Raw genomic sequence first — 55,749 nt, 5'->3', positions numbered from 1 at the left:
CGCCGCCACGCAGCGCCGCCATCCGGGCCATGCGGTAATCGCCCAGTTCACGGGAATTGATGGCCCCATCCTTGTCCGTATCAACGGCCTGGAAGAACCGGGCAATGTCGGGTTTCAGCTCATCAGGCGACAGAAACCCATCGCGGTTGGCATCCAACCCGCGTGCCCAATCCACAACGATATCGGCATAGGCGCCCTCGTCCGGGGCCATGCGGCCCAGCATTTCGCCCGACAGCGACAAAGGCAGTCGCCCCATGGGCCGCCGCCCCTCGGACCCGCCGCCGGGCGGTCCATCGGCGTGGGAGGTACAAGCGGTCAGCAGCAACAGGGCGGAAAGGACGATGGGGCGCATGGGCGGAACCTTGGCTGATGTCCCGCTTACACGCCCGCCGGTCCTCGTACCTGTCGGATCAGGGCGTGGCCGCCGCCTCGCCCATGGCTTCCGGCAGGGTGCAATCGCGCAGCTTCAGGCCCTTCAGCCTGTCCACTGGTATCATAACGCTGGTGAAATCCACCCATTCAAGGGCGGCATCGCGCAATCGCACGGGCAGCGCACCGCCGCCCCGCAATTGCAGATCCTCCATATTGGCGGCCTCCAGCACGGTGTTGCGCAGGGTCGCCCCCTCAAATCCGGCCCCGCGCAGGTCGGTACCCGACAGGTCGGCATAGGCGAGGTTGGCGCCGTTGAAGTCGCTGGCGGCCAGCTTGGCGTGGCTCAGCTGTGCACCCGACAGGTCGGCCCCCCGGAAGGACATGGCCGACAGTTCCCGCCCGCGCAGGTCCACGCCCTTCATCTTGCGGCCCGTGAAATCGGCCCGCACCCCGACCTTGCCGCCGCTTTCCACCCATTCTTCATGCTGGGCGACGATGCGGTCGATCTCCGCCAGGTTCTGCAAATGCTCGGTAAAGGCCGGCAGGCCGTGGAACAGGCGGCGGGTCGTGTCATCGACGGTAAATGTGGCGTCCTTGATATCGGCATGCAGGAAGTTCGCCCCCTGCATCTTCGCCCCCAACAGGACCACGCCCTGCAGGTCGCTTTCGCTGAAATCGGCGTTGGCCAGGTTGGCATTGCGCATATTGACGCCGCGCAGGCGCACCTTGCGCACCACCGCATCCTCCAGCGATGCCTCTTCCAGATTGCAGAAGGACAGGTCGGTCACGAATTCCCGGCTGACCACATCCTCGCCCTTGCGGTGCAGGGTAAGGTTGCCCATGCGCATGTCGCTGCCATCCAGCTTGGCCTGGGCCAGATCGGACTTGTAGAAGCGCGCACCACGCAGGTTGGCACGGGTAAAGTCGCAATGTTTGAGATTGGACCCGATGAACAGGCTGTTGGCCAGATCGCTTTCCCTGAACTTGCAGCCTTCAAGATTGGTCTGGGACATGTTGCAGGCCAGCAGCGTGGCCTGGGACATGTTGAAACCCTTCAGCTGCAACCCTTCCATATTGGCCAGACGCATTTCCAGCCGACGCCCGCCCTTGTTCTTGAGAAACAGGGAGTGCATGGCCAGATGCGTTGTCAGGTCCGTACGCGGGGACCCGGTATCGGGAGTTTGAGCCGCCATAAACATTCAACCGTGTGCATTCGAATTGTCACGCGGTGATACGACGACTGTCATGACGCGCGACGAAAAGGATAGTGGCGCGTTCAATAGCAAAAGAAAATGATTAATAAGTTAATATTAACAACCAAAAATCAATGTTCGTCCGGCATCGGGCATTCGCGTAAAACAGCACCCGCTAATTGTTCGGATGTGATCACGCATTGCGAGAAATTCGTCCACTCGATAGATGCCCCGGCGAACCGGATGGACAGCTTGCCGCCGCCCCGCAACTCCAGGTCCCCAAAATCAGCGCCATCGACAATCGTGTGCAGCAGGCGGGCATTTTCCATGCCGGCACCGCGCAGATCGGCGTTGGAAAGCTCGGCATAGGCCAGCGTGGCGCCGTTGAAATCGGCAGCGGCCAGACGGGCATGGGCCAGCTTGGCCCCCGTCAGGTCGGCGCCACGGAAGGACACAGCGGACAATTCGCGACCGCGCAGATCCACACCGCGGAGCGCGAGCCCTGCGAAATCGGCACGCGACCCGTTGCGACCGGCGGAATTCACCCATTCCTCATGCGCGGCGACGATCCGGTCGGTTTCGCGCAAATTGGCCAGATGCTCCTCAAACGCCGGGTTACCCGCGAACAGGCGGCGCGTCTCGTCATTGACCGTGAAGACGGCGTTCTTGATGTTGGCGCCCGTGAACTTGGCCCGCTGCATCTGTGCGCCCAGCAGTACCACGCCCTGCATGTCAGCGCCGGACAAGTCGGCCCCCGACAGGTCGGCATTGCGCATGTTGACCCCGCGCAGCCGCACATTGTGCAGCACGGCATCCTGCAAGGTCGCCTCCTCCATGTTGCAGAAGGACAGGTCGGTGGTGAATTCCCGCTGCTTGGCCACCCCACCGCTGTTCAGCGTGATGGAACCGACGCGCATGTCCGACCCGGTCATCTTGGCCTGTTGCAGGTCGGATTTATAGAAGCGGGTGCCGCGCAGGTCGGCGCGCGTGAAATCGCAATGTTTCAGGTTGGCGCCGATGAACAGGCTGTTCGACAGGTTTGCCGCCTGAAAGCTGCATCCCTCCAGGTCCGTATAGGAAAGGTTGCAGGCCAGCAGCAGGCATTGCGACAGATCGAAATTGTTCAGCTTGATGCCCGACAGATTCTGCAGGCGCATTTCCAGCCGCTTTCCCGCGTGACCACGGGCGAACAGCGTGTGCTGGGCCAGCATGACCTGCATGTCATGCGACGGCAATGTGTGGGCGCTCTGCGGTTTATTCATCGCGGGGACTGCTTGATCCAACTTCTGGTTCAACTATGACATACACGCGTGTCAGGGTAATCCACCAACATCCGCATAAGGTCCTGCCCAAAAGACATAGACCGCGGGTAGCTGCGTTGCGGCAGGCTCAGCCCCAGACTCCAGCCGCCTCTGGACGGACCAGCGCGCCATCATAAATCAGGCCCGGTTCCCGGTCGCTGGCCAGCAGCAGCGGCCCGTCCAGGTCAACATAATCGGCCCCCTGCGCCAGCAGCAGGGCCGGCGCCATGGAGAGCGAGGTGGCGACCATGCAGCCGACCATGACATCCAGGCCCAGCGCCTGCGCCCGCGCCTTGACCGCCAGCCCTTCCGTTAGGCCACCAGTCTTGTCCAGCTTGATATTCACCACCTGATAACGGCTGGCCAACTCTTCCAGCCCGTCCAGCCCGTGGGCGCTTTCGTCGGCGCCTAAGCGGATCGGGCTTTTGAACCCGTCCAGGGCCTGATCAGCCCCGGCCGGCAGCGGCTGTTCGATCATCTCCACCCCCAGCCGGGCAAAGGCGTCGGGCAGGGTGGCAAGGTCATCCGGCTTCCAGCCCTCGTTCGCGTCCACGATCAAGCGGCTGGTCGGTGCGGCGGCGCGGACGGCGGCCACGCGGTCAAGATCAATCCCGTCACCGGCCAGTTTCAGTTTCAGCAGCGGACGGGCCACGCTGCCGGCGGCAGCGGCCATGGCGTCCGGCGTGTCGATGGACAGGGTGAAGGCAGTGACCACCGGTTCCAGCGGGGCCAGACCCGCCAGTTCCCAGGCGGGCCGCCCCGTACGTCGCGCCTCCAGGTCCCAGAGCGCGCAATCGAGCGCATTGCGGGCGGCACCGGCCGGCATGGCATGGGCCAGCGCCCGGCGGCTCAACCCCCGCGCAAAGGCATCGGCCATGGCCTTCATCGCGGCCTCCACCCCCTCCACGCTTTCACCATAGCGGGCATAGGGCACGCATTCGCCGCGCCCGACATGGCCGTCGCCATCCGTCAGTTCGGCCACCAGCACCAATGCCTCCGTCTTGGCGCCGCGCGAAATGCGGAAGGTGCCGCGGATGGGGAACCGTTCCTGCCGGACTGTCAGGCGGACGGGCGGGGCGGGCGGAAAAGGCATTGCAAGCTCCGGCAACGTTCTGCTGATTTTTCTACAGCAATCACAGGGGCTTGTCGAAGCGTTGCCCCTGTGGCACGTCGACATAGCATTGCGGTCGCGCGGGAACACCCCATGTGTTAGACCGTTGCCCACCGACGGCAATTTTGCGGAACCCGGGTTTGCGATGAATTTCAAGGACGCCTGGCGCGAATCACTGGCGATCTATCTGCTGCTCCTGTCCGATCCGGGCCGCGTGCTGCGGTTTGCGGGCGCGCCTGCGCTGGTGCTGGCGGTACTGGGCGTGGCGCAGATGACGGCATCGGGCGAAGGCGGCGGTGCCGCCCTTCTTCAATTCCTGTCGGTTCTGGGCATGATCTGGGGTCTGGGCATCTGGACGGTGCGCTGGGCCCGGTTCATCCTGACCGGTGAAGATCATAGCCAGTTCTGGGATATGCCGTTCGATGGCCGGTACTGGCGCGTTGGCGGCATATTGCTGGCCCTGGTGCTGGTCGCCGGTCTGGTATCGGTGCTGCCGGCGGCGGTGTTCATGACCTTGCTGGCCAGTGTTACCGGCCATCGCCTGTCGCCCAATCCGGCGCAGGGGCCGGCGGATACCGCCGCCCTGGCCTTTGCCATGCCCGACTGGTTTTTCCTGACCACCTATGCCGTCATCATCCTGATGACCCTGTGGCCCGTGGCGCGGCTGGGTCCTGCCATCGGGTCGGTGGTGCAGGATGGCAAATTCGTGATGGGGGCCAGTTGGAAGGCAACCCGACCGCTGGGCGGGCTGCCGCCGCTTTTCGCGCTGGTCATGGTGAACCTGCCCTTGCAGGTACCGGGGGCGATCCTGCTGCTCATGGGGCTGTCATCCGACAGCACCTTGGCCGTGCTGGCCGGCAATATCGTGCTGTCGATTACCAATCCGCTGGTCGCATCCTTGACGGCAGTGCTGTGGGCGCGCATCTATGGCGTGGCCGTGGCGCCGCAGCAGGTGCCGCTCAGCGACCGGGATGAGGAATGACCAGGGTCTGGCAGATGCCCGGCCCCTCGATCCGCTGAACCGCCCCATCGGGCCAGCGCACCTCCACCCGTTCCACGGCCTCCAGCCGGCCCAAGCCGAAATGGGCCACCGGCTCCATCTGGCACAGATAGCCGGAGCCGGCGCAGATGGCGCGCATCTGCATGCGGTCACCGGCCCACAGGCGCACCACCGCGCCGCGCGCCGGCGCACCCGCTGCCGTCAGGGGCCGGATACGCAGCCAGTGATTGCCGCGCGGCTCCCCGATGAACAGCGACAAGGGCTGCGGCGCCTGCTCCCCATGCGCGACCAGCAGTTCCAACTGCCCGTCCCCATCCAGGTCGGCCACGGCGGCCCCGGTGCCGAAACCGGCGGGCAGGGCCGCATCGCCGATATCGATGGCTGTCCAGCGATCATCGCGCCAGCCGAACAGGCGGTTGGGTTCGCCCAGATTGTTGATGAAAATCTCCTCATACCCGTCATTGTCGAAATCGGCGGCGATGACGGTGCGGGCGCGGGTCGGCTTGGCCAGGTCCGGCGGGGCCAGATCGGCGAAACTGCCGCCGGCCTGCTGCTGATAAAGCCGGTGCGGCGCCTCCCAATTGGCCAGCATGATGTCGAACAGTTCATCGCCCTGCACCAGGGCCACGCCACGCGCCGGCAATGCCGCGTCGGACAGGCCCAGCGCGTCCGCCATCTCGATAAAGGTGCCGTCACCCTGATTGCGGAAGAACAGGTTGGGCCCGATCTCATTGCCCGCGAAAATATCGGGGCGGTCGCCCAGGATGGGCGCCGCCAGCAGGGAACGCCCGCCTGTCAGCGCATCCAGCCCCACCTCATCCGCGACATCGACGATGCGGCCCCGCGCGCCCATTTCATAAAGCCGCATCGGCCCGCCATAATTGGCGACGATGAAGCCATAACGCCCCGTGCCCTCCCGGTCGATGACAGCGACGGATCGGCCCGCGAAGCGGTTGGCAGCGGCGAAATTCTCCTGCAAGGCGAACAGGTCAACCCAGCGGTCCCCAAAACAGGCCAGCAGCCGGTCGGACACCTGCTTGGGTCCTGAAAACCCGTCGCTGTTCAGGATGTAGATTTCCTCCCGCCCGTCACCGTCAATATCACCACAGGCCAGACCGATGGCGCGCCGCCCCGCATCGGCCAGCAGCGGCGGGGCGATATCCACCAGCCCCTGCCCACCCCATTTCAGCACACGGTTGGGGCCGCCATAGCCGGCGACAATGATCTCATCCTGCCCATCGCCATCAATATCGGCCACGGCCACGCCATAGGACAGGGCGGGCAGATTGCCGGCGATCAGGTTGGAGCATTCGATGAACATCCGGACCCCACGCTGTGGCTGTCGTCCCGGCACCGGAACGACCTATTCAATAACGCGGACGGGGCGTTGCGGGCAAGGCGGGGGACTGTGACGTTTGGCAGGGAAATGGGGACAGGGGGAGGACGAAAGAGACGCAGCACGCCGACACTACATATAGATATCCTTGGCGTTGCCGGCCCTACCCGTATGGGTGATCCTAAGGATGTGATTTATGTCCTGACGGCCAGTATCGGCGGTGCCGACGCGATCCTGACGGGGGACCTTCGGGACTTCATCGAATCTCTTTATGGCGACGCACGGGTGCTGTCTGTCCGACAGTTCCTGGACTTACACCCCTGAATCCAGGGAAAAATCGCGGCTAGTCCGGCACGGTGGCCCCGTCAAGCCGCGTGCAGCGCATACCCCAACCCCGTTCGCAAGCCCCCTTGGAATAGCTGACGTCAAGCCTATTCATGATGGATAGGGCGGAAATTTCTGCCTTGTGGTGGGCACGGGATTTGGTACGATCCGGACCTCAACAAACAAGATGTTGTGTCCTGTGGTCGGTTATCCACAGCCGGGGCTCTGGGGAAAACGGGGATAAGTCATGCGCGATGGTGAAGTGAACGAGTGGGCCCCGCAGGGCGCCGACCTATTTGGCCAGATCCAGATGCGCAAGCATGCGCCGGTGACTGTGGATCATTCCAGAAACGAGTTGCTGACCACATTCGGCAAGGCGACGCTGGACGATCGCTACCTGATGCCGGGCGAGACCTATCAGGATCTGTTCGCCCGCGTCGCCAGCTACTATTCCGACGATCATGCGCATGCCCAGCGCCTGTATGACTATATCTCCCGCCTGTGGTTCATGCCGGCCACGCCCGTCCTGTCCAATGGCGGCACCGCCCGTGGCCTGCCCATCTCCTGCTTCCTGAACGAAGCCAGCGACAGCCTGGAAGGCATTGTCGGCCTGTGGAACGAAAATGTCTGGCTGGCGGCCAAGGGTGGCGGCATCGGCAGCTATTGGGGCAACCTGCGCTCCATCGGCGAGCAGGTGAAGGATAGCGGCAAGACCAGCGGCGTCATCCCCTTCATCCGCGTCATGGACTCACTCACGCTCGCCATTTCCCAGGGTTCGCTGCGCCGTGGCTCGGCTGCCTGCTACCTGCCCGTCTCCCACCCCGAGATCGAAGAATTCATCGAGATGCGCCGCCCCACGGGTGGTGATCCGAACCGCAAGGCGCTGAACCTGCACCATGGCATCGCCATCCCCGACGCCTTCATGCGCGCCGTGGAAGCCGATGAGGAATGGGCGCTGACCAGCCCCAAGGATGGCAAGATCCTGCGCCGCGTGAAGGCGCGCGACCTGTGGATCCGCATCCTGACCGCCCGCATGGAAACGGGCGAGCCCTACATGCTGTTCATCGACCATGTGAACCGGGCCATCCCGGAACATCACAAGCTGGCCGGCCTGACGGTGAAGATGTCGAACCTGTGCAGCGAGATCACGCTGCCGACCGGCATGGACCCGTGGGGCAAGCAGCGCACGGCTGTGTGCTGTCTGTCGTCGCTGAACCTGGAAAACTTCCTGGAATGGCAGGACCATCCGACCTTCATCGAGGACGTGATGCGCTTCCTGGATAATGTCATGACCGACTTTATCCAGAAGGCGCCGGACGACATGGTCAAGGCCAAGTATTCCGCCATGCGCGAGCGCTCGGTCGGTCTGGGCGTCATGGGCTTCCACAGCTTCCTGCAAAGCCAGATGATCCCGATCGAAGGCGTGATGGCCAAGGTCTGGAACAAGCGCATGTTCGCCCTGATCAAGCGTCAGGCCGATGCCGCGTCGGTCAAGCTGGCGCATGAGCGTGGCCCCTGCCCCGACGCCGAGGAATATGGCGTGATGGAGCGTTTCTCCAACAAGATCGCCATCGCGCCGACGGCTAGCATCTCCATCATCACCGGTGGCGCGTCGCCCGGCATCGAGCCGGTGGCCGCCAACGCCTATACGCACAAGACCCTGTCAGGCAGCCATTCGGTGCGCAACCCGTACCTGGAGAAGCTGCTGGCCGAAAAGGGCCGCAATGACGAGGACACCTGGTCGGAGATCACGCTGAACAGCGGGTCGGTCCAGCATCTGGACTTCCTGACCCAGGATGAGAAGGACGTGTTCAAGACGGCGTTCGAACTGGATCAGCGCTGGCTGATCGAACATGCCGCCGACCGCACCCCGTTCGTGTGCCAGAGCCAGTCGCTCAACGTCTTCCTGCCCGCCGACGTGCATAAGCGCGACCTGCACCAGATCCACATGATGGCCTGGAAGAAGGGCGTGAAGAGCCTGTACTACCTGCGCTCCATGTCCGTGCAGCGTGCCGAGAGCAACGCCACCAAGGAGATCGGCCGGGCCAAGGCCGCTCCGATGGCGGAGACCAACAAGTACGAGGAATGCTTGGCCTGTCAGTAAGGTCCAGATATTTCAAGATAAGGAAGGCGGGCAGCGATGCCCGCCTTTTTATTTGGGGGGCCTCCATGGCGGTCCCCGCCCCACCGGGACCGCCATCGCATGCATTCATCTGGTCACGGGCGGTCGGCACCGACGACCAGCATCAGGTACAGCACCTCTCCATCCCGCTAAGGCTTCCATGTAAGCCGGGTCATCACTTCATCGAAGGTGGCCACCCAGATCTCCTGGCGATGGGCCGCCAGGTAATCCAACAGTTGCTGGTGCGCCTGGGCCGTGGTGATGGAATAGTCCCCGCCCACGCCGTGGAATCCGATGACGCCCAGCCCGCCGCGGCCCCGCACTTCCTCCACGAAGGCAATCAGTTCCGCACCGGTCACCGTCTCGGCAAAGAAGGTGGCGGGGACGTTGAAGGGATCGACCTCTCCCGGTGTCGCCGCCGGCGGGGCGATGCCGCGGGCAAAGCGCACCAGCCCGGCGGTGCGCAACGCCTCGACATAATCCTGTCCCCTGCCGACCAGCTTCTGGCCGCAAGTCATGGCGAAGGTGCGGGCCGTGTGGCCGTCGATGGCGTGCAGCAGGGTGTTCTGCACGCGGATTTCGGTCAGCATGTCACCGACCTGATAGGATTCAGAATTCTGACGGTCCTGCATCGGGAAGGTGCCGCGCGCACAGGGATGCAGGACCGTATGATTGCCCAACTCATGCCCGCGGGCCGCAGCCGCCCGCCAGCGGGGAACCAGCTTTTGGTCGAAGATGGCGGAAAGGAAGAAGGTGCCCTTCAGGCCGGCCTTGTCCAGTTGCGGGATGGCCACGTCCAGATGCGACGGCAAAGCATCGTCATAGGTCAGGACGATGGCGGCCTGATGGCCATCGGGCCAGTTCCAGGCCGGTGCGGCCAGCACCGGCATCACGCCCAGCAAAGCCGCGATCAGTGCCATGATCCGTTTCATGCCCGCCCCCTTCATCCAGGGGCGGAATTATCCACCAATCCGGCAGCTTTACAACCGCCCCAACCGTTCCAGTAGCAGGTCAAAGAACCCGTCCGCCTCGGCCTTAAGCATGAAGAACACATTCTTCGGGCGCTGGGTGATGCACCAGCGGTCGACCACCGTCTGGCCGATGGTCAGGGGAGAGGCGGTTTCCACCTCCACATTCACCTGTTTACCCTGGAACAGGTCGGGCTTGATCAGCCAGGCGATGACGCAGGGGTCGTGCAGGGGGCCACCATCGGTGCCGTATTTGGCCTCGTCATACTGGCGATAGAAATCCAGCATTTCATAGGTGACGCGCCCCACGGGTCCGGGGATGGCGCGGACGCGGTCCATCTGTCGCTGGGCCGTCAGCACCTGATGCGTCACATCCATGGAGAACATGACGATATCGACGCCGGATTTCAGCACGATTTGCGCTGCGTGCGGATCGACGAAGATGTTGAATTCGGCCACCGGGCTGCTGTTGCCGCCTTCGAACTGCGCCCCGCCCATCAGGACGATGCGCTTGATCCGCGCCGCAATGTCGGGTGCGCGGGTCAGGGCGGTGGCGATGTTGGTCAGCGGACCCAGGGGGCAGAGCGTGACGGTGCCCGGCGGTTCGGCGCGAAGCGTGTCGATGATGAAATCGACCGCATGCTGTGCCTGCAATGGCATGGTGGGCGGGGGCAGGTCGGGACCGTCCAGGCCGGTATCGCCATGCACCTCCGGGGCCGTATGCAGATCCAGGAACAGAGGGCGGTCGCAGCCGGCGAAAACCTTGATATCGGGCCGGCCCGACAGTTCACAGATCTTGCGGGCATTAATCTCGGTGTGGGCCAGTGGCGCGTTGCCGGCCACCGCCGTAACGCCCAGCACCTCGATCTCCTCCGGTGAGGCAAAGGCCAGCATCATGGCGACGGCGTCGTCCTGTCCGGGATCGGTATCGATGATGATGCGTTCGCGTGCCATGGCGGCCTCCGTTGGTCCAATCGCCGTCTGATATCCCGAAAAATCTTGAGCGGGAAGGCCCAGGCCTGTTTTATGCGCGGCGACCATGACACGACGCATCGCCATCTTTGATTTCGACGGCACCCTGGTGGGGGGGGACAGCCTTTTGCCCTATCTGGGCCGGGTGGCGGGGCGCATGCGTTCCGGCCTGGTCTTCGCCCGCGCCATCCGGGCGGGGTTGATGAGTGCGGGGGCCAATCCCGACGATGATCTGCGCACCCGCATCAAGGCCGGGATGCTGCGCCGGGCGCTGGCCGGAGTGCCGGTGAGTGTGGCCCAGGATGCGGCGGAACGGATGCGCGGCTGGCCCCGCTGGTATGAACCCACGCTGACCGCCCTGAAACGCCATGCCGATGCCGGCGATATGGTGGTGGTGGCCACGGGCGGCCTGTCGCTTTACATCCCCATCCTGCTGGAAGGGCTGCCGGTTGACCGCATCCTGGCCACCGATATGGAGGTTCGGGACGGGGTTCTGACGGGGCAGATGCAGGGCGGCAACTGTGTGCGCGGCGAGAAGGCACGGCGGGTGGCGGCCCTGCTGCATGAGGCGGGACCGTTTGATGAGAGCCATGGCTATGGCAATCGTCCCTCCGACCTGCCCTTTCTGGCATTGATGAGCCATCCGACCGTGATTCCCACTGTGCCCAGAAAGTAATGTTGCGATAGAACGATCACAGGACTTTGCCTTGCCGGCTTTGTCACAGGGCCTATATGTTGGTTCGATACGAAACTTGGAATGATTCCAGAAAGCCCGATTCCGTGACCGCGCCTAACGCCGCCCTTTGCCGCCGTACTGTCCTGGCCCTGGCCGGTGCCGGGATGCTGTCGGCTGGCCTGCCGGCGCGGGCGGCGGAAAAGCCGATCTTGCAGGCGACGACGGGACAGGTGGCGGAATTGCTGCGTGCCGTGGCCGGTGATACGGCCAGCATCAGCAGCCTGATGGGCGAAGGGATCGACCCCCATTCCTATAAGCTGACGCGGTCGGACACGGTCGCATTGATGAAAGCCGACGCCGTCTTCCATTCCGGCCTGTTCCTGGAAGGCAAGATGGCCGAGATGCTGGACAAGCTGTCGGCCAGCAGACCGGTGCATGCGGCGGCCTCCGTCCTGCCCAAGGATCGGCTGATCCATCCCGATGGGGCAGACGGCCATCCCGACCCCCATGTCTGGATGGACCCAACCCTGTGGCGGCTGGCCCTGCTGGGCGTGCGGGACAGGCTATCCACGCTCTATCCCGCCAATGAAGCGCTGTATGCCGCCAATGCGGCAAAGGCGGCGGCGGAGTATGAGGCGCTGACCGCCTATGCCGGCAAGGTCTTGGCATCGGTGCCGGAACAGCGGCGCGTGCTGGTCACCGCCCATGACGCCTTCTCCTACCTGGGCCGGGCCTATGGATTGTCGGTGGTGGGCATTCAGGGGATCAGTACGGAGTCCGAAGCCGGGTTGCAGCGGATCGAAAGCATGGTGTCCCTGCTGGTCGACCGTAAAATTCCGGCTGTTTTCATTGAGACCTCGGTGTCCGATCGCAATATCCAGGCGTTGATTCAAGGAGCGGGGGCCAAGGGGCACAAGGTGTCCATCGGCGGCTCGCTTTATTCCGACGCCATGGGGGCGCCCGGCACCTATGAAGGGACCTATGTCGGCATGATCGACCACAATGTCACCACCATCGCCCAGGCCCTGGGCGGCTCCGTGCCGGCGCGCGGGTTCCAGGGCCGGCTGGCGGCACGGTAAGGGGATGGTCCGATGCTGCAACGGCTGTTGAGCGATAATTTCATCCCCAGCGCCGATGCCGGTGTCGGCGCCCTGGCCGTGTCGGGCCTGTCGGTGGCTTACCATCAGCGCCTTGTGCTGCGCGATGTCACCTGGACGGCCCCGGCCCAGGGTCTGGTCGCCGTGGTCGGCCCGAACGGGGCCGGCAAATCCACCTTCCTGAAGGCGGTTCTGGGCCTGGTCCCGGCCCTGACCGGCACCATCGAGGTCTATGGCCGCCCGCTGAAGCGGCAGCGCGCCCTGATCGGCTATGTGCCGCAGCGGGAGAGCGTGGATTGGGACTTCCCCGTCAGCGCGCTGGACGTGGTCACCATGGGCCGTTACGGCCTGATCGGCTGGGGCCGGCGCATCACGGGCCGGCACAAGGCCGCCGCCATGCAGGCGCTGGACCGGGTCGGCATGGCGGATTTTGCCCATCGCCAGATCGGGCAATTGTCGGGCGGACAGCAGCAGCGCGTGTTCCTGGCCCGCGCGCTCGCGCAGGAGGCGCGGCTTTATTTCATGGATGAACCGCTGGCCGGCGTGGATGCCGCCACGGAACAGACCATCCTGGCGGTCCTGCGCGAACTGGATGCGGAGGGGCGCACCGTCATCTGCGTGCATCATGATTTGCAGACGGTGGCCGAAACCTTTGACCATGTGCTGATGCTGAATGGCGGTGTGGTCGCTGCCGGGCCGGTGCGTGAGGCGCTGACCGAAGAGAACCTTCGCCGGGCCTATGGCCAGCGGGCCAGCGGGCTGCTGCTGGGTCCGCGTTGATGGAGATGGTGGGGCATAACACGCTGGTCGTGCTGCTGGGTGCCACGGCACTAGGCATGGCGGCGGGCATGGTGGGCTGTTTCATGGTGCTGCGCCGCCGCGCCCTGGTCAGCGATGCGTTGAGCCATGCGACCTTGCCCGGCATCGTGGCCGCCTTCCTGACCGGCATGGCGCTGGGGGTGGAGGGGCGGTCCCTGCCCCTGCTGCTGACTGGTGCGGCCATCAGCGGGGCCATCGCCGTTGCCACTATCCAGGCCATCAAGCGCTGGACCCGACTGACCGAGGATGCGGCCATCGGCGCCGTTCTGTCGGTGTTCTTCGGGGCCGGTGTCGTGCTGTTGTCGGTGGTGCAGGAACTGCCCGCCGCCAATGCCGCCGGGTTGAAGGGCTTCATCTTCGGGCAGACGGCGGCCATGCGGACGGGGGAGGCGTTTGGCCTGGGTGCCCTGGCCTTGCTGGCCGCGTCCATGGTCTGGCTGTTTTTCAAGGAATTCCGCCTGCTGGCCTTTGACGAAGGCTTTGCGCGGGCCGCCGGCTGGCCCACGGGGCGCATCGATCTGGCGCTGATGGCGCTGGTCACGCTGGTCACCGTGGTCGGGTTGCAGACAGTCGGCTTGGTCCTGATCATCGCCCTGCTGATCACGCCCGCCGCCACGGCCCGATTCTGGACCGATGATCTGTCCCGCATGCTGATCATCGCGGGCTGTGTGGGGGCCGTGTCGGGCGGGTTTGGGGCCGTGCTGTCGGCGCGGTTCGCGGACCTGCCGGCCGGCGCCGTCATTGTCCTGGTCGCCACCAGCCTGTTCTTCATCAGCCTGATCATCGCGCCATCGCGCGGGCTGCTGGGTCGCAGCCTGCGCCGCGCACGCTTGCGCCGCGCCTTGCTGGCGGGGGAGATGGTGGGATGAGTTTCGATACCGCCACCTTCCTGACCGTCGATCTGCCGGCCCTGCTGGCGGCTTTGTTCGCCTGCCTGTCTTGCGCCCTGGTCGGCAATTTCCTGGTCCTGCGGCGGCAAAGCCTGATGGGTGACGCGATCAGCCATGCCGTGCTGCCCGGCATCGTGGCTGGTTTCATGGTGGCCGGCACCCGCGATACCTTCCCCATGTTGGCCGGCGCCCTGACCGCCGCGCTGGTGGCGGGCGGGATGATCGAACTGGTCCGCCGTCTGGGCCGGGTGGAGGCGGGGGCGGCCATGGGCGTGGTCTTCACGGGCCTGTTCGCCCTGGGCGTCGTCCTGATCGAACAGGGGCCGGCGCGGCAGGTCGATCTGGATGCCGATTGTGTTCTGTATGGCCAGTTGGAGGCCATCTTGTGGCTGACGCCCGGCGGCTGGGCCGATCTGGCCGATCCCGCCATCTGGGCCACCCTGCCCCGGCAGGTGCTGCAATTGATGGCCGTGTTCGCGCTGTGTCTGGCCATCATCCTGGTCTTCTTCAAGGAATTCACCCTGGTCAGCTTTGATCCCGGTCTGGCCGATACGCTGGGCCTGAAAAGCGGGCTGGTGCAGCAGGGGATTGTCGTGCTGGCAGCATTAGCCGCCATCGCGGCATTTGAGGCGGTGGGGTCCATCCTGGTCATCGCCATGCTGATCTGTCCCGCCGCCACGGCCCGGCTTTACACCGATCGGATGGGGCCGCAGGTGGGCTTGTCCCTGCTGATCGGGGGGATCACGGGGATTGGCGGCTATGGTCTGGGTGCGTTCGGGCCGTCGCTTCTGGGTTATGACATGGCCGTGAATGCGGCGGGGTCTATCGCCGTGCTGGCAGGGGTGATCCTGGGGCTTTCCATTCTGCTGGCCCCACGCTATGGCGTCATCGCGCGCCGGATGCGGCGCGGGCTCTGGGGAGCGACGGCGTGAATTATTCTGTTCCCTCAAGCGCCGGGCGCCGCCATCCGGCGGCTGGGCTCACGGCGCATGTGCGCCGGGTCGGCAGTCGCCGCCCTCCACTGTCATGAGAAGAGACCTCATGCCAGTGGAACTGTCCTACATCGTGCTGGGCGTGACACCGGCCACGGCAGCGGCGTGCCGCACCCTGGCGGGCCAGGGCGGCTGCTTCACGATCATGGACATGGATCAGCGGGCGGGGCACCGGCTGGTGCTGGAACTGAATACCGGCAGCCGGGGGCGCGCCATCTTCATCCCCGGCAACCCGGAAGAATCCTGTGACCGGGCCGATGCCATTGCCGAAAACGCCCGCTGCTGGCCCGATCAGACGGCGCTTATCCTTTCGCCCGCATCGCTTTGACCCCGTCCAGGATCTGTCGCAGCATGCGTTCGCGCGACGAGATATCCGCGAACCGGGCCTTGGCCTTTTCCTGAAGCTGACCACGCAGGTCGGGATCGTCGGTGTATCGCGTGGCGGCGGGTGCGAAATCGGCGTAGCTGGACAGGTGGAAAGCCGGTCCCACCACCACACCCACATCCCCGCTATTCAGGCTATAGGCCGGAATACCGCGCGACAGGGCATAGGCGGCGGATGTGCCCCCACCGCCACGCGGCGGGTTGATATAGAGGTCAGCCGCCGCCATCAGGCCCATGACGTCGGTTTCATGCCCCTGTGACCGGGATCGTGCCGCCAGGGCGGGATGCGGGGCCACAAGGTCGGCGTAATTATCCATCTGCCCCACGAACAGGAAGAACAGGCGTGGTTCGGCCTGTACCGCCGCATCCAGGGCGGCGGCGAAGTCCGGCGTCACCTCCCGCGCCAGGCGCAGGCCGATGATCAAGGTCAGGATCGTGTCATCGCCCAGACCCAGCGCCGCCTTGTTCCGCACCGTCATGGCGGGCGGCGGGGCATAGGAATATTCGATGCGGATCACCCTGTCAGGGGTCAGCCCGCCCACCGCCAGGGCCGGCGTCTCTCCGGGGTTCAGCGGGCGCGGCAGGGCCAGCCATGTCGGCTCCGCAAAGGGCAGATAGCTGCCATAGGGGATGGCAACCACATCCAGCAGGCCATGGCACAGGTCGGAGACGGGGCAGAGCGTGCCGAAGGACAGGACCAGATCTGGCTTCAGCGCCAATATCTGGTCGCGGGCCTCAGATGCCATCTGCGGATCGGTAAATCCAAGCGGCAGATGGATGAACGGAATCGGCAAACCATCGATAACCAGCTTTGTCCCGGCCGCCAGCTCACGGTCGACGCTGCTGACGAAATTGCCCAGATAGGGAAAATAGGACTTCACCGGGCCGTCGGCGGTATTGACCAACACCACCCGCCGGCCCAGGCGCAGCACCAGCTTGGTCACGAAATCCAGCATGTCTGTGCTGGGCTGATGCGCACCCCGGATGAATTGTCCTGTGGTGATGATGATCAGGTCCCGCTGACGAGCATGCGCTGGAACCGGATCGCGGGCCGGCATGGCGGCACGGTACTGGTTCAGCATGGCGTGCCAGAGCCGGCGGATCGCCATGTCATGGGCGCCGGGATCCGCCAGCTTGATACGGTTGGTCCAGACGCCAAAGATCATGGCGCGCAGGATGTAATCCGCCTGGATCAGGCTGTGCCGGGGTTGGCCACTTTCAAGATCGGCGGTTAATATCTCGATCACGCGGGTGGCCGCATCGGCATCCCAAAGCGCCATGGCGCGGAGCAGGTGGTACAGCGTCTCTTCGCGCGCATTATGGCGGGGCACCCGGTCAAGGGCGGCTGCAAACGGGGTCGGGTCGGCGCCAGCGGCCACCAGCTTTCCGCAGGTGCCAGCAAGCTCTTCCATCCGCACCCAGACACCGGCGTCGAAGATCGGCTCCTCCATTCCGCCGGCAAGAATATGCGCCAGCGTGTCGGCAAGGTCCGTCAAACTGTTCTCGACACCGGTCACCACCTGCTCCCCATCCGCCTGGACGGGATCATAGACAGCGGGGCCGGAAATGAAAACGCCCGGCGCGGATATCTCCACGCCGGGCGTTCCAAAAGGCCGGGTCCTGGAACCCATCAAACCTTATTCGTCGCGCTGACCCATCAAGGACAGCAGGAACTGGAACAGGTTGATGAAGTTCAGATAAAGGCTCAAGGCACCCATGACGGCCAGCCGGCTGTTGGACTCTTCACCCCAGTGGGAAGCATAGCTTTCCTTAATCCGCTGGGTGTCCCAGGCCGTCAGGCCCGTGAAGATGACCACGCCCAGCACCGAGATGGCGAACTGCAAGGCGCTGGAAGCCAGGAAGATGTTCACCAGACCGGCGATGATGATGCCGATCAGGCCCATCACCATGAAGCTGCCCATCTTCGACAGGTCGGTCTTGGTCGTGTAGCCATACAGGCTGATGCCTGCGAACATCGCCGACGTGATGAAGAATACGCGGGCGATGCTGGCGCCCGTATAGACCAGGAAGATCGACATCATCGACAGGCCCATCAGGGCGCTGAAGGCGATCAGGCTGGTCCGCAAGGCGGACGCAGACATCCGGTCAGGCCGGAAGCCGAAGAAGATGAAGGCGAGCGGGGCCAGCATGACCACCCACTTCAAAGGCGTACCGAAGATCATGGCAACCAGGGCTTCGCTCTGCGAACCCAGGAAAGCCACGCCGCCGGTGATTGCCAACGCCAAGCACATGTAATTATAGACGCGCAGCATATGGGTACGCAGACCTGCGTCGAACGACGCCTGGTCCATGGTCCGACTGCCCGCCGCATACGGATTATAGGGTCCGTTTACCATCGATGTATCCTCGACAGGGGCTGTTGAGTACTGAAGCTCTATATTGGGTGCCTCTCCCCCCCGATCAATGGAAATCGGTCTGCGGCCAACGCATTTTCACAAGTCCGTGCCCCCCGGTCAGCGCAGATAGGTCGGCACGACCAGTTCCACAGCCTTGGGCGTGATCCCCAGATCGGTCAATCCCGGCAGGGTGCCGGAGACGACATTGTCCCGGCGCAGCAGCGTCACCTGATCGCGCGTCAGCGGCTTGCCCGGCAGCATTTCCATGAAAAAGGCCTGTAGCATGGCCACGGGGAAAGGCAGGGTCAGCAGGCCGCGATGGGGCACGCCCGCCTGACGCCGGATGTAATCCAGCAGTTCCTTGAAGCTGTAGGCACGCGGCCCCCCCAGCTCATAGGTCCTGCCCGCACAGGCCGGATCGGTCAGGGCGACCATGACCGCATCGGCGACATCGCCGACATAGACGGGCTGGAATCGGGTATGGCCACCGCCGATCAGCGGCAGGAAGGGCAGGACCTTGGCCATCTGTCCAAAGCGGTTGAAGAAGCCATCGCCCGGTCCGAACACGATGGAGGGGCGCAGGATCACGGCCCCCGGCATGGCGGCCCGTACCGCCGCCTCCCCCGCCGCCTTGCTGCGCGCATAGGCCGATGGCGAGGCCGCATCGGCCCCGATGGCCGATATCTGCACGAAGCGGCGGGCACCGGCAGCAGCGGCGGCGCGCGCAATGCGGCTTGCCGCCTGATGCTGCACACCATCGAAACTGTCCCCGCCCGAAGGGGCCAGGATACCGATCAGGTTGATGACGGCATCGGCCCCCGTCACGGCGGCGGCCACGGATGCATCATCACGCGTGTCGGTGGCGATGGGCAGCACCTGCCCGACATCGCCCGCCACCTTCATCCAGGACAGCAGGCCCGGATGACGCGATGGCACGATGACCCGCGCGCCAGCCTGCGCCAGCCGTTTCACCACCTGCCGCCCGATGAAACCGGAGCCGCCGAAAACCACCACCGTACCCAAGGATGCGGACATCGCCCCCTCCCCCACCTTTAAGCGTATGATTTGGATATGGTTCAGGGGCCCTGCATAAAAAGTCGGGCGATCATGAAAAACATCTGTTGACGGCACCGGCGGCGGTCATTATACACCCGCTCCACGACGCGCCGCCCACCGGCAACGATGGAAAGCGCGGTTCGGAAAACGCCCAGATGGCGGAATTGGTAGACGCGCAGGTTTCAGGTACCTGTACCGCAAGGTGTGGAAGTTCGAGTCTTCTTCTGGGCACCATTCCGATGTAACGCATTTAAGGCCGCCGGTTAATCCCGGCGGCCTTAAGCGTTTCTGGGCCGATCGCAGCGCGTCAGAAATAGCGTCGAAAAAAATCAACAAACCTGTTGACGCCCGTAAAGCCCCCCTTTATACAGCCGCTCCACGACGCGCCGCCCATTGGCAACAACGGAAAGCGCGGTTCGGATACGCCCAGATGGCGGAATTGGTAGACGCGCAGGTTTCAGGTACCTGTACCGCAAGGTGTGGAAGTTCGAGTCTTCTTCTGGGCACCATCCGCATTAACGCTCTTAAGGCCGCCGGCAACTCCGGCGGCCTTAAGCGTTTTTGGCCCTTCCCTTCTCCTCGGCATCGGACCCTTGCGGCATCGCCCCTTGCGATGAACGGTCCGGCAACCGATAAGGGGAAGTGCGCACATCATTTCTGCCAGCAAGGAACGCAGCTCATGGCCCAGATCTCCCTTTACGATGGTGACCTGCCCGACGGCCTGGACCTCGGCCCCGTCGTCGCCGTCGATACGGAGACCATGGGCCTGAACCCGCATCGCGACCGGCTGTGCCTGGTGCAACTGTCGTCTGGCGATGGCAATGCCCATCTGGTGCAAATCCGTAAGGGCCAGACCCTGGCCCCCAACCTGAAGCGCCTGATGGAAGACCCTTCGGTCCTGAAGCTGTTCCATTTCGCGCGCTTCGATGTCGCCGTGCTGTACAAGGCGCTGGGCATCACCTGCGCCCCCATCTATTGCACCAAGATCACCTCAAAGCTGGTCCGCACCTCCACCGACCGGCACGGGTTGAAGGATCTGTGCAAGGAGATGACGGGGATCGAGCTGTCCAAGCAGCAGCAGTCCAGCGACTGGGGTGCCTCGGACCTGAATGAGGAACAGCTGAAATACGCCGCATCCGACGTTCTGTACCTGCACCAGATCAAGGAAAAGCTTGACGCGCTTCTGGAGCGTGAGGGCCGGCGCGAACTGGCGGAGGCGTGCTTCGCCTTCCTGCCGGCACGCGGCAAGCTGGACCTGCTGGGCTGGGAAGAGCCGGACATCTTCTCGCACTAAGCCCGGCGCGCTCCACCCATTGAGCTGCGCACGCACGGCATGGCGGGCCGGCCCTGTGCGGTCCGTCACAGAATTGCCGTCCTGTTCTGTCATCTGCTGCGCCCCTGACACCCGAACATCCGCAAGGACCCTTCCCCACCCATGGCCACCGCCCCCGCCCCGTCCAACCGGCCCACCGCGCCGCGCCTGCCGGCAGGCGGCGGACGCGACCCGTTTGCGCACAGCAAGGCGGTCCGGGTGGCGCGGGTGGCCCTTCCGGCGGTGGCGGGTGTGGTGCTGCTGACCATCTTCATCTGGCCGCTGTTCGGCGGATCGTCGGACAAGTCCAACCCCGGCCCGGCGCAAGGCGACCTGGAACTGACCCAGGCCCGCTATCTGGGCACCGACAAGGGCGATCAGCCCTTTGAAATCCGCGCCGAACGCGCTGCCCAGCAGGGTGGGGGCCGGTCCAGCGTGGATTTGACGGTGCCACAGGCCGATATCACCCTGAAGCGCGGGGCCTGGTTGTCCATGACAGCGGCCAAGGGCGCCTATGATCAGGACAAGCAGGTTCTGTCCCTGCAAGGCCCGGTCAGCTTCTATCACGGGTCAGGCTATGAGTTGCGCACACAAGAGGCCATACTGGACGTGAAGAAGGGTATCGCCTGGGGCAACAGGCCCGTGGAGGGCCAGGGGCCGATGGGGACGGTGGAGGCTGGTGGCTTTCGCGTCCTGCAGGATGGCGACGTACTGGTCTTCACCGGCCATGCGCGGCTGCGGGCCTTTGGGGCGGGGTCGGGCCAGACGGCCCAAACGAATGACAAGCCGAGGGCAACGGCACCATGAAGTCTGTGATGCGGGTGAATATCGGGTGGGGCCGCCGTCTGGCACCGTTGGCGCTGGGTTTGGCGCTGGCCACCGGCACCGGTCTGGCGCAGCAGGCACCGGTATCGGACGCACCCGCCACCGCCACCCCCTCGCTGGAGATTGGCGGATCGAAGCCGATTGAGGTCGATGCCCCCGCCGGGTTCGAATATCACGACAAGTTGCAGGTCGCCATCGCGCGCGGCGGGGCCACGGCCACGCAGGGCGACATGGTCCTGACCGCCGACACGCTGGCCGCCTATTTCCGTAAGACCAAGGATGGCGGGAACGAGGTCTATCGCCTGCTGGCCGAAGGCAATGTGCAGCTGAAGAATAACGACCGCACGGCCCACGGGTCGCGCGCCATCTATGACCTGGACAAGTCGGTGGCCGTGCTGACGGGCGAGGGCCTGCGCCTGACCACCGCAACAGAGACGGTGACGGCCCGCGACAGTCTGGAATATTGGCGCGAGCAGGAACTGGCCGTGGCGCGGGGCGACGCCCTGGCCGCCCGCCCGCAGGACCGGATCCGCGCCGACCGTCTGGTGGCGCTGCTATCGCGCGGTGCCGGCGACAAGCTGGGCCTGTCGCGGGTCGATGCCGATGGCAGCGTGGTCATCACCACGAAGACGGAAACGGCGCGCGGCGACAAGGGCACCTATGACCTGGACAGCGAGCGTGCGCTGCTGACCGGCAATGTCCGCGTCACGCGCGGCCAAAATCAGCTGAACGGCCCTGCGGCAGAGGTTGACCTGAAGTCCGGTGTCAGCCGTATTCTATCCCGTACGCCGGGTACCGCCCCGCAAGCGACCGCCCCCGCCACAGGCGAGCGTGTAAAGGGTCTGTTCATTCCCAACCGGCAGGGCGAAGGCGGGCTGCCACAGCAGCCCAGTCCGCCCGCCAACCCCAAGGGGAGCGAGAAGCCATGACCCAGCCGACCCAGGACAAGTCCGCGACAGGCCCCCGCCTGATCGCCGACAATACGGGCCTTGTGGCATCACGCATCGGCAAGGCCTACAAGGGCCGGCCCGTCCTGCGCGACATCTCGCTGTCGGTGAACCGGGGCGAGGCGGTGGGGCTTCTGGGACCCAACGGGGCCGGCAAGACCACCTGCTTCTACATCATTACCGGCCTGATCCTGCCTGACCATGGCAGCATCACCCTGGACGGGATTGACGTCACCTCGCTGCCCATGTATCGCCGCGCGCGGCTGGGCATCGGCTATCTGCCGCAGGAAGCCAGCATTTTCCGGGGCCTGAGCGTGGAGAACAATATCCGCGCCGTTCTGGAGGTGGTGGAGCCCGACCGCGATATCCGCGAGCAGCGGCTGGACGAACTGCTGGCCGAGTTCTCCATCACCCATCTGCGCCGTACACCGGCCCTGGCCCTGTCGGGCGGTGAGCGGCGGCGCGCGGAAATCGCCCGCGCGCTGGCCAGCCAGCCGCATTTCATCCTGCTGGACGAACCGTTCGCGGGCGTAGACCCCATCGCCGTGAACGAAATCCGCGAACTGGTCGGCCATCTGCGCGAACGCGGCATCGGCGTGCTGATCACCGATCATAATGTGCGCGAGACGCTGGATATCGTGGACCGCGCCTACATCCTGCATGACGGCGTCGTCCTGATGGAGGGTGCCCCGTCGCAGATTGTCGCGAACAAGGATGTGCGCCGGGTCTATCTGGGCGAACGGTTCAGCTTGTAGCCATTGCGGCCAGTTAGCCATAAGGGGACGGGGCCTTAATGGCGCGGCCCCAATTCGCCGCAGAAATCAATGGAATAATTTTCGACCTCGCCGGGCCTAACTGTTGCGGGCATGCGTCTTGCATCGTACCTTGGGCCTCGCTGGGGACAGCCGACGGGGGTATGCCAGCCGAGTGGCCGTCAGGGATGATGGCAGCGGCGTTTCAAGGATCACCACCGTCGGGCCTTTGAACCGGCATTGGTGCAACCGGCAGATATAAGCCCGTCAGAACAGGTTTTCCGGCAAGAATGGCGCTCCAGCAACGGCTCGATATACGCCAGGCACAGTCGCTGGTGATGACGCCGCAGCTTCAGCAGGCGATCAAGCTTCTTCAGCTGTCGAACCTGGAGCTTGCCGACTATGTGGACCAGGAACTGGAACGCAATCCGCTGCTGGAACGCGATGATGGCGCGGGCTGGAACGACGCGCCCACCACGGGTGTCGACCGGGAGGAAGCGCCCGCCCCCGTGAATGAAAGCCGGGTGGCCGACACGGTGGAACTGGCCACGTCCGACCGGATGGCCGGGTCCAACGATGCCCCGCTCGATACCGATTTCGAAAATGTCTACACCAACAGTTCCGCCGCCGACATGGACAGTGCGGGGCTGGGGTCGGGGGAGCAGTTTGGCGACTGGTCATCCCGGTCGGGCGGATTCGATGATGATGGCGAGGGGTTTGAGGCGACCCTGACAGAGCGGCCGAAGCTGCGCGACCATCTGGAAGAACAGATTACGATGGATTTTCCAGACCGGCTGGACCGGCTGGTCGCCTACGCCCTGCTGGATCATCTGGACGAGGCCGGGTATTTTACCGGCAACCTTGAGGAAGTGGCGGTCCAACTGGGTTGCGGGTTGGAGCAGGTGGAAACGGTGCTGCTGCGCATGCAGCGCTTCGACCCCGCCGGCATTTTCGCCCGCACTCTGGCCGAATGTTTGGGCAACCAGTTGCGGGAGAAGAACCGTCTGGACCCCTGCATGCAGGCGCTGCTGGCCAATCTGCCCCTGCTGGCGGCGCGCAATCTTCAGCAATTGCTGAAGGTCTGCGGCTGCGACGCCGAAGATATGTCGGACATGGTAGCAGAGATCAAGGCGCTGAACCCCAAGCCGGCGCTGGCCTTTGATTTCGAGCCTGTTCAGACCGTCGTGCCCGACATCCTGATGCGCGCCAGTCCCGGCGGCGGCTGGATCGTGGAGTTGAATACCGAAACGCTGCCCCGCGTGCTGGTCAACCAGCGCTATCACAGCCGCGTGACCACGGGTGCCCGCAGCAAGGCCGACAAGGAATATATCGCCGAACAGTTCCAGTCGGCGAGCTGGCTGGTCAAAAGCCTGCATCAGCGGGCCAACACCATCCTGAAGGTGGCGACCGAGATCGTGCGTCAGCAGGACGCCTTCTTCCTGCACGGCCTGCAATTCATGAAGCCCCTGATTCTGCGCGATATTGCAGAAGCCATCGGCATGCATGAAAGCACCGTCAGCCGGGTTACCACCAATAAGTTCCTGTCCTCCCCGCGTGGGGTCTTCGAACTTAAATACTTCTTCACGTCCGCCATCCAAGGTGCCGACGGCCAAGCGGCCCATTCGGCAGAGGCTGTGCGTTATCGCATCAAGGCCCTGATCGATGCGGAGAAGGCAGATGACACCCTGTCCGATGATAAAATCGTGGAAATCCTGCGTGCCGATGGGATCGACATTGCACGCCGGACGGTGGCGAAGTATCGTGAAGGCATGAAGATCCCTTCTTCAGTCCAGCGCCGTCGGGAAAAGGCCCTTGGGTTGTAACCCCTGCGCTGGCCGCTGAAGGAATACCCATCCTGGGACTCCCGGTCTGGATGCCGGTTCCTGGATGACGGTTCCTTCGGGTCAGGCCATGCGCCCTGAAACGACAGGTCGAATATGCAAGTTACCGTCAAAGGCAAGCAACTGGATGTGGGCGATGCACTGCGGACCCATGTGAAGGATCAGCTGGCATCGATGGTCGGAAAATACTTCGGAAACCCTATGGAGGCGACCGTCATCCTCTCGAAGGATGCGCATCTGTACAAGGCCGATATCCAGGTGCATGTCGGTCGCGGGATTCTGTTGCAGTCGAACGCCGAAGCCACGGAACCCTATCCCGCCTTCGACGAGGCCGCCGACCGCGTGGCCAAGCGTCTGCGCCGTTACAAGCGTCGTTTGAAGGATCATCATGAACGGACCACGCTGAACCAGCTGCCCGTTCAGGCCGCCCGCAAGTACATCCTTGAAGCGGAGACGGATTCCGACGATTATGCGGCGGATGAAGCGCCGGCTCCGGAAGGGAACGGGCATCACGGCGTGGTCGTCGCGGAGATGGAAACTTCCATCGAAATGCTGACGGTCAGTGACGCCGTGATGCGCATGGACCTTGGCGAGCTGCCTGCATTGATGTTCCGCAACCGCGCCCATGGCGGGTTGAACATGATCTATCGCCGGCCCGATGGTAACATCGGCTGGGTGGACCCTGCCGGGGCGGCCGGGTCGGTGAAACAGTAAGGTGATGCGTACCCCATGGCTCTGTCCCTACGTTCCGTATCCCCTTCATTCCAGACCCCTTCGGCAGCGATGAATGATCTCTTGACGCCGGAGGCGATCCTCCCGAACCTGAAGGCCGGCTCCAAAAAGCAGGTCCTTCAGGAACTGGCGAAGAAGGCGGCCGACCTGACCGGCCAGCATGAACGGGCAATTTTCGACGTGCTGGTGGAACGTGAACGCCTGGGTACCACGGGCGTGGGGCGCGGCATCGGTATCCCGCATGGCAAGCTGCCGGGCCTGACCGGTGTCATGGCCATTTTCGCCCGGCTGGAAAAGCCGGTCGATTTCGAGGCGATCGACGAACAGCCGGTGGATTTGATCTGCCTGCTGCTGGCCCCGGAAGGGGCTGGCGCCGACCACCTGAAGGCCCTGGCACGTGTGTCACGCGCGCTGCGGGACCCGGTACTCTGTGACAAGCTGCGCGGCGCGGAATCGGGCGATGCCCTTTACGCGCTGCTGGCCCAGACCGAACAGGTGAATGCCGCGTAAGGGTTTGGGCTTGGTATAAGAGTGGTGAAACCGGCGTCCCGGCAACGGGGCGCCGGTTTTGCGTTTGGGGGAGCGGACAGGGGATGGGACGGTATTGGCAGCCATCAGTGTTTCTGTTTGCAACATTGACAATGTCCGCCATAGCAGCGCCAGAGAAGCGTCCCGTGCTGATGGGCGATCCACCTGAAAGTGCGAATTGTGGATACTCTAGCGAACGCTGCCTGGAACTGATCGGCGCGGATATCTTCTTCAAGCCCGGTGGGATAGAAGCACTTCCGGACACAAAGTTCGAGGAACGCTTGGGCTGGCAAGGCTCCATGCTCTTGTCGTACCCGGACTTGAAACTTGTTGTTATCGGCTACAGCGGTGACGATGACGGCAGCGATGGCGCCAATCTGGCCTTACGCCGGGCTGGAAGGGTTCGGGATATCTTGATCGGCATGGGGATCGCCCCTGATCGACTTCGTATCGCTGCCTGCACGCGGACACCCGACCCCGGATATGGCCCTAGCTTCACGCCGGAGATGGCGGCGGCCCATCGCAACTTCCGATCACGCCGGACGACCAGCTATATTGACGACAAACGTGGTGTTGATTGTCCGGGTTAACCGGACACGACAGGCCGCCCATCCCTTACCGACTCCCGCCGCACCCCAAGTAAGGATAGATTCGACTGGCGATTCGCCCTTGCGACTCGCAAGCCGCAGAATGCCTCGCTTCCCGAGTCGCGCACCCAAAAGAAAAGGGGGCCTTTCGGCCCCCTATCCTTACTTGGTCTTACTCTGCGCTCAGTCGTTCCGGTGCCGTAACAGGGATCGGTAGCCGGTTCAGCATCTCCTTCGGGACCACCTGCCAGAACTTGCCCCGCACCAGTTCCCAATCGTTCAAGAGCTGGGCGGCCCAGCGGCTGCCCGTCTCGTCGATATGTTCCTGGATCAGGGCCTTCAGCTGATCCTCGTAATGCGGGACTTCCAGACGCTGCCAGATAACGCTTTCCGGGTTCACGAACAGCGGGAACTGGCCTTCCTCGTCATAGACATAGGCCATGCCACCCGTCATGCCGGCGCCGAAATTGTCCCCGACCTTGCCCAGGATGGCGGCCAGACCGCCCGTCATATACTCGCAGCCGTTGGAGCCGCAGCCTTCGACCACAACCGTGGCGCCGGAATTGCGCACCGCGAAACGCTCACCAGCCTGGCCCGCTGCGAACAGCTTACCCGCCGTGGCACCGTACAGAACGGTATTGCCGATGATCGTGTTTTCGTTGGTTTTCAACGGGCTGGCCGTCAGCGGACGCACCACGATGGTGCCGCCCGACAGGCCCTTGCCGACATAGTCATTGGCATCGCCGAACACTTCCAGCTTCAGACCCTGCACCGCGAAGGCACCCAGCGACTGACCCGCCGAGCCGCGCAGGCGGACGGTGGCGTGGCCGGGTTGCAGGCCCTTCATGCCGAACTTGCGGGTGATCATGCCCGACAAAGCCGTGCCGATGGCGCGGTGCGTGTTCTGGGCGTGATACTGCATCTGGGTCTTCTCACCCACTTCAAACAAGGCCTTGGCGTCCTTGATCATCTGGGCGTCCAGCGTGTCCGGCACCTCGTTGCGGCCTTCCAGCGTGCAGTAGCGGGCATATTCGCCCGGATCGGCCACCGACAGCAGCGGGTTCAGGTCCAGATCGTCCAGATGGGCGGCACCACGGCTGACCTGATGCAGCAGGTCGGAACGGCCCACCACTTCGCGCAGCTCGCGGAAGCCCAGGTTCGCCAGGATCTCGCGCACTTCCTCGGCGATGAAGCTGAACAGGTTGACGACCTTTTCCGGCGTGCCTGTGAACTTCTTGCGCAGGTCTTCGTCCTGCACGCAGACACCGACGGGGCAGGTGTTGGAATGGCACTGGCGGACCATGATGCAGCCCATGGCGACCAGGGCCGCCGTGCCGATGCCAAACTCCTCGGCACCCAGCATGGCGGCCATCACGATGTCACGACCGGTCTTCAGGCCGCCATCGGTGCGCAGGGTCACGCGGTGGCGCAGACGGTTCAGCGTCAGCACCTGCTGCACTTCCGACAGGCCCATTTCCCACGGCACGCCGGCATACTTGACCGAGGTCTGCGGCGAGGCACCGGTGCCGCCATTATGGCCGGCGACCAGGATGATGTCCGCACCGGCCTTGGCCACACCGGCGGCGATGGTGCCGATGCCGGACCGCGACACCAGCTTCACGCAGACCTTGGCGGTGGGGTTGATCTGCTTCAGGTCATAGATCAGCTGCGCCAGATCTTCGATCGAGTATATGTCATGGTGCGGCGGCGGGCTGATCAGCATGACGCCCGGCGTGGAATGGCGCAGCTTGGCGATCAGCTCGGTGACCTTGAAGCCGGGCAACTGCCCGCCTTCACCGGGCTTGGCACCCTGCGCCACCTTGATCTCAATCTCGCGGCACTGGTTCAGATATTCCGCCGTCACGCCAAAGCGGCCGGAGGCCACCTGCTTGATGGCGCTGTTCCAGTTGTCGCCATTGGCGTCTGGCTTGAAACGCGCCGGGTCCTCACCACCCTCCCCGCTGACCGAGCGGGCGCCGATACGGTTCATGGCGACGTTCAGCGTGCCATGCGCCTCCGGCGACAGGGCGCCCAGCGACATGCCCGGCGTGATGAAACGCTTGCGCAGGGAGGTGATGCTTTCCACCTCATCCACCGGCACCGACTTTTCCGCCGGCTTGAAATCCAGCAGGTCGCGCAGGTTGATGGGCGGACGCTTGTGCAGCGCCTCGGAGTATTTCTTGAAGGTGGAGAAGCTGTCGGTGCCCACCGCCGTCTGCATCAGGTGGATCAGGCCACCTTCCCAGGCGTGACGGTCACCGCCCTTACGGAAGCGGTAGAAACCGCCCACCGGCAGGGCCACCACATCCTCGTCATAGGCGATCTTGTGCTGGCCCACGACTTCTTCCTGGATGCCGTTCAGGCCCAGACCGGAGATGCGGGACGGCAGACCGGGGAAGTATTCGGCAGCCAGCGAGCGCGACAGGCCAATGGCCTCAAAATTCAGGCCACCGCGATAGGAGCTGATGATGGAGATGCCCATCTTGGACATGACCTTCAGCAGACCGTCATTGATGGCCTTCTTGTAGCGCTTCAGGCATTCCTCCAGGCTCATCGCGCCGAAGAGGCCACGGCGGTGGCGGTCGGCGATGGCTTCCTGGGCGATATAGGCGTTCACCGTCGTGGCACCGACGCCGATCAGCACCGCGAAATAATGCACGTCCAGGCATTCGCCCGACCTCACATTCAGCGAGGTGAAGGTGCGCAGCTGCTGACGGATCAGATGGGTGTGGACGGCACCGGTTGCCAGGATCATTGGCATCGGCGCGCGGTTGGCCGTCATCGCCTCATCCGTCAGGATGACATGGGTGGCGCCGCCACGTACCGCATCCTCCGCCTCCTGGCGGATACGGCGCAGACCGTCACGCAGGGCGTTGGGACCGGATGCCGGCTCAAACGTGCAGTCGATCTCCGCCGCCGTGGCGCCCATGTACTTGCGCATGGCGCGGAACTCGGCACTGGTCAGCACGGGGCTTTCCAGCTGCAACAGGCGGCACTGGGTCGAATCCTCGTCCAGGATGTTGCCCAGGTTGCCCAGGCGCGTCTTCAGCGACATGACGCGGGTTTCGCGCAGGCTATCGATGGGCGGGTTGGTAACCTGGGCGAAGTTCTGGCGGAAATAATGGTGCAGGCCGCGATACTTGTCGGACAGCACGGCAATGGGGCTGTCATCACCCATCGACCCGACGGCTTCCTTGGCGTCGTCGACCATGGGCTGCAGGATCAGTTCCAGATCCTCCATGGTGATGCCATAGGCCAGCTGACGGCGGCGCAGCTCGTCCTTGGACAGTTCCGCCGGCTCCACCGGGGCCTTCTTGACCAGATCGTCCAGGACCGTGATCTCACCGATCCATTGGCCATAGGGACGGCCGGAGGCCAGATTGTCCTTGATCTCTCGGTCGTGGAACAGCTTGCCTTCCTTCAGGTCGACGGCAATCATCTGCCCCGGACCCAGGCGGCCCTTCTCGACCACGGCCTGTTCATTGATCTTGACCATGCCGGTCTCCGACCCGCCGATGATCAACCCGTCGCCGGTAATGACATAGCGCAGCGGACGCAGGCCGTTACGGTCCACACCACCCACAACCCAGCGACCATCATAGATGGCCAGCGCCGCCGGGCCGTCCCACGGCTCCATCACGGCATTGGCGTAGCTGTACAGGTCGCGGTGGGCCTGCGGCATCACTTCCTTGTTCGACCAGGCTTCCGGCACCAGCATGGTCTTCACCATGGGCGCGGAACGGCCCGACATCAGCATCAGTTCGAACACGGCATCCAGGGCACCACTGTCCGACGAGCCGACCTGGATGACGGGCTTCAGATCCTCCACATGCGCGCCAAACGCCTCGGAATACATGCGCGTTTCATGCGCCTTCATCCAGTTGACGTTGCCGCGCAGGGTATTGATCTCGCCATTATGGGCCAGCGTGCGGAAGGGCTGGGCCAGCTGCCAAGTCGGGAAGGTGTTGGTGGAATAGCGCTGGTGATAGACGGCGAAATTGCTCTCAAACCGCGCATCCAGCAGGTCCGGGTAGAAGGCGGTCAGCTGTTCGGCCAGGAACATGCCCTTGTAGATGATGGAGCGGGCCGACAGGGTGCAGATATAGAAGCCGCCGATCTGTTCACCGGCCACCGCCTTTTCGATGCGGCGGCGGATGATGTACAGGTCGCGCTCGAACTGCTCGTCCGAGACGGTGCCGTCATTGCCGACCATGATCTGTTCGATCTCGGGCCGCGTGGCGTTGGCCTTCTCGCCGATGATCGAAATGTCGATGGGCACCTGGCGCCAGCCATAGATGGTGTAACCCCAGTTCAGGATTTCCGTCTCGACAATGGCGCGACAGCGTTCCTGCGCCGACAGGTCGGTACGCGGCAGGAAGACCTGGCCAACGGCGATCAGGCCCTTGGGCTCCGGGTGACCGGTACGGACCACCACCTCCCGGAAGAAAGCTTGCGGCAGCTGCACATGGATGCCGGCTCCGTCGCCCGTCTTGCCGTCGGCATCGACCGCACCACGGTGCCAGAGCGCCCTCAGCGCCTCCACGGCCTTTTCCACCACTTCGCGCCGGGGCTTGCCATCGATGGCGGCCACAAAGCCGACGCCGCAGGCGTCGTGCTGTTCGGTATCGACAAAGGCGGTGGTATCCAGCAGGGCCTTGTTGGCGGTGTATTCCGCCGCGAAAATCTCACCGGCGTTGATGGTGGCGTCGGTCATGGTCAGGCCCTCTGTTCAGAAGTCAGCGCATCGGCCAGGGACACGGGCGTGCCCACGGCGTCTGTGATCTTGATGTGGTTCGGCTGGGCGGCAAACCGGTCCAGCCAGTCGCGAATGGCGGGATAGGGGGCAAGGTCGAACCCACCCTCCTCCGCCACATGGGTGTAGGCGTAGAGTGCGATGTCGGCGATGGTGGCGCCCTGCCCGACGAACCAGTCACGGCCCGTCAGGTGGCGTTCCATCAGGCGCAGGGCGGCATGCCCCTGCTCGCGCTTCACGATCAGGGCATGGATGCGTTCGGGGTCCATCGCCACCTTGTGGGTGATCCAGAACCGCGCCGTCGCGATATTCGGCTCGTGGCTATACTGTTCCCAGAACAGCCATTGCAGGACGGCGGCCTTGTCCCGGCGGTTATCCGGCCAGAAGGTCGTGTCCTCGGCCAGCCAGCGCAGGATGGCATTGCTTTCGCCCAGAAAATCACCGGACGAAAGCCGCAGAAGCGGGATGCGCCCGTTGGGGTTCAACGCCAGGAACGCCTCTGTCCGCGTCTCACCCGCATCAATATCCATCTCCACCCGCTCAAACGGGAGGCCAAGCTGCGTCAGCAGCCAGCGGCACTTATAGCCGTTCCCGGAGGAGAGGTTGTCGTAGAGGCGGAGCATGGTGCGGTCGGGTCTTTCTTGTGTCTCAGGGTTACTCGGCGGCAGCGTCGGGATAGTCGCGCTTCAGGTCTTCAGGATGGGTGCGGTACCAAAGGCTATCGGCGCTGAAGTCAATCTCCTCCGGCCAACCCAGATAATAGCCATCCCCACCCACATACATTTTCGTGGTGAAGAAGGCTGGGTCAGCCATGACTGTACAGACGCCTCCCTTCTCGATGTTCCCTTTGAAATCCACCGTCGATATGGCGCCGTGTTTCCAGCGGATGGTCACGGTGAAGTCGGGATTGGCCGTCGCCTCTTCAATCCAGTACATGGCCTCACTCCTTGATCGTCGGGATCGGCTGCTGTGCGCGCGCATTCGTCCAGGCCTGATAAAGGGCCGGCAAATGGCGGCGCGCCCATGTCCGAATCTCCCGCAATTCGCGGGTCGTCAGTTCTCCCTTCACTTCCGCCAGAGACAGATCCGCCAGCATTATCTTGGCGGTGGTACCTCTACCTCTGATGTGAAAGTGGGGTTCACCATGGTCATCGTAGAAGAAAACGATGGCGAAGCCCATGATCCATGCGACGGTCGGCATCCCTCACTCCGCCGCCACCGCCACGCCCTGGGCGATCTTGGCCTGGATGTAGTTGTGGATGCCCACCGCGGCGTCGCGGCCATCCTTGATGCCCCAGACGACCAGGGAGGCGCCGCGCACGATGTCGCCGGCGGCGAAGACGCCGTCCAGGTTGGTCATCATGGTGGCGTACTTCACCTGCACCGTGCCCCAGCGGCTGACCTTCAGTTCCGGCACGCCGAACAGGCTGGGGATATCTTCTGGATCAAAGCCCAGGGCCTTGATCACCAGATCGGCATCCATCGTGAAGTTGGAGCCTTCGATAGGCATCGGGGTCTGACGGCCCGTGGCATCGGCCACGCCCATATGCATCTTGAAGGCCTTCACGCCCGTGACATGCGCGTCGCCAGTGAAACCTTCCGGCGCGGTCTGCCAGACGAATTCCACGCCTTCTTCCTCGGCATTGGCGGTTTCGCGCTGGGAACCGGGCATGTTCTTGCGGTCGCGGCGATAGACGCACTTCACCGACATCGCGCCCTGGCGGATGGCGGTACGCACGCAATCCATGGCGGTATCGCCGCCGCCGATGACGACGACCTTCTTGCCCTTGGCGTTTAGCTTACCCGTCTCGAAATCCAGGACCGTGTCGCCCAGGCTCTTGCGGTTGCTGGCCGTCAGGTAATCCAGCGCCGGAACGATGCCGTCCAGGCCGGAACCGGGGCCGCCCAGGTCGCGGGCCTTGTAAACGCCCGTGGCGATCAGCACCGCGTCATGCTGGGCGCGCAGGGTCCGCATGTCGGTATTGCGACCGATCTCTACACCCAGATGGAACTTGACGCCGCCTTCCTCCAGCAGCTTCCAGCGGCGGATGACCACATCCTTTTCCAGCTTGAAGCCCGGAATGCCATACATCAGCAGGCCGCCGACCCGGTCATACCGGTCATAGACATGGACCTGATAGCCCTTCTTGCGCAGCTGGTCGGCAGCGGCCAGACCGGCGGGGCCGGCACCGATGATGGCGACCGACTGTTCGCGCTCCATCCGCGGCACGATGGGCTTGACCCAGCCATTATCGAAGGCCGTGTCGGTGATATACTTCTCCACGGCCCCGATGGTGACCGTGCCGTGGGTCGACTGCTCAATCGTGCAGTTGCCTTCGCACAGGCGGTCCTGCGGGCAGATGCGGCCACAGATTTCGGGCAGGTTGTTGGTGGCCTGCGACAGCTCATACGCCTCTTCCAAGCGCCCCTCGGCCGTCAGCTTCAGCCAGTCGGGGATGTTGTTGGAGACGGGGCAATGCACTTGGCAGAAGGGCACGCCGCACTGCGAGCAGCGGTTAGCCTGTTCGACCGCGCCCTTGTCGGTGAAGCGGGCATAAATCTCGTTGAAATCCTGGCGACGGATTTCCGCCCCGCGCTTTTCGGGCATACGCTGGTCGGTGTGAACAAAGCCCAGCATCTTCTGCGTCGCCATGGAACCAATCCTTACCGTCAAACGGGGCCGGGCCCCTTCCTTTGCCGCAGTGCAAAGGGCCAAACGCCCCGCACCGTTGGAAACGGCGCCAACAGGCGGGTAATCCCCTTTCCCGAATGGCGCCGGTAAGGTTCATATAAAACGTAAAATCAGCCCCCGCCAGCAGTTTTTTGGCGTTAGGTCAGTATTGCTGACTATTTTGCCCTGCATAGTTCCATTGCATTTGCGCATACCGAGCATTGCGAACCGTTCGCAGGTGCGTAAATAGGTCCGAAACAGGACTATTGGTGATTTTATTGAGGCAGGCGGCCTGTTTGGTGGGCAGGCCGCACCCGCCCCCTCACCCCGGATGCACCATATCCTCGGGCCGCACCCATTGCTTGAACTGCGCCTCGGTCAGCAGGCCAAGGGCCATCCCGGCCTCCAGCAGGGTGGTGCCCTCATGATGCGCCTTCTTGGCGATCTTGGCGGCATTGTCATAGCCGATATGGGGGTTCAGCGCCGTGACCAGCATCAGGCTTTCACCCATCAGGCGGCTGATCCGGTCGATATTGGCCGTGATGCCAATAACGCAGTTCTCGGCAAAGGACCGGCTGGCATCGGCGATCAGCTTGATCGATTGCAGCAGGTTATAGATCAGCACCGGCTTGAACACGTTCAGTTCGAAATGGCCCGTGGCGCCGGCATGGGTGATGGTGACGTGATTGCCCATCACTTGCGCGGCCACCATGGTCATGGCTTCCGACTGGGTGGGGTTGACCTTGCCGGGCATGATGGAGCTGCCGGGTTCATTTTCGGGCAGGCTGATCTCCCCGATACCGCTGCGCGGGCCGGAGCCCAGCAAGCGGATATCATTGGCGATCTTCATCAGGGATACGGCGACGGTATTCAGCGCGCCCGATGCCTCCACGATGCTGTCATGGGCTGCCAGCGCCTCGAACTTGTTAGGGGCCGTGATGAAGGGCAGGTCGGTGATGGCGGCCACTTCCTGCGCGAAGGCCACATCAAAGCCCTTGGCCGTGTTCAGACCCGTGCCCACCGCCGTGCCGCCCTGGGCCAGGCGCAGCAGGGCCGGCTGCACCGCCTTCACCCGGTCGATGCCATAGGCCACCTGCTGTGCATAGCCGCCAAATTCCTGACCCAGCGTCATAGGCGTGGCGTCCTGCAGGTGCGTGCGCCCGATCTTCACGACATCCGCAAACTCCACGGCCTTGGCCGCCAGGGCGGCGTGCAGCTGTTCCAGGGCGGGGATCAGGTCGTGATGGATGCGTTCCGCCGCCGCGATATGCATGGCGGTGGGGAAACTGTCATTGGAGCTTTGGCCCCGGTTGACATGGTCATTGGGGTGGATCGGCTTCTTTGACCCCATCTGCCCGCCCAGCATTTCGATGGCGCGGTTTGAGATGACCTCATTGGCATTCATGTTGGTCTGGGTACCAGACCCGGTCTGCCAGACGACCAGCGGGAAATGGTCGATCAGGGTGCCGTCGATCACCTCATCCGCCGCGCGCATGATGGCGTCGGCCAGGGCGGGGTCCAACTGTCCCAGCGTGACATTGGCCTTGGCGGCGGCCTTCTTGACGATGCCCAGGCCCCGGATCAGGGCCGGCGGCATGCGTTCGCCGCCGATCTTGAAATTCTGCAAGGACCGCTGGGTCTGGGCACCCCAGTAACGGTCCACCGGCACCTCGATAGGGCCGAAACTGTCGGTTTCGATGCGGATATTGGCGGCCATCACCGGCGCCCCTCTGCTGCCAAAACGGACGCAGAGGGTAGCAGATGCACCGCCGCCCGCAATGAAGCTGTTGATGTTCCCTCAAACGCCGGGCGACCTGAAAAGGCTGCCTTGCTTACCGAAACTGCGACTTCCAATCCCGGAACAGGCGTTCCGCCTCGTCCGAGCCGGCCAGGATTTCCACCATGCGCAGGCCGTTGAACATCTGGCGTTGGCCTTCCGGTCCCATGGAGCCGTCGCGGTTGCGGGGCGCATTGCGCAGGGTGGCCAGCGTATTGTTCACCACCTGCGTCCGCGCCTCGGTAATCTTGGCCGCCACCTCACGCTGAATGCCCAGCGGTCCCGCCAGCTTGGAGGACCGGCGCAGGGCCATCGCGAACTGCTCGGCCTTCTTCACTTCCTCGTCGCTGGGCAAACCTTCATGGCTGAACAGCGCCTCGGTCAGACCCTTGTCGACATCGGCGCAGATGTTTTTCAGCACGAATTGCGCGATCTCCGCCCGGGCATTCTTGACCTTGGAGGTGATCTCCTTGTCGCGCAGCCCCTGAACCGTGTCATTAACAGAGTTCAGACCGTCCGTCAGACGTTCGGCAGCCGCCGCCAGACTGGAAACATCACCGGTAACCCCCGGATTCTCCCTGTCGAAATCGGTCGTCTGGCGCAGCAGGTTGCCAACGACATAGCCCGACATTTCCTTGGTCAGCGTTTCCTTCTCCGCCGCCGTGCCGCCCAGACGCACCTCGCCCAGCATGCGCAGCAACTCACCCGGACGCTGCATGCGCGACGCAAGGACCAGCAGCAGGGGCTGCGTCAGGGCCGCTTCTTCCTTGCCCAGTTCGATCAGGTTGTTGCGGATGATCTCCACATGCGATTCGGCCAGATCGATAATGGGGCGCGGCGGCAGGGCCGCCTTCAGCTTTTCCACCCGGAAGGCGACCGCCAGAATCTGGCGCAGCGTGTCCAACTGCCGCTGCACGTCATCGTCACGACCGAACAGGTTCAGCTTGTATTTCAGGTTGTTCTGGCATTCGGCCATGACCTTGGCCAAGGCCTCCACACCCGCCTGCCACAACGGCTCGCAGATGACGGCGATGGCGGCACCGTCGCGGTAATCGATCCCCGCCATTTCGCGCTGAACCTCCTGCTGCACGGCGGCGGGGATATGCTCCTTCACCGCGGTCCAGCAGGGCGACAGGGTGGCGCGGCAGATGCGGTTCAGACGGCGGGTGTAATGCAGGGCATCATCCAGCATGTCCTCTGCCGGCAGGAAGAACAGCCGCGACAAGGCAGGCCGGCGCGGCGGACGCAGCGTGGTCAGGCGCGGACGCATCGCCTCGAACGCGTCTGAAATTTCCGGCTTGTCACCGACCTGCTCCAGCAGGCGATAGATCTGAAGCAGCTTGCGGTCTGGCAGACGCAGCACGTCTGTGCCCAACGCCGCCCAATCACTGGGCTTTACAGGGGGCGGCGCGGGGGTACCGGGCTTGGCTTTGTCGTTCATGCTCCGCCCCCTCAGCTCATGGCCGCTTTGAGGGATTCAAGCCGCATGACGGCGTCCATATCCAGAACACCGGTGCGCCAGTCCTGGTTCACGCGGACCCATTTCTTCTGCAGGCGCTGAATGGCGTCCAGGTCCAGGGCGTCGGTGGCGGCGCTGATCTCCTCCTTCGGGATCATGGGCAGCAGGCGGGAAATATCGGTGATGGTCGTCTGCTTGGTGGCCGACGGCCCGTCCTTCACGCTTTCCCACATGGCGATCAGGAATTCCCAGCCATCCAGCAGCCAGGAGATACGGCCCACGGATTCCGCGATGACCCGGTGCAGCTTTGGCGCGTCATTGACAATCTGGCGCGCGTCACGGCAGGCGGCGTCCAGCTTGCCGATCCGCTGCCGCGCCAGGGTCAGCGTATGGTTGGCAACGGTGGCGATATAATTGCCCAGCATCGCCGCCTCCGAAGGGTCGGTATCGGCAAAATGCTGGGTACCCTGGGCAAAGGCCTGCAACCGGTCGGCCAGCGCACGCAACCGCCCGGATTTCGGCGCCTGTGGAAGGCCGACGGGCGACACCGCCTCACCGATCTGATCCACACGCGTCGTCATGTCATCGGGCGGGATATCGACCATGGCCGCCACCTTGGCCAGGGCCTGACGGGCCACACGCTTGCTGTCATCCGCCGTCATGCCGGGACGCAACAGGTCAGCGGCGCTGATATTCACCAGCTTCAGCAGTTCGGTGACCAGGATGAACTGCGTCAGCACCAGATACTGCCCGTCCTGATCGCGCAGTTCGGAAGCCCGTGTCGCCGGTTCCGGCCCGCAAACGCCGGTGGCCTGGACCGTCAGGGCGCAAGTACGGATCTGTTCGGGCGAATGGGTTTCCAGCTGTTCGATCTCCTCGAACAGCAGCCGGTCATGCAGCGTCAGGGTCATGACGTTGGGCAGACCCTTCCAGGGCAGGACATAGGTGCCCTTGCCGGCGGTGAAATTGGGCAGCAGGAATTCGAACCGGTCATTCTGGTCACGGCGCAGGCGCGCCTGACTGAGCAACGGGGTCGTGAAGGGGACGGTGACGCCGCGCTCCTCGAATGTCGCGGGCGCGAAATCCTCCATCATCTTGCGGGTACGCCCGCTGTCCCCTTGATCCGTCATGTCTGGCCGATCCGTCCCGCCTTTCGACACCGCTCGCGCGGTATGGCCTTTGTTATATATCGTATTTTAGATAGTTGGACAGTTTTCCGTTAACCCAACCGACGATTTCAAGCCACGCATGGTGCAGCGCAGGGGTGCGGTGTGCAGCGGCTTGACCCCGTGGCGGGCGGGTGCCTACATTTCCTCTCGAGAGGCGGCGCACAGGATGGCCCGCACCCATGACACAAACCCTCCGAGGGAAAAATGGCTGATATCATTCACGTTACCGACGCCAGCTTCGATGCCGACGTCCTGAAAGGTTCCGGCGCGATTCTGGTGGATTTCTGGGCCGAATGGTGCGGCCCCTGCAAGATGCTGGCCCCCAGCCTGGAACAGCTGGCCACCGAACTGGACGGTCAGGTGACCATCGCCAAGATGGATATCGATGAGAATCCGGGCACGCCGGGCAAGTATGGCGTGCGCGGCATCCCGACCCTGATGATCTTCCGCGACGGTCAGGTCACCGCCACCAAGGTCGGCGCCCTGCCCAAGCAGCAGCTGAAGACCTGGATCGAGAACAGCCTCTGATCCGTCCTGATTGCACTGAAAAAACCCCCGAAGCCGGAAGCTTCGGGGGTTTTTTCATGCGTTCAGGGCCAGGACGGTGCCCGCCAGATAGAGCGAGCCGCAGATCAGCAGCCTTCCCGGCTGCCCCTGCCCGGCCAGTGTCGCCAGTTCGGTGACCGCTGCCTCTACATCGGGGCTGGCCGCCGCATCCATGCCGGCGGTGCGGGCGAAGGCGGCGGCATCTTCCGCCGTCACGCTGTTGGGTTCGCCCGGAATGGCGACGGCGCGCAGGCGGCGCACATGCGGGGCCAGGGGGGTGAGGAAATCCAGGGGTCGCTTTGACCCCAACATGCCGAAAACCATGTCCAGCGGGCGGCCATCTGCATTCCAGCGCGCCAGTTGCCGGGCCAGAACCTCACCCGCGCTGTCATTATGCCCGCCATCCAGGAACAGTTCCCAGTCGGAGGGCAGAAGGTCGGGCAAGGGGCCACGCGTCAGACGCTGTAACCGCGCGGGCCATTCCACGGCCACCAGCCCCCGGCGGATGGCATCATCCCCAATGGTCAGCGGCAGATGGGCCGTGGCCGCGATGGCAAGGCCGGCATTATCAACTTGATGCGCGCCCATCAGGCCGGGCGGCGGCAGGTCCAGGGTGCGGGCGGCATCCTGAAAGCGGAAACCCGTGTCGGTCGCCGCCACGGACCAGTCGCGCCCATGCAGGAACAAAGGCGCCGACAGGACGGCAGCCCGTTCGGCGAAGACCGCATTGGCGACCGGGTCCGCCTGTGGCCCCGCGATGGCTGGACGGTCCGGCTTGATGATGCCCGCCTTCTCGCCCGCAATGTCGCGCAAGCTCGGCCCCAGGAACTGTGTATGGTCCAAGGAGATGCGGGTCAGCAGGCTGACCACCGGCGCGTCGATGACATTGGTGGCATCCAGCCGCCCGCCCAGGCCCACCTCCAGGATCAGAAGGTCGGCGGGCACGCGGGCGAAGGCCAGGAAGGCGGCTGCCGTCGTCACCTCGAAAAAGGTGATGGGATGGCCGTCATTGGCCCTCTCCACCTCTTCCAGGATGTCGGCAAGGTCATCGTCGCCGATCAGCGATCCTGCCAGCCGGATACGCTCGTTGAAGCGCACCAGATGCGGGGAGGTATAAACATGGACGCGATGGCCCGCCGCCTCTGCCATGGCGCGCAGGAAGGCGACGGTGCTGCCCTTGCCGTTGGTGCCGGCCACATGAACCGTCGGCGGCAGGCGGCGTTCCGGATGGCCCAGCGCCGCCAGCAGCCGTTCAATCCGGCCCAGCGACAGATCGATGACCACCGGATGCAACTGCCGCATCCGATCCAGCGCCGCCTCCAGCCGGGGGGAGGCGGGCAGCAGCGGCGGCGCCTTGATCATTGATAGCCAGCGCCACCCTGAATGGCGCTGACAGCGGGACCGGAACCGCCGGGCTTGCGGCCGCCACGGTCGCTGCCCCGACCGATCTTCACGATATCGGCGGTGGGGCCGGGACGGCGCAACAGGTCGATGACCCGGCCCAGCGTCTCCCGCAATTCCTTGCGATGGACCACCATGTCGACCATGCCATGGTCTCGCAGATATTCCGACCGCTGGAACCCTTCGGGCAGCGTCTCGCGGATCGTGCTTTCGATGACGCGGGCGCCCGCGAAACCGATCTGCGCACCCGGCTCGGCGATATGGATGTCGCCCAGCATGGCAAAGCTGGCCGTGACGCCGCCCGTGGTCGGGTCGGTCAGGACCACGATATAGGGCAGGCCCGCTTCCTTCACCATTTCGACCGCGATGACAGTACGCGGCATCTGCATCAGCGACAGGATCGCCTCCTGCATGCGTGCACCGCCCGAGGATGGGATGGCAATCAGCGGCACCTGCTGCAACACGGCCAGACGGGCGGCGGCCAGCAGCCCCTCACCCACGGCCATGCCCATGGACCCGCCCATGAAATTGAAGTCGAAGACGGCGGCAACCGCCCCCTGGCCGTTGATCTTGCCATGGGCCACGACAATGGCGTCCTGTCGGCCCGTCTTGGACTGCGCCTCTTTCAGGCGGTCGGTGTAGCGCTTCTGATCGCGGAACTTCAGCGGATCGACCAGAACCTTCGGCAGCTCGATGGTCTGATAGCCCGGATCGAACAGCGTCTTCAGCCGGCGCACGGGGTCCAGGCGCATATGGTGGCCGCAATGCTGACAGACATGCAGCTGCTCCTCCAGATCGCGGTGGAACAGCATGGCGCCACAGGACGGGCATTTGTGCCAGAGATTGTCCGGGACCTCCTTCTTGGAGACGAGGGCCTGGATCTTCGGTTTGACGAAATTGGTCAGCCAGTTCATGGGACTTCCTGGATAAGCGACGCGACGGCCCGCAACTGGTTGATGGCTGTCTGGATACTCAAGGGACCATCCAGCACGCCATGGGCAATCAGATTCCGCGCATCATATAGTCCGCAAGCGTCCCTGTACTCAACCCTCTGTCTGTCGATCAGCAACGCAAGACGTAATTTGAAGGGGATATCCTGGATACGTTTTGTACGAGGGACAACCGCACCCCATAGTTCTCGGGTACGCCAGTCTGAGGCCTCACGCCCACGATCGATCTGGACATTGACGGCGTTGTTTACCAAATCTTCAAATTGCGCGACGAGCAGGACGAAATAGGCGCGTTCATTGACATATTGAGCGGTAACCGCCGGAGGACTGCCGTCAATCTCCAACGGGCTGGACTCGTCTGCGGCCTGACGCTCGGAAAGTGCGATATCGGTCGCTAGGTACGACGCCTCAATAACGTCGAAATATTTCACCGCAAGCCGTCCAGCAGATTTTGAAACTCGGCACAGTTCAAAGGAGCGTTCTGACTCCGGTCGCGATAAGGATAGAACCGCCAGTCAGGCACCCCTGGCGCTCCATGGTCTTCGATGTAAGTCCGTCCCAAGGGGTGGAAGAGGAATAGCCGCCCACGCGTCAGCAAAACCCACCGAGATTCAGGGAAAATCTGGAGGCGCTTTTCAGAAGACCGATGCTCGATCTGAAGTCGCGGAACCTTGATAGGGACCGTGACACCCGCCTTCTTGGCGACGGGATCAAGGCTGTCGGCTTCATGACGAGTCACGCCAAAATCCTCACCAGCCGGAAGCCACCCTTCAAGGGTGCTGTACAGCTGGCGAAGGCGCGTCAGCCAATCCTGCTGTTCTGCTTCCACCTCATCTTTCGACAACAAGGGTGGAAACACATCCTGGTCATCATCAAACGCATAAGCCATGGCGCACCTCGAAGCCGTGGCACTTACACCCGGGCGGTACGCACGCCCTGGGCCAGCGCCCGCACGAAGTCTAGCACGTTGGGCACCAGGGCGGCAGTGGGCTTGCCCTCGGCGTCCAGGTTGACCTCCACCTGGCGCACGATGGCGCTGCCCACCACGGCGGCGTCGGCCACGCGGGCGACGGCGGCGGCGGCCTCCGGCGTCGTGATGCCGAAACCGACGGCCAGCGGCAGGTCGGTATGGCGGCGCAGGCGGGCCACCGCCTCGTCAATGGCGCCGGCACTGGCGCTGCCGGCGCCGGTGATGCCGGTCACGGAGACGTAATAGACAAAGCCCGAGGTATTGGCCAGCACGGCGGGCATCCGATCATCATCGGTCGTCGGCGTCGTCAGACGGATGAAATTGACACCGGCGCGCAAGGCCGGCTCACACAGTTCCCCATCCTCTTCCGGCGGCAGGTCGACCACGATCAGGCCATCCACGCCCGCCGCCTTGGCATCGGCCAGGAAACGTTCGACGCCATAGGAATAGACGGGATTGTAGTAGCCCATCAGGACCACGGGCGTTTCATCGTCGCCCTTACGGAACTCCCGCACCATATCAAGCGTTCGGGTCATACGGGCGCCATTGTTCAGCGCGCGCAGGCCCGCCGCCTGAATGGCGGGACCATCAGCCATGGGATCGGTGAAGGGCATGCCCAGTTCGATGACATCGGCCCCGGCAGCCGGCAGGCCCTTCAGCAGGGCCAGGCTGGTCTCATGGTCGGGATCACCGGCGGTGATGAAGGTGACAAGGCCGGCCCGGCCTTCCGCCTTCAGCGCGGCAAAGCGGTGGTCGATGCGGGTGGCGGCTTGGATCGGGGCGCTGGTCATGCGGGTGGGCTTCCAAACTGCTTTCAAAAGGCGGCGCACCATAGACGCAGGAACCGGACGAAACAACCGCCGCTTTGCGCGTGCCGGCCCGGCGTGGCGCGGATTTCTATGCGATTCGTCATAGGCCTGCCTCTACCGATGAAACAGCTTCACGGACACAGGTCACAGGGCGTATCAGCTATACAGCACCTAGCGAGGTCGATCAGCGTGCAGGACATCTTCGACCATCCCGCAGCGCCGACACAGGCGTTGCGTCAGGCCAATCCGTCCCGCGCCGTCGTCTGGCTGGCGCTGATGGCGCTGCTTGTCGCCTTGGCCCTGTTTGGGGCTGAACTGCTTCTGGGCCGGGCTCGCGTGATGGAGCGGGCGACCGTCGATACGCGGACAGAGGCGGATCAACTGGCCGAACATGCGGCCCGGCTGATGGGTGCCCATGCCCTTGTCCTGCGTAATGCCGAATGGCTGGTGCGCAGCCAGGGCTGGGACGCGGTGGCCAATACCCCGCACCTGCATGAATGGCTGCGCGATCTGGCCAGCGAGGCGCCCGAGGTGCAGTCCTATTGGCTGGCGGATGCCAACGGCAAGGTGCGGGTCAGCACCCTGCGCTGGCCGGCACCGGATCTGAATGTCGCCGACCGCGACTATTTCAGCTCGCACCAGAGCCAGAATGCCGGCCCGCATGTCAGCACGCGTCTGGCAGGGCGTTTGAACCCGGAATTATTCTTCGCCCTGTCCCGCCGTGTGGAGGCGCATGACGGATCGTTCCTGGGCGTTGTCCAGGTATCGATGCGGCCCGCCTATTTCGAATCCTTCTATGCCAGCGTCGCGACCCGCCCGGATGTGGAGGTGATGCTGGTCCGCAGTGACGGGGAGGTGCTGGTGCGCCACCCGGCCACGGCGGATGCGGGGCTGACGCTGGGCAATGTCACCGATCTGGTGGCGCAGCGTGATCAGACATCCGGCCTTGTCACCGCCCCGTCGCCCTTCGACGGGCAGGAACGGCTCTATGCGGTGGCCGATGTCGACCGTGTGCCGGTGCGTGTGGTCTACGGCATCTCCACGGCGGGTTTGCGCTCCGACTGGGGTTGGTCGGCGCTGGGCCATTTCAGCTTCGCCTTGCTGGCCACGCTGATGCTGTTGCCACTGGCTGCCATCGCCCTGCGCCAGACACGGCAGGCAGAGGTGGCGCAGGGGCAGTTGCGCAGTTCCAACGTGGCGCTGGAGGCACGGGTACGGGAACGCACGGCCCATCTGGACATCGCGCTGGACGATCTGCGCCGTAGCGAGGAACGGTTGAGCCGGCTGGTCAGCACGGCCCCGGTCGCCATCATGGAGATCGGACCCGACGGACGTTTCACCGATGTGAATGCCGCTGCCGAGCGTATTCTGGGCCTGTCGCGGCAGGCCATCATCGGCGTGCGCCATGACGCCGCCATCTGGCATGCAACGGCCCTGGATGGCCGGCCCATGGCCAGTGTGGATTTCCCCACGGCCCGCGCCCTGGCGGGGGAAGAGGTGCGTGACGGTGAATATGCGCTACGCGACCCCAAGACGGGCGCGCGACAGATTCTGTCCGTGAATGCCGTGCCCATCCGGGACGAGGATGGGCGCATCATCGGCTGCACCGCCACCGCCATGGATGTGACGGGCCGGTACGAGGCGGAAGACCGCCAGCGCCTGCTGATGCGCGAGGTCGATCACCGCGCCAAGAACGCGCTGGCCGTGGCGCAGGCCGTGGTGAGGTTGAGCCGGGCCGACAGTATCGAGGCCTTCACCAGCGCCGTGGAGGGCCGCATCTCCTCCCTGGCGCGGTCGCACTCCCTGTTGGCCCAGGCATCCTGGTCCGGTGCTGATCTGGAACGGCTGGTGGAGGATGAGGTGCAGGCCTTTGCGGCGGAACCGTCGCAACTGACTCTGCGCGGCCCGCGCGTCCGCCTGGGTGCGGACATGGTGCAATCGCTGGGCCTGGTGTTCCATGAACTGGCCACCAATGCGGCCAAGCATGGTGCGCTGTCACGACCGGACGGACAGGTGACGGTCGATTGGACGGTCCGCCGCAACATCCTGGAACTGACCTGGACGGAAACCGGTGGCCCTGCGGTGACGACCCCACCCACCCGCAAGGGCTTTGGCTCCACCCTGCTGGGTCAGGTGCTGCGCCATCAGCTGGGCGGGAAGATCGACATGGATTGGGCCGCAACAGGGCTGAAATGCCACGTGACCTTGCCGCTGGGCACCGGTAACGGCTGAACCGTTACCCCTTCGTCATCAGGAATACCAGGATGGCCGTGGTTGCAGACACGTTCAGCGACTGCACCCAGCCGCTGCCGGCGATGGTGACAAGGTCGGTACAGGCAGCCTGGCTGTCGGGCGGCATGCCATGTTCCTCATTCCCCATGACCACGGCCACGGGCTTTCCGCCCGGCTGCCGCGACAGGTCGGACAGGGCCGGGAACGGTCCAAGGGCGGTACCGATGGTGCGGTAAAGGCCGCCCAGCGCCTTCAAGGTGGCGGCAAAGCCGGTGGCGCGGTGCAGGTTCACATACTCGAACCCGCCTTCCGCCACGCGATAGGCGGCCTCCGACGGCAGGGCTTGGCCCGGATGATCGGAAATGAGGATGCGATCGACGCCAAAGAAGGCGGCGGTGCGCACGATGGCGCCCAGATTATGCGGGTTCGACACCCCGTCCAGGATCAGCAGCGGTTGGCCCGCCGCCGCCCAGTCATTGGCCAAATCCAGACTGAAGGGGTGGACCGGCCTGGGTGACGCCTCCACCACGATGCCGCCATGCATGGCGGAACCGGCAATCTTCTCCAGTTCTTCGGATGGGACCAGCCGGAAGGGTTTCCGGGCCGCCGCCATGCGGGTGCAGAAGGGGGCGGCCGCATGCTTCAGCCGCTCGTCGAAATACAGCTTCTCCACCCGATCCGGGTCACGGTCGAACAGGGCCGATACCGCCGGAAGGCCCCCGATGCGGAACGGCTTGCGCCGTGCCTTCACGGGGGCTTGGGGTGCGGGCTTCGGTTTCAGCGACAGGGTCGGGCGGTCAACCATGGTATCAGCCTGCGAAGAAGGTCAGCCAGGCCAGCATGATGCTGCCGATGACGATGCGGTACCAGGCGAACGGCGCGAAGCCGTGCCGGCCCACAAAGGCCACCAGCCAGCGCACCACCAGCAGGGCCGACAGGAAAGCCACGATGAACCCCACGGCAATCATGCCGACGCTGTCCACGGCCAGAACCTCACGGTTCTTATAGAGATCATAGGTGGCAGCCCCCAGCATGGTGGGAATGGCCACGAAGAAGCTGAACTCCGCCGCCGCCTTGCGCTCCACCCCCATCAGCAGCGCGCCGATGATAGTGGCACCGGACCGCGACACGCCGGGGATCATGGCCAGACATTGGGCAAAGCCGATGGACAACGACAGTTTGGGCGGGAACGCCTCCACCGCGAAATGCTGTGGCCGGGGCACCAGCCGTTCGGCTGCCAAGATGGCGATGCCGCCCGTGATCAGGGCGACCGACACCACGGTCGGGTTGAACAGCACGCTCTTGATATAGGAATGCGCAAAGACGCCGATCACGGCGGCGGGCAGGAAGGCCAACAGGATGGCGGCAGTGAACCGGTAGCTCTCGCCATTGCCCTGTACCAGCCCGCGCACCACACCCCAGAGCTTCTGGAAATAGACCAGCAAGATGGCCAGGATGGCGCCCAGCTGGATCACCACCTTGAACAGGTCCTCCGCCTGCCCCTTGAAGCCCAGCATCTCTCCCAGCAGGATCAGATGCCCGGTGGAGGAGACGGGAATGAATTCCGTCAGCCCTTCCAGCAGGCCCAGAAGGACGGCGTCGAGATATTGGGCGAGGTCGGTCAATTAGGGGGCATCCCGGCTGGCATAGGTCCGCGCCTTATAGCAGCCGGTACCGGGGGCGGCGAGGGGCATGATTGTGGCCCGATGCCGCGCCGCACTGGCATCGCCCCCGTCTCATTTCAAGTATCCTTCAAAACCTTTCGGGCAATGCAGATACGCCCTTCCAACCGGGGCCAATCATTTCATATGATCATAGGGCGCAAGAGGGGACCCATCAATTGATCGTTAACCGCCATGGCTGAGGATGACAAGCACGGGAATGGGGGGACGTCGACAGGCGTGGTCGTGAAGGCCAAGCCGAAGACGAAGAAGCCCGCCATGTACAAGGTGCTGATGCTGAACGACGATTACACCCCTATGGAGTTCGTCGTGCATGTCCTTGAACGCTTCTTCAACAAGAACCGTGATGAAGCGACGCGGATCATGTTGCATGTCCATCGGCGTGGCGTCGGCGTCTGCGGCGTGTTCACCTATGAAGTGGCGGAAACGAAGGTGACCCAGGTCATGGACTTCGCCCGTCAGCACCAGCACCCGTTACAGTGCACCCTGGAAAAGGATTAGCGCATCATGCTGTCGCGGAATCTCGAACAGACCCTCCACCGGGCCCTGGCCAACGCCAACGAACGGCGTCACGAGTATGCGACGCTGGAACATCTGCTGCTGGCGCTGACGGAGGACCAGGACGCACTGGCCGTGCTGCGGGCCTGCGGCGTGGATGTGGCGAAGCTGAAGGCAGAGCTGGTCGAATATCTGGATGGGGAATTGTCCAATCTGGTCACGACCCGCCAGGACGATGCCAAGCCCACCGCCGGGTTCCAGCGCGTGCTGCAACGCGCCGCCATCCATGTGCAAAGCTCCGGTCGCGAGGAAGTGACGGGCGCCAACGTCCTGGTCGCCTTGTTCTCCGAACGCGAAAGCCACGCCGTCTATTTCCTGCAGGAGCAGGAGATGACCCGGTTCGACGCCGTCAACTACATCTCCCACGGCATCGCCAAGGCCCCCGGCCGGGCCGAGCCGAAGCGCGTGTCGGGCGCCGATGAAGAGGCACATGCCGAAAAGGTGGTGAAGAAGGGGACGGAGGCGCTGGAAGCCTATTGCGTAAACCTGAACAAGAAGGCCCTTTCCGGCAAGATCGACGCCCTGATCGGGCGCGAGCAGGAGGTGGAGCGCACGATCCAGATCCTGTGCCGCCGGTCGAAGAACAACCCGCTCTATGTCGGTGATCCCGGCGTAGGCAAGACCGCCATCGCCGAGGGGCTGGCGCGCCGCATCGTGCAGGGTGAGGTGCCGGAAATCCTGCGCAAGGCCACCATCTACTCGCTGGATATGGGCTCGCTGCTGGCCGGCACGCGCTATCGCGGTGATTTCGAGGAGCGGTTGAAGGCCGTGGTCTCGGAACTGGAGGCGATGGAAGGCTCCATCCTGTTCATCGACGAGATCCACACCGTCATCGGCGCCGGTGCCACCAGCGGCGGGGCTATGGATGCGTCCAACCTGTTGAAGCCGGCCCTGGCGTCCGGTGCCCTGCGCTGCATCGGCAGCACCACCTACAAGGAATACCGGTCGTACTTTGAAAAGGACCGCGCCCTGGTGCGCCGGTTCCAGAAGATCGACGTCAATGAGCCGTCGATCGAGGATGCGATCAAGATCCTGGACGGCATCAAGGTCTATTACGAAACGCACCACAAGGTGCGCTACACCAAGGACGCCATCCGGTCGGCGGTGGAACTGTCGGCGCGCTATATCGGCGACCGCAAGCTGCCCGATAAGGCCATCGACGTGATCGATGAGGTCGGGGCGGCACAGACCATGCTGCCCGAGAACAAGCGCAAGAAGACCATCACCCAGAAGGATGTCGAAGCCGTGGTCGCCAAGATCGCGCGCATCCCGCCCAAGTCGGTGAGCCGTGATGACAAGGAAGTGCTGCTGAACCTGGAGCGCGACCTGAAGACCATGGTCTTCGGTCAGAATGCTGCCATCGAGGCGCTGGTGTCGGCCATCAAGCTGGCCCGCGCGGGCCTGCGCGAACCGGAAAAGCCCATCGGCAACTACCTGTTCTCCGGCCCCACCGGCGTCGGCAAGACGGAAGTTGCCAAGCAGCTTTCCCGCACGCTGGGGATCGAGCTGGTCCGATTCGACATGTCGGAATATATGGAGCGCCATACGATCAGCCGGCTGATCGGCGCGCCGCCGGGCTATGTCGGGTTCGATCAGGGCGGCATGCTGACCGATGCCATCGACCAGCATCCGCATTGCGTGCTGCTGCTGGACGAGATCGAGAAGGCGCATCCCGACATCTACAACATCCTGTTGCAGGTCATGGACCATGGCAAGCTGACGGACCATAACGGCAAGATCGTCGACTTCCGCAATGTCATCCTGATCCTGACCACCAATGCCGGCGCCGCCGACATGGCCAAGCATGCCATCGGCTTTGGCAGCGGCGTGCGCACGGGCGACGATCAGGAAGCCATCAACAAAACCTTCACGCCGGAATTCCGCAACCGACTGGATGCCATCATCCCATTCGGCAATCTGGGTCCGGACGTGGTGGCCCGCGTGGTGGACAAGTTCGTGATGGAGCTGGAAGCGCAGTTGACCGACCGGGGCGTGACCATCGAACTGACCGATGGGGCGCGTGCCTGGCTGGCCAAGAAGGGCTATGACCCCGTCATGGGCGCCCGCCCGCTGGCCCGCACCATCCAGGAACATGTGAAGAAGCCGCTGGCCGAGGAACTGCTCTTCGGCAAACTGTCGAAGGGCGGGGCCGTGCGCGTCATCCTGAACAAGGAAGGCGACGGCCTGGATTTCGACTATGCCGAGCCGAAAGGCCAAAAACGCGAGGAAAAGGTCGAAGAACTCGCGTGATTTGACATTTCGCAATAATTTGAAGACATTGGGCGTATGAGCAACGCCCAATGTCGGGGGAATGATGCGTGGCCTGAAGGTATTGAGCTGGCCTATCCTGCTGCTGGTCAGCGTGATTATGTCGGGATGTGGTGGCAACACCGCCCTGGTTCGGGACCGCGAGGATGTACCGGTCCTGCAAGGGTCCGGCAAGGCGCTGGTCTATTTCAGCGCCGGCATCGACCAGATGGGCGGGCTGTTCACCAGCGACTATGTCTCCCAGCCGATGCTGACGCTGGCGGTGGATCCGCCCGTGAAGGTGATGGAAAAAGGCGTCCTGGTTGAAAAGGCGCTTTTTTTTGCCGTTGCCCAGGACCGTTTCTTCACCTTGCCCGCCGGTCGCTACGGTTTGGCCAATATCACCACCTATGACGGTGGCCGCAACAATGCCAGCTACAGTCTGGGCCGTATCGATGGCCGATGGATCATTGATTTCGAGGTCAAGGAAGGCGATGTCCTATACCTGGGCCATTGGCATTTCGTACCCGACCGGTCGGACCCCGCCAAGGTCCGGCTGGATATCCGTGTCGATGACCGGTTCGACCAGATCGCTGCCGACCTGCGCCAGAAACTGAACAACCAGGAACCAAGCCGTGGTGACCGGCTGGTGCGGCGTCTGGTGGTTCCCAGTCGTGCGTCGATTCCGTTAACTGCGGCGCCGGCGAGCACTCCGTAAAAATGCAAGGGCCGTTGGCTGGTGAGTTGTTGCCCGTCTCGGCCAACGGCCCTTCTGATCAGATCGCCACCCGCCGGAACGGCACATCGAACCGGCGCAAAGTGGCGCAGCGCCAAAGCCATTCCACGGGACCATAGGCATGGTGGCGCAGCCACCAGTCGGCAAAGCGCATCTGCGCGGCCACGAACAGCACGCCCACGCCCACCGACAGGGCAATGCCCCAATGCTGATAGAAGCCCAGCCCATAGCCATGGAAAAAGGGCACGAAGATGATCGAATGCATCAGGTAGCAGGTCAGGCTCATCCGCCCGAACGCGGCCAGCCGGCCCGTGAAGCCAAAGCCCGCGATGCGGCGATAGATCAGGGCGAAACCTGAGGCCCAGAGCAGCATCTGCATCAGGTTGGCCCAGCCGCCCGTCATCATGCCCAGATGGTATTTCACCAGGCCCTGCAGGGGCAGCCCCTGCACCCATAGCGACAGCGGGAACAGAAGGGCGAAACCGGCCAGGGCCAGTTGGAATGTCCGCAACCAGATGCGGCGATTGTCAGGACTGTCCAGGTAAAGCTGCAGCCGCCCGGCCATCATGCCCAGGATCAGCAGGCCCGCCATCTGCTGCCAGCGGCCCGATTCGGCGAAGAACCAGAACCGCGCCGTCTGCCCTGTTGTCAGGTTGTTCACGAACACCGCCGACCAGCTATCCTGGGTGAACAGCGTGAAGATGCGGCCATAAAGGGCCCAATGCGACGGGTTGGATGGCGTGGTCTCCGGCGTAATCCACAGGCTGGCCACGGCCCACAGCGACACGGCCTGACCCAGCAGCAACACAACCAGTGGCACTAGCCAGCGGTCGGGCACGCGGTAGAGCAGGACCAACGGCAGACCAAAGACCGCCAGGACCAGCAATATGTCGCCGATATAAAGCAAGGCATGGACATAGCCCAGGCCCCCCAGCAGCACCAGCCGCCAGAGGAACCGCAGCCTCGCCGTCGCGTCGCCATCCTTCCTGGCCCAGCTTTGCAGGATCAGGGTGAAGCTGATCCCGAACATCATGGCGAAGATGGCGTAGGCCTTGCCCGCGAACAGGCCGAAGGTCAGGTGATGCACAAACTGGTTCAGGCTGTTCAGCCAATCCGGCGCGTTGGCCGGATAGCGCAGCAGTTCGAAATGTTCATCCATATGGACCAGGAACAGCCCGATCAGGGCCGTTCCACGCAGCGCATCCACCATGTCGATGCGGCTGCCGTCCCGTGACACGACATTGCCCATTATCTACTCCCCTGCCCTGCCAGAACTCTCCTGGCGGGCCGCCCCGGTCTTGCCGCCGATGGTCATTGGTCGGGCACCCCACTTCCGGGGCCGAAGGTGACATGGCGGGCGTAGATGGGCAAGGCGCAGGCGTCAGCGGCGCATGTGATCGGGCAGGAATTCCTCTGGGAAATCCAACTCCATGACGAGATCATAGGTAAAGGGCATGTTTTCCGGAAAGACGGACACATCAACCTCCGCTTCATCCGCCGCGATATGGCGCGCCTCCGCGTAAATCTCGGACAGACACTCCCGCGCCATGGGCCGCAGGCTGGGGCTGCGCTTCAAGCGCTTGGGTATCGAGCGTCGCTGTTCACGGATCGTCAGCCACCATTGCCGGGCGTTGCGTTCGCGCAGTTCGGGACAATAGATCAGCTTCAGCAGGTGGGTCAGCAGCAGGCCGAGACGGTTTTCGATCTCGTCCCACTTCACATCCCCCATATCCTCAATCTCCTCGGCCACCCGCTCCCAATCAATCGCATTGTTATGCCCGCTCTGACCCGCCTCGCGCAGGCGCATGGCCTGCTCGCGCGTCCAGGCGTAATAATCGCGGTCGTAGAGATTGTCGGGCATGGGCATCCCCCATCGACGGAACCAGCGGGATTGTGGGGGAATAAAGTGACTGCGGCAAGGGGGTGGCTGGCTTCTGATCGGCAACTGTTCTAGGGTCGCGACCATGTGCACATGCATGGGACGCGCCGGAGGGCGGGAATGGTCAAGAACATGGGGCTGATGCTGGTCCTGGCCGGTGCCCTGGCCCTGTCGGGCTGTGGTGTTGCTTCTACAGTGGGAACCGTCGTCGGAACCACGGTCGACGTTGCCACGACGGCGGTCTCCACGACCGTGGATGTGGTGACGGCACCGCTGCCCTGAAACAGAAAAGGCCCCGTCACCCTGCGGTGACGGGGCCTTTCGTTTAAGCTGTGATCAGCGGCAGTAGGGCGGCAGCGGCTGCGGGCCGGCGGCCTTTTCGATGACATCGGCGACGCGCAGCATCGTCTCCTCATCAAACGGACGGCCGATGAGCTGCAGACCCAGCGGCAGACCATCGTAAGCCAGACCCGCCGGCACCGACATGCCCGGCAGACCGGCCAGCGAGGCCGGCACCGTGAACACGTCGTTCAGGTACATGGCGATCGGGTTGTCCTGCTTCTCCCCAATCGCAAACGCCGTGCTGGGGGCTGTCGGCGTCAGCAGGATGTCGCATTGCTCGAACGCCTTGGCGAAATCCTCGGCGATGCGGGCGCGGACCTTCTGGGCCTTCAGGTAATAGGCATCGTAATAGCCCGCCGACAACACATAGGTGCCGATCAGGATGCGGCGGCGCACTTCCTTGCCGAAGCCTTCACCGCGCGTATTCTCATACATCTCCGCCAGATCCTTGCCCTCAACCCGCAGGCCAAAGCGCACGCCATCATAGCGGGCAAGGTTGGAGGAACATTCGGCGGGAGCGACCACGTAATAAGTGGCCAGCGCGTATTTGGTGTGCGGCAGGCTGACCTCCACCGGGGTGGCCCCTGCGGCCTTCAGCCATTCGATGCCTTGGCTCCAGACGCGCTCAATCTCCGCCGGCATGCCATCGACGCGGTATTCCTTGGGAATGCCGACGCGCAGGCCCCGGATATCGCCGGTCAGCGACGCAAGGAAGTCCGGCACCTTCATATCGACGGACGTGCTGTCCTTCGGGTCGAAGCCGGCCATGCTCTGCAGCATCAGGGCGGCATCGCGCACGGTGCGGGTCATCGGCCCGGCCTGATCCAGCGAGCTGGCAAAGGCGATGGTGCCCCAGCGGGAGCAGCGGCCATAGGTGGGCTTGAGGCCCACGATGCCAGTGAAGCTCGCCGGCTGACGGATGGAACCGCCCGTGTCGGTGCCCGTGGCGGCGATGGCAAAGCGACCGGACACGGACGCGGCGGACCCGCCGGACGAACCGCCGGGCACCAGCTTGCGATCCGCACCCGCCGGGTCCTTGCCCGTCCAGGGGTTCAGCACGGGGCCGTAATAGGAGGTGATGTTGGCCGAACCCATGGCGAATTCGTCGAGGTTCAGCTTGCCCAGCATCACAACACCGTCACGGAACAGGTTTTCCGTGATCGTGCTTTCATATTCCGGCTTGAACCCGTCCAGGATATGGCTGGCAGCCGTCGTCAGCACGCCCTTGGTGCAGAACAGGTCCTTGATGCCCAGCGGCATGCCGTCCAGCGGCCGGTTTGTCCCGGCGGCGTAGCGGGCATCGGACGCCTTGGCCTGTTCCAATGCTACGTCCGGCGTCTCCGTGATGAAGGCGTTCAGCGGACGCGCCGCCTCGACAGCGGCAATATAGGCGTTGGTCAGTTCCAGCGCCGTGAATTCCTTGGCCTTCAGCCCGGCCAGGGCTTCGGACATGGAGAGATGGGTCAGGTTGGTCATTATTCGACGACCTTGGGCACGGAGAAGAAATGTTCGGCGGCGTCGGTCGCGTTCGACACGACCTTGTCGGGATAGCCGCCATCCGTGACGACATCCGCGCGGCGGCGCAGGGTCTGGGCCGCGACGGAGGTCATCGGCTCCACCCCGTCAGTATCGACCTCGTCCAATTGCTCGACCCAGTCGAGCAGCTTGTTCAACTCGCCCGCCAGATGCTCCTGCTCTTCGGCGGGAACCTTGATGCGGGCAAGATGGGCGATCTTCGCCACGGTCTTGGCGTCCAGGGTGGCCTTGTCCTGCGACATGGTGCTAAATCTCATCATTGCTGTGGGCTTGTCGTCCCAGCCGTCCGCCGAATGGAAGACGCGGGCGTTAAAGCGGTCAGGAAGCTAGCATCCCATCATGTCCATCCGCAACCTTGTGGAACTGAAAGCGGTCATGCCGCGCCATGCACGCCTTATCGGGCTCGATATTGGCGAGAAAACCATCGGCATGGCGGTCTGCGACCCCGGTTTTACCGTCGCCTCGCCCATCGGTACCATCCGACGCACAAAGTTTACGCAGGATGCGCAGGAACTGGCCCGCGCCATGAAGGACCGCGACGTGCGCGGTCTGGTCATCGGCCTGCCCGTGAACATGGACGGGACAGAAGGCCCGCGCTGTGAGTCGGTGCGGGAGTTCGCCCGCAACCTGCTGATCCGGCCCGAGCTGTTTGGCAAGGTGGAGCCGGAGATCGCGTTTTGGGACGAACGCCTGTCCACCAGCGCGGTCGACCGCATGATGATCGAATGGGACATGACCCGGAAGCGGCGCGACGAGGTGGTGGACAAGATGGCCGCCGCCTACATCCTGCAGGGCGCGCTGGATTATCTGAAAAAGGCGGCGGAGGAGGATGAAGGTCAGGCTGACGCCTGACAGCCTCTTAAATCACCCCATATCCCCCGCCACCCGGCGTCTCGATGACGAACACGTCTTCGGCTGCCATCTCGGCCTTGGCGGTGGCTGACAGCACCTCAATGCGCCCATCGGCCCGTTCCACCCGTGCGCCGCCCGGCAGGGCATCGCCGCCACCCGCCAGCCCATAGGGCCGGATGCGGCGGTTGTTGGACAGGATGGCGGCGGTCATCGGCTCCAGGAAGCGGATGCGGCGTTCCACGCCCTCTCCGCCCGTCCAGCGCCCCACCCCGCCGGAACCGCTGCGCAGGCGGAAACTGTCCAGCAGAACAGGGAAGCGCCATTCCAGCACCTCCGGATCGGTCAGGCGGCTGTTGGTCATGTGGGTATGCACGCCGTCGGTGCCGTCAAAGCCGGGCCCAGCGCCCGACCCGCCACAGATCGTCTCGTAATACTGGTACTTCTCGTTGCCGAAGGTGAAATTGTTCATCGTCCCCTGCGCGGCGGCCAGAACGCCCAGCGCGCCGTAGAGCGCATTGGTCACGGCCTGACTGACCTCCACATTTCCGGCTACCACGGCGGCGGGGTAGCGTGGGTTCAGCATGCTGCCTTCGGGGATGATGATCTCCAGCGGCTGCAAGCAGCCATCATTCAGCGGGATGTCATCATCCACCAGGGTTCGGAAGACATACAGCACGGCAGCGCGA

The 55,749-nt window shown here is 63.8% G+C and carries 54 protein-coding genes and 2 tRNA genes (2 of these 56 running past the window's edge); 26 read left to right on the top strand and 30 right to left on the bottom strand.

What is annotated here, in order from left to right; translation table 11 throughout:
• The 4 genes from ACT6Q8_RS01620 to dgcA form a co-directional block, all read right to left on the bottom strand.
• Positions 1-352 carry the beginning of a hypothetical protein gene (locus ACT6Q8_RS01620; protein WP_444735060.1) on the bottom strand. Its footprint begins 392 nt before the window's first position, so 352 of the gene's 744 nt are visible here — the first part of the coding sequence; the start codon lies at positions 350-352; its stop codon lies off the left edge, out of view.
• A 58-nt stretch (positions 353-410) separates the two neighbouring features.
• Complete coding sequence (locus ACT6Q8_RS01615) at positions 411-1,505, bottom strand: pentapeptide repeat-containing protein (RefSeq protein ID WP_444735059.1); 1,095 nt, start codon at positions 1,503-1,505, stop codon at positions 411-413.
• Between the two features lie 191 nt (positions 1,506-1,696).
• Positions 1,697-2,827: a pentapeptide repeat-containing protein gene (locus tag ACT6Q8_RS01610; RefSeq protein WP_054165907.1), complete on the bottom strand. Its 1,131-nt coding sequence runs from the start codon at positions 2,825-2,827 to the stop codon at positions 1,697-1,699.
• Positions 2,828-2,954: 127 nt separating this feature from the next.
• Entirely contained in the window at positions 2,955-3,959 is a 1,005-nt protein-coding gene (gene dgcA / locus ACT6Q8_RS01605; RefSeq protein ID WP_444735058.1) for an N-acetyl-D-Glu racemase DgcA, read from the bottom strand.
• Between the two features lie 163 nt (positions 3,960-4,122).
• Here dgcA and ACT6Q8_RS01600 point away from each other — a divergent pair, with 163 nt between their 5' ends.
• Entirely contained in the window at positions 4,123-4,959 is an 837-nt protein-coding gene (locus ACT6Q8_RS01600) for a hypothetical protein (protein ID WP_156344382.1), read from the top strand.
• Here ACT6Q8_RS01600 and ACT6Q8_RS01595 read toward each other — a convergent pair.
• Positions 4,937-6,298, bottom strand: coding sequence for a CRTAC1 family protein (locus ACT6Q8_RS01595; RefSeq protein ID WP_054165904.1), 1,362 nt, complete (start codon positions 6,296-6,298; stop codon positions 4,937-4,939). The two genes, ACT6Q8_RS01600 and ACT6Q8_RS01595, sit on opposite strands and share 23 nt — an antisense overlap.
• A gap of 186 nt (positions 6,299-6,484) precedes the next feature.
• Between ACT6Q8_RS01595 and ACT6Q8_RS01590 the strand changes: the two genes are divergently transcribed.
• Positions 6,485-6,637: a hypothetical protein gene (locus ACT6Q8_RS01590; RefSeq protein WP_444735057.1), complete on the top strand. Its 153-nt coding sequence runs from the start codon at positions 6,485-6,487 to the stop codon at positions 6,635-6,637.
• Between the two features lie 247 nt (positions 6,638-6,884).
• Positions 6,885-8,741 (top strand): ribonucleoside-diphosphate reductase subunit alpha, encoded by a 1,857-nt coding sequence (locus tag ACT6Q8_RS01585; RefSeq protein ID WP_054165903.1) that lies wholly within the window; start codon positions 6,885-6,887, stop codon positions 8,739-8,741.
• 167 nt (positions 8,742-8,908) lie between these two features.
• Here ACT6Q8_RS01585 and ACT6Q8_RS01580 read toward each other — a convergent pair whose 3' ends face one another.
• Both ACT6Q8_RS01580 and ACT6Q8_RS01575 read right to left on the bottom strand, forming a co-directional pair.
• Complete coding sequence (locus tag ACT6Q8_RS01580) at positions 8,909-9,691, bottom strand: polysaccharide deacetylase family protein (protein ID WP_444735056.1); 783 nt, start codon at positions 9,689-9,691, stop codon at positions 8,909-8,911.
• A 48-nt stretch (positions 9,692-9,739) separates the two neighbouring features.
• Positions 9,740-10,681, bottom strand: a complete 942-nt coding sequence (locus tag ACT6Q8_RS01575; RefSeq protein WP_054166012.1) for a nucleoside hydrolase — start codon at positions 10,679-10,681, stop codon at positions 9,740-9,742.
• 85 nt (positions 10,682-10,766) lie between these two features.
• Between ACT6Q8_RS01575 and ACT6Q8_RS01570 the strand changes: the two genes are divergently transcribed.
• The 6 genes from ACT6Q8_RS01570 to ACT6Q8_RS01545 all read left to right on the top strand — a co-directional run bounded on the left by ACT6Q8_RS01570 (position 10,767) and on the right by ACT6Q8_RS01545 (position 15,501).
• The gene (locus ACT6Q8_RS01570; protein ID WP_444735055.1) at positions 10,767-11,375 is read left to right on the top strand and encodes an HAD-IB family hydrolase; all 609 of its coding nucleotides are present in this window, start codon (positions 10,767-10,769) and stop codon (positions 11,373-11,375) included.
• Positions 11,376-11,479: 104 nt separating this feature from the next.
• On the top strand, positions 11,480-12,454 hold the full coding sequence (locus ACT6Q8_RS01565; RefSeq protein ID WP_444735054.1) for a metal ABC transporter solute-binding protein, Zn/Mn family: 975 nt from the start codon (positions 11,480-11,482) through the stop codon (positions 12,452-12,454).
• A gap of 12 nt (positions 12,455-12,466) precedes the next feature.
• Positions 12,467-13,252 (top strand): metal ABC transporter ATP-binding protein, encoded by a 786-nt coding sequence (locus ACT6Q8_RS01560; protein WP_054165900.1) that lies wholly within the window; start codon positions 12,467-12,469, stop codon positions 13,250-13,252.
• Positions 13,252-14,160, top strand: a complete 909-nt coding sequence (locus ACT6Q8_RS01555) for a metal ABC transporter permease (RefSeq protein WP_054165899.1) — start codon at positions 13,252-13,254, stop codon at positions 14,158-14,160. The genes ACT6Q8_RS01560 and ACT6Q8_RS01555 overlap by 1 nt, the downstream gene beginning before the upstream one ends.
• The gene (locus ACT6Q8_RS01550) at positions 14,157-15,113 is read left to right on the top strand and encodes a metal ABC transporter permease (protein ID WP_444735053.1); all 957 of its coding nucleotides are present in this window, start codon (positions 14,157-14,159) and stop codon (positions 15,111-15,113) included. The genes ACT6Q8_RS01555 and ACT6Q8_RS01550 overlap by 4 nt, the downstream gene beginning before the upstream one ends.
• A 109-nt stretch (positions 15,114-15,222) precedes the next feature.
• Positions 15,223-15,501 (top strand): hypothetical protein, encoded by a 279-nt coding sequence (locus tag ACT6Q8_RS01545; RefSeq protein ID WP_444735052.1) that lies wholly within the window; start codon positions 15,223-15,225, stop codon positions 15,499-15,501.
• Here ACT6Q8_RS01545 and ACT6Q8_RS01540 read toward each other — a convergent pair.
• The 3 genes from ACT6Q8_RS01540 to ACT6Q8_RS01530 form a co-directional block, all read right to left on the bottom strand.
• Positions 15,476-17,152: a hypothetical protein gene (locus tag ACT6Q8_RS01540; protein WP_444739328.1), complete on the bottom strand. Its 1,677-nt coding sequence runs from the start codon at positions 17,150-17,152 to the stop codon at positions 15,476-15,478. The genes ACT6Q8_RS01545 and ACT6Q8_RS01540 overlap by 26 nt on opposite strands.
• Before the next feature lie 42 nt (positions 17,153-17,194).
• Complete coding sequence (locus ACT6Q8_RS01535; RefSeq protein WP_444735050.1) at positions 17,195-17,869, bottom strand: Bax inhibitor-1/YccA family protein; 675 nt, start codon at positions 17,867-17,869, stop codon at positions 17,195-17,197.
• A gap of 162 nt (positions 17,870-18,031) precedes the next feature.
• Entirely contained in the window at positions 18,032-18,949 is a 918-nt protein-coding gene (locus ACT6Q8_RS01530; protein WP_444735049.1) for a complex I NDUFA9 subunit family protein, read from the bottom strand.
• A gap of 170 nt (positions 18,950-19,119) precedes the next feature.
• Here ACT6Q8_RS01530 and ACT6Q8_RS01525 point away from each other — a divergent pair.
• The 10 genes from ACT6Q8_RS01525 (at position 19,120) to ACT6Q8_RS01480 (ending at position 26,497) form a co-directional block, all read left to right on the top strand.
• A tRNA-Leu gene (locus ACT6Q8_RS01525) sits at positions 19,120-19,204 on the top strand.
• A gap of 190 nt (positions 19,205-19,394) precedes the next feature.
• A tRNA-Leu gene (locus ACT6Q8_RS01520) sits at positions 19,395-19,479 on the top strand.
• A 170-nt stretch (positions 19,480-19,649) separates the two neighbouring features.
• The gene (locus ACT6Q8_RS01515) at positions 19,650-20,264 is read left to right on the top strand and encodes a ribonuclease D (RefSeq protein WP_444735048.1); all 615 of its coding nucleotides are present in this window, start codon (positions 19,650-19,652) and stop codon (positions 20,262-20,264) included.
• Between the two features lie 141 nt (positions 20,265-20,405).
• Complete coding sequence (gene lptC / locus ACT6Q8_RS01510) at positions 20,406-21,089, top strand: LPS export ABC transporter periplasmic protein LptC (protein ID WP_054165892.1); 684 nt, start codon at positions 20,406-20,408, stop codon at positions 21,087-21,089.
• Positions 21,086-22,036, top strand: a complete 951-nt coding sequence (locus tag ACT6Q8_RS01505) for an LptA/OstA family protein (protein ID WP_444735047.1) — start codon at positions 21,086-21,088, stop codon at positions 22,034-22,036. Before lptC ends, ACT6Q8_RS01505 begins: the two co-directional genes overlap by 4 nt.
• Entirely contained in the window at positions 22,033-22,809 is a 777-nt protein-coding gene (gene lptB / locus ACT6Q8_RS01500; RefSeq protein ID WP_054165890.1) for an LPS export ABC transporter ATP-binding protein, read from the top strand. The genes ACT6Q8_RS01505 and lptB overlap by 4 nt, the downstream gene beginning before the upstream one ends.
• Positions 22,810-23,096: 287 nt before the next feature.
• Positions 23,097-24,629, top strand: coding sequence for an RNA polymerase factor sigma-54 (rpoN, locus tag ACT6Q8_RS01495; RefSeq protein ID WP_444735046.1), 1,533 nt, complete (start codon positions 23,097-23,099; stop codon positions 24,627-24,629).
• Between the two features lie 114 nt (positions 24,630-24,743).
• Positions 24,744-25,361, top strand: coding sequence for a ribosome hibernation-promoting factor, HPF/YfiA family (gene hpf, locus ACT6Q8_RS01490; protein WP_054165888.1), 618 nt, complete (start codon positions 24,744-24,746; stop codon positions 25,359-25,361).
• A 69-nt stretch (positions 25,362-25,430) separates the two neighbouring features.
• Complete coding sequence (gene ptsN / locus ACT6Q8_RS01485; RefSeq protein WP_054165887.1) at positions 25,431-25,889, top strand: PTS IIA-like nitrogen regulatory protein PtsN; 459 nt, start codon at positions 25,431-25,433, stop codon at positions 25,887-25,889.
• 164 nt (positions 25,890-26,053) lie between these two features.
• Positions 26,054-26,497 (top strand): hypothetical protein, encoded by a 444-nt coding sequence (locus ACT6Q8_RS01480; RefSeq protein ID WP_444735045.1) that lies wholly within the window; start codon positions 26,054-26,056, stop codon positions 26,495-26,497.
• Between the two features lie 169 nt (positions 26,498-26,666).
• Here the strand turns inward: ACT6Q8_RS01480 and gltB are convergent, their stop codons facing one another.
• From gltB to ACT6Q8_RS01440, 8 genes are all read right to left on the bottom strand, one after another.
• Positions 26,667-31,208, bottom strand: a complete 4,542-nt coding sequence (gene gltB, locus ACT6Q8_RS01475) for a glutamate synthase large subunit (RefSeq protein WP_444735044.1) — start codon at positions 31,206-31,208, stop codon at positions 26,667-26,669.
• A gap of 2 nt (positions 31,209-31,210) precedes the next feature.
• Complete coding sequence (locus ACT6Q8_RS01470) at positions 31,211-31,870, bottom strand: glutathione S-transferase family protein (RefSeq protein WP_444735043.1); 660 nt, start codon at positions 31,868-31,870, stop codon at positions 31,211-31,213.
• Between the two features lie 31 nt (positions 31,871-31,901).
• Positions 31,902-32,183 (bottom strand): DUF2442 domain-containing protein, encoded by a 282-nt coding sequence (locus ACT6Q8_RS01465; protein WP_444735042.1) that lies wholly within the window; start codon positions 32,181-32,183, stop codon positions 31,902-31,904.
• Positions 32,184-32,187: 4 nt separating this feature from the next.
• Positions 32,188-32,448, bottom strand: a complete 261-nt coding sequence (locus ACT6Q8_RS01460) for a DUF4160 domain-containing protein (protein WP_054165882.1) — start codon at positions 32,446-32,448, stop codon at positions 32,188-32,190.
• 3 nt (positions 32,449-32,451) lie between these two features.
• Positions 32,452-33,900, bottom strand: coding sequence for an NAD(P)-dependent oxidoreductase (locus ACT6Q8_RS01455; protein WP_054165881.1), 1,449 nt, complete (start codon positions 33,898-33,900; stop codon positions 32,452-32,454).
• Positions 33,901-34,240: 340 nt separating this feature from the next.
• Positions 34,241-35,635, bottom strand: a complete 1,395-nt coding sequence (fumC, locus tag ACT6Q8_RS01450; protein ID WP_444735041.1) for a class II fumarate hydratase — start codon at positions 35,633-35,635, stop codon at positions 34,241-34,243.
• A gap of 115 nt (positions 35,636-35,750) precedes the next feature.
• Positions 35,751-37,136, bottom strand: a complete 1,386-nt coding sequence (locus ACT6Q8_RS01445) for a hypothetical protein (protein WP_054165879.1) — start codon at positions 37,134-37,136, stop codon at positions 35,751-35,753.
• 11 nt (positions 37,137-37,147) lie between these two features.
• Positions 37,148-38,284, bottom strand: a complete 1,137-nt coding sequence (locus ACT6Q8_RS01440; protein WP_156344378.1) for a hypothetical protein — start codon at positions 38,282-38,284, stop codon at positions 37,148-37,150.
• Positions 38,285-38,527: 243 nt separating this feature from the next.
• On the opposite strand from ACT6Q8_RS01440, the gene trxA reads away from it, so the two are divergent.
• Positions 38,528-38,851, top strand: coding sequence for a thioredoxin TrxA (gene trxA / locus ACT6Q8_RS01435; protein ID WP_054165877.1), 324 nt, complete (start codon positions 38,528-38,530; stop codon positions 38,849-38,851).
• Positions 38,852-38,905: 54 nt separating this feature from the next.
• On the opposite strand, the gene ACT6Q8_RS01430 is transcribed toward trxA, so the two are convergent.
• From ACT6Q8_RS01430 to trpA, 5 genes are read right to left on the bottom strand one after another with little or no spacing between them, the layout of a single operon-like run.
• A complete protein-coding gene (locus tag ACT6Q8_RS01430) occupies positions 38,906-40,231 on the bottom strand; it encodes a bifunctional folylpolyglutamate synthase/dihydrofolate synthase (protein WP_444735040.1) in 1,326 nt (441 codons plus the stop codon).
• Positions 40,228-41,184 carry an acetyl-CoA carboxylase, carboxyltransferase subunit beta gene (gene accD, locus ACT6Q8_RS01425; protein ID WP_082371919.1) on the bottom strand — a complete coding sequence of 319 codons (957 nt, stop codon included), beginning with the start codon at positions 41,182-41,184 and terminating at the stop codon, positions 40,228-40,230. The genes ACT6Q8_RS01430 and accD overlap by 4 nt, the downstream gene beginning before the upstream one ends.
• Complete coding sequence (locus ACT6Q8_RS01420; RefSeq protein ID WP_054165875.1) at positions 41,181-41,651, bottom strand: hypothetical protein; 471 nt, start codon at positions 41,649-41,651, stop codon at positions 41,181-41,183. Before ACT6Q8_RS01420 ends, accD begins: the two co-directional genes overlap by 4 nt.
• Positions 41,648-42,109 carry a hypothetical protein gene (locus tag ACT6Q8_RS01415; RefSeq protein WP_054165874.1) on the bottom strand — a complete coding sequence of 154 codons (462 nt, stop codon included), beginning with the start codon at positions 42,107-42,109 and terminating at the stop codon, positions 41,648-41,650. Before ACT6Q8_RS01415 ends, ACT6Q8_RS01420 begins: the two co-directional genes overlap by 4 nt.
• Positions 42,110-42,132: 23 nt before the next feature.
• Positions 42,133-42,981, bottom strand: coding sequence for a tryptophan synthase subunit alpha (gene trpA, locus ACT6Q8_RS01410; protein ID WP_444735039.1), 849 nt, complete (start codon positions 42,979-42,981; stop codon positions 42,133-42,135).
• Positions 42,982-43,188: 207 nt separating this feature from the next.
• On the opposite strand from trpA, the gene ACT6Q8_RS01405 reads away from it, so the two are divergent.
• Entirely contained in the window at positions 43,189-45,231 is a 2,043-nt protein-coding gene (locus ACT6Q8_RS01405) for an HWE histidine kinase domain-containing protein (RefSeq protein WP_054165872.1), read from the top strand.
• Positions 45,232-45,235: 4 nt separating this feature from the next.
• Here the strand turns inward: ACT6Q8_RS01405 and ACT6Q8_RS01400 are convergent, their stop codons facing one another.
• Positions 45,236-46,036, bottom strand: coding sequence for a TrmH family RNA methyltransferase (locus ACT6Q8_RS01400; protein WP_444735038.1), 801 nt, complete (start codon positions 46,034-46,036; stop codon positions 45,236-45,238).
• Between the two features lie 4 nt (positions 46,037-46,040).
• Positions 46,041-46,856, bottom strand: coding sequence for an undecaprenyl-diphosphate phosphatase (locus ACT6Q8_RS01395; RefSeq protein ID WP_054165870.1), 816 nt, complete (start codon positions 46,854-46,856; stop codon positions 46,041-46,043).
• A gap of 231 nt (positions 46,857-47,087) precedes the next feature.
• Here ACT6Q8_RS01395 and clpS point away from each other — a divergent pair, with 231 nt between their 5' ends.
• The 3 genes from clpS to ACT6Q8_RS01380 all read left to right on the top strand — a co-directional run bounded on the left by clpS (position 47,088) and on the right by ACT6Q8_RS01380 (position 50,436).
• Positions 47,088-47,414, top strand: coding sequence for an ATP-dependent Clp protease adapter ClpS (gene clpS, locus ACT6Q8_RS01390; RefSeq protein ID WP_054165869.1), 327 nt, complete (start codon positions 47,088-47,090; stop codon positions 47,412-47,414).
• 6 nt (positions 47,415-47,420) lie between these two features.
• A complete protein-coding gene (clpA, locus tag ACT6Q8_RS01385; protein WP_054165868.1) occupies positions 47,421-49,721 on the top strand; it encodes an ATP-dependent Clp protease ATP-binding subunit ClpA in 2,301 nt (766 codons plus the stop codon).
• 61 nt (positions 49,722-49,782) lie between these two features.
• On the top strand, positions 49,783-50,436 hold the full coding sequence (locus ACT6Q8_RS01380) for a hypothetical protein (protein ID WP_444735037.1): 654 nt from the start codon (positions 49,783-49,785) through the stop codon (positions 50,434-50,436).
• A 58-nt stretch (positions 50,437-50,494) separates the two neighbouring features.
• On the opposite strand, the gene ACT6Q8_RS01375 is transcribed toward ACT6Q8_RS01380, so the two are convergent.
• Entirely contained in the window at positions 50,495-51,703 is a 1,209-nt protein-coding gene (locus ACT6Q8_RS01375) for a DUF418 domain-containing protein (RefSeq protein ID WP_444735036.1), read from the bottom strand.
• Between the two features lie 132 nt (positions 51,704-51,835).
• The gene (locus ACT6Q8_RS01370; RefSeq protein ID WP_444735035.1) at positions 51,836-52,315 is read right to left on the bottom strand and encodes a DUF29 domain-containing protein; all 480 of its coding nucleotides are present in this window, start codon (positions 52,313-52,315) and stop codon (positions 51,836-51,838) included.
• A 138-nt stretch (positions 52,316-52,453) separates the two neighbouring features.
• Here ACT6Q8_RS01370 and ACT6Q8_RS01365 point away from each other — a divergent pair, with 138 nt between their 5' ends.
• Entirely contained in the window at positions 52,454-52,615 is a 162-nt protein-coding gene (locus tag ACT6Q8_RS01365; RefSeq protein ID WP_444735034.1) for a hypothetical protein, read from the top strand.
• A 54-nt stretch (positions 52,616-52,669) separates the two neighbouring features.
• On the opposite strand, the gene gatA is transcribed toward ACT6Q8_RS01365, so the two are convergent.
• Both gatA and gatC read right to left on the bottom strand, forming a co-directional pair.
• Entirely contained in the window at positions 52,670-54,151 is a 1,482-nt protein-coding gene (gene gatA / locus ACT6Q8_RS01360; RefSeq protein WP_444735033.1) for an Asp-tRNA(Asn)/Glu-tRNA(Gln) amidotransferase subunit GatA, read from the bottom strand.
• Positions 54,151-54,453: an Asp-tRNA(Asn)/Glu-tRNA(Gln) amidotransferase subunit GatC gene (gene gatC, locus ACT6Q8_RS01355; RefSeq protein ID WP_444735032.1), complete on the bottom strand. Its 303-nt coding sequence runs from the start codon at positions 54,451-54,453 to the stop codon at positions 54,151-54,153. The genes gatA and gatC overlap by 1 nt, the downstream gene beginning before the upstream one ends.
• Before the next feature lie 97 nt (positions 54,454-54,550).
• Between gatC and ruvX the strand changes: the two genes are divergently transcribed.
• Positions 54,551-55,063, top strand: a complete 513-nt coding sequence (gene ruvX, locus ACT6Q8_RS01350) for a Holliday junction resolvase RuvX (protein WP_444735031.1) — start codon at positions 54,551-54,553, stop codon at positions 55,061-55,063.
• A 7-nt stretch (positions 55,064-55,070) separates the two neighbouring features.
• Here ruvX and ACT6Q8_RS01345 read toward each other — a convergent pair whose 3' ends face one another.
• Positions 55,071-55,749, bottom strand: partial view of a hydantoinase B/oxoprolinase family protein gene (locus ACT6Q8_RS01345; RefSeq protein ID WP_444735030.1) — the end only. Its footprint extends 2,927 nt past the window's final position; the window shows 679 of its 3,606 coding nt (coding positions 2,928-3,606); the start codon falls outside the window, past its right edge; its stop codon occupies positions 55,071-55,073.

Source organism: Niveispirillum sp. (assembly GCF_052437035.1).
Lineage (GTDB): Bacteria > Pseudomonadota > Alphaproteobacteria > Azospirillales > Azospirillaceae > Niveispirillum.
The sequence above is the reverse complement of the archived record's forward strand: the minus strand, read 5'-3'. Positions and strand labels throughout refer to the sequence as shown.

Excerpts from the sequence above, each read along its gene's own strand:
- ACT6Q8_RS01615 (WP_444735059.1), bottom strand. The coding sequence starts at position 1,505 with ATGCACTCCCTGTTTCTCAAGAACAAGGGCGGGCGTCGGCTGGAAATG.
- ACT6Q8_RS01610 (WP_054165907.1), bottom strand. The coding sequence starts at position 2,827 with ATGAATAAACCGCAGAGCGCCCACACATTGCCGTCGCATGACATGCAG.
- dgcA (WP_444735058.1), bottom strand. The coding sequence starts at position 3,959 with ATGCCTTTTCCGCCCGCCCCGCCCGTCCGCCTGACAGTCCGGCAGGAA.
- ACT6Q8_RS01600 (WP_156344382.1), top strand. The coding sequence starts at position 4,123 with ATGAATTTCAAGGACGCCTGGCGCGAATCACTGGCGATCTATCTGCTG.
- ACT6Q8_RS01595 (WP_054165904.1), bottom strand. The coding sequence starts at position 6,298 with ATGTTCATCGAATGCTCCAACCTGATCGCCGGCAATCTGCCCGCCCTG.
- ACT6Q8_RS01590 (WP_444735057.1), top strand. The coding sequence starts at position 6,485 with ATGGGTGATCCTAAGGATGTGATTTATGTCCTGACGGCCAGTATCGGC.
- ACT6Q8_RS01585 (WP_054165903.1), top strand. The coding sequence starts at position 6,885 with ATGCGCGATGGTGAAGTGAACGAGTGGGCCCCGCAGGGCGCCGACCTA.
- ACT6Q8_RS01580 (WP_444735056.1), bottom strand. The coding sequence starts at position 9,691 with ATGAAACGGATCATGGCACTGATCGCGGCTTTGCTGGGCGTGATGCCG.
- ACT6Q8_RS01575 (WP_054166012.1), bottom strand. The coding sequence starts at position 10,681 with ATGGCACGCGAACGCATCATCATCGATACCGATCCCGGACAGGACGAC.
- ACT6Q8_RS01570 (WP_444735055.1), top strand. The coding sequence starts at position 10,767 with ATGACACGACGCATCGCCATCTTTGATTTCGACGGCACCCTGGTGGGG.
- ACT6Q8_RS01560 (WP_054165900.1), top strand. The coding sequence starts at position 12,467 with ATGCTGCAACGGCTGTTGAGCGATAATTTCATCCCCAGCGCCGATGCC.
- ACT6Q8_RS01555 (WP_054165899.1), top strand. The coding sequence starts at position 13,252 with ATGGAGATGGTGGGGCATAACACGCTGGTCGTGCTGCTGGGTGCCACG.
- ACT6Q8_RS01550 (WP_444735053.1), top strand. The coding sequence starts at position 14,157 with ATGAGTTTCGATACCGCCACCTTCCTGACCGTCGATCTGCCGGCCCTG.
- ACT6Q8_RS01545 (WP_444735052.1), top strand. The coding sequence starts at position 15,223 with ATGCCAGTGGAACTGTCCTACATCGTGCTGGGCGTGACACCGGCCACG.
- ACT6Q8_RS01535 (WP_444735050.1), bottom strand. The coding sequence starts at position 17,869 with ATGGACCAGGCGTCGTTCGACGCAGGTCTGCGTACCCATATGCTGCGC.
- ACT6Q8_RS01530 (WP_444735049.1), bottom strand. The coding sequence starts at position 18,949 with ATGTCCGCATCCTTGGGTACGGTGGTGGTTTTCGGCGGCTCCGGTTTC.
- ACT6Q8_RS01515 (WP_444735048.1), top strand. The coding sequence starts at position 19,650 with ATGGCCCAGATCTCCCTTTACGATGGTGACCTGCCCGACGGCCTGGAC.
- lptC (WP_054165892.1), top strand. The coding sequence starts at position 20,406 with ATGGCCACCGCCCCCGCCCCGTCCAACCGGCCCACCGCGCCGCGCCTG.
- ACT6Q8_RS01505 (WP_444735047.1), top strand. The coding sequence starts at position 21,086 with ATGAAGTCTGTGATGCGGGTGAATATCGGGTGGGGCCGCCGTCTGGCA.
- lptB (WP_054165890.1), top strand. The coding sequence starts at position 22,033 with ATGACCCAGCCGACCCAGGACAAGTCCGCGACAGGCCCCCGCCTGATC.
- rpoN (WP_444735046.1), top strand. The coding sequence starts at position 23,097 with ATGGCGCTCCAGCAACGGCTCGATATACGCCAGGCACAGTCGCTGGTG.
- hpf (WP_054165888.1), top strand. The coding sequence starts at position 24,744 with ATGCAAGTTACCGTCAAAGGCAAGCAACTGGATGTGGGCGATGCACTG.
- ptsN (WP_054165887.1), top strand. The coding sequence starts at position 25,431 with ATGAATGATCTCTTGACGCCGGAGGCGATCCTCCCGAACCTGAAGGCC.
- gltB (WP_444735044.1), bottom strand. The coding sequence starts at position 31,208 with ATGACCGACGCCACCATCAACGCCGGTGAGATTTTCGCGGCGGAATAC.
- ACT6Q8_RS01470 (WP_444735043.1), bottom strand. The coding sequence starts at position 31,870 with ATGCTCCGCCTCTACGACAACCTCTCCTCCGGGAACGGCTATAAGTGC.
- ACT6Q8_RS01465 (WP_444735042.1), bottom strand. The coding sequence starts at position 32,183 with ATGTACTGGATTGAAGAGGCGACGGCCAATCCCGACTTCACCGTGACC.
- ACT6Q8_RS01460 (WP_054165882.1), bottom strand. The coding sequence starts at position 32,448 with ATGCCGACCGTCGCATGGATCATGGGCTTCGCCATCGTTTTCTTCTAC.
- ACT6Q8_RS01455 (WP_054165881.1), bottom strand. The coding sequence starts at position 33,900 with ATGGCGACGCAGAAGATGCTGGGCTTTGTTCACACCGACCAGCGTATG.
- fumC (WP_444735041.1), bottom strand. The coding sequence starts at position 35,635 with ATGGCCGCCAATATCCGCATCGAAACCGACAGTTTCGGCCCTATCGAG.
- ACT6Q8_RS01445 (WP_054165879.1), bottom strand. The coding sequence starts at position 37,136 with ATGAACGACAAAGCCAAGCCCGGTACCCCCGCGCCGCCCCCTGTAAAG.
- ACT6Q8_RS01440 (WP_156344378.1), bottom strand. The coding sequence starts at position 38,284 with ATGACGGATCAAGGGGACAGCGGGCGTACCCGCAAGATGATGGAGGAT.
- trxA (WP_054165877.1), top strand. The coding sequence starts at position 38,528 with ATGGCTGATATCATTCACGTTACCGACGCCAGCTTCGATGCCGACGTC.
- ACT6Q8_RS01430 (WP_444735040.1), bottom strand. The coding sequence starts at position 40,231 with ATGATCAAGGCGCCGCCGCTGCTGCCCGCCTCCCCCCGGCTGGAGGCG.
- accD (WP_082371919.1), bottom strand. The coding sequence starts at position 41,184 with ATGAACTGGCTGACCAATTTCGTCAAACCGAAGATCCAGGCCCTCGTC.
- ACT6Q8_RS01415 (WP_054165874.1), bottom strand. The coding sequence starts at position 42,109 with ATGGCTTATGCGTTTGATGATGACCAGGATGTGTTTCCACCCTTGTTG.
- trpA (WP_444735039.1), bottom strand. The coding sequence starts at position 42,981 with ATGACCAGCGCCCCGATCCAAGCCGCCACCCGCATCGACCACCGCTTT.
- ACT6Q8_RS01400 (WP_444735038.1), bottom strand. The coding sequence starts at position 46,036 with ATGGTTGACCGCCCGACCCTGTCGCTGAAACCGAAGCCCGCACCCCAA.
- clpS (WP_054165869.1), top strand. The coding sequence starts at position 47,088 with ATGGCTGAGGATGACAAGCACGGGAATGGGGGGACGTCGACAGGCGTG.
- clpA (WP_054165868.1), top strand. The coding sequence starts at position 47,421 with ATGCTGTCGCGGAATCTCGAACAGACCCTCCACCGGGCCCTGGCCAAC.
- ACT6Q8_RS01380 (WP_444735037.1), top strand. The coding sequence starts at position 49,783 with ATGATGCGTGGCCTGAAGGTATTGAGCTGGCCTATCCTGCTGCTGGTC.
- ACT6Q8_RS01375 (WP_444735036.1), bottom strand. The coding sequence starts at position 51,703 with ATGGGCAATGTCGTGTCACGGGACGGCAGCCGCATCGACATGGTGGAT.
- ACT6Q8_RS01370 (WP_444735035.1), bottom strand. The coding sequence starts at position 52,315 with ATGCCCGACAATCTCTACGACCGCGATTATTACGCCTGGACGCGCGAG.
- ACT6Q8_RS01365 (WP_444735034.1), top strand. The coding sequence starts at position 52,454 with ATGGTCAAGAACATGGGGCTGATGCTGGTCCTGGCCGGTGCCCTGGCC.
- gatA (WP_444735033.1), bottom strand. The coding sequence starts at position 54,151 with ATGACCAACCTGACCCATCTCTCCATGTCCGAAGCCCTGGCCGGGCTG.
- gatC (WP_444735032.1), bottom strand. The coding sequence starts at position 54,453 with ATGTCGCAGGACAAGGCCACCCTGGACGCCAAGACCGTGGCGAAGATC.
- ruvX (WP_444735031.1), top strand. The coding sequence starts at position 54,551 with ATGTCCATCCGCAACCTTGTGGAACTGAAAGCGGTCATGCCGCGCCAT.